This is a genomic window from Litchfieldella qijiaojingensis, assembly GCF_014651875.1.
Lineage (GTDB): Bacteria > Pseudomonadota > Gammaproteobacteria > Pseudomonadales > Halomonadaceae > Litchfieldella > Litchfieldella qijiaojingensis.
Map to the genome: position 1 here is coordinate 57,672 of NZ_BMXS01000013.1, position 57,671 is coordinate 115,342.

Consider the following 57,671-nt stretch of genomic DNA (forward strand, 5'->3'; position numbering starts at 1 on the left):
GCAGATCCTCGAGATAGGGAGCGACCATGGGCTGCAATAGCTCGGTGGCCACCGGCAGCCCCAAGGTGGCGACATCGCGCATCACCTCGCGGGACACGGCCAGGCCGTGGGCCATATCATCGCTGCCATCGAGATGAGGGTCGTACGCCAACCCTTTCCAGCCCACGGTCGTGCGCGGTTTTTCCACGTAGACGCGCATCACCAGCAGCAGGCGGTCTTCCACACGTCGCGCCAGCACGCTGAGATTCTCAGCGTATTCACGCGCGGACCTGGGATCATGAATCGAGCAGGGGCCTACCACCACCAGCAAGCGATCATCGCGACCGTCGAGGATGGCACGAATGGCTTCACGGTGAGCTTGGATGCGTTCCCTGAGTGCTACATCCACGGGGAACCGCTGACGTAATTCGTGAGGGGTAGGAAGGCTGTCGCCGCGTGTCGGCGCAGGAACTGCGGCGGGAGTTTCGGTGACGGAAAGCTGGGCAGTCATTGGCTATGTCCTTGGCAAGGTAACGAACATCGGGCTGATGTGCCACCGATGGACTGCCGGCCGGAGGTGGCGAACTGTGCCGACCGGGTGTCGCTAAATCGCCAGTTGCCATAGCCCGCATAATAGTGGGTGAGCATGGCACGGACGATATCAGCGATGCGGTCGAACATGTTCTTTCTCCTTATCAACGAAAAACCCCCGGTCGGGTTGCCAACCGGGGGTGAGAGACTGGAGGAGGCAACCCGTAGTGGGGCGCGCCTCGCGGTTCAGGTCAATCCGACCTCGCCGCCGGCACGCCGGCGCTAAACCAATAGCCCCAATACCAGAATGAACGTCCTGCCAACGGCGCACGCAACGTTACGCCGCAAGCAGGCGTCACGTTGAATGGCTGGTTGGCGAGATCGATGGTCATGGGCTGACTCCAGACGAACTGTCTTTTATCCTACACGGCTGAGCGCCGTTGACAAGCCCGGCTCAGCCCAGAAGCTGCACCCAGCCGATGGTTGCCGGCAAGGCACTCATGCCAACCAGGACAGCGAGTCCCAGGAACACGGACAACAAACCACTTTCGTCCTTGAAGTTAGGATCGTATTCTGTCATTTCCGTCTCTCCTGATAAACCAAAGTCGAGGGTGTGTCATTCTAACGTAGATGGCGGCCGCCATCGACAGGCAGCGTCACACCGGTCACGTAGCGATTGTCAAGCAAGTAGCGCAGGCTCTGGTAGACAACCCCAGGGCCGGGAATCATCCGCATGGCCGATTTGGCCATGGCCTTCTCGGCATAGGCGGCATCGTCGTCCTCTCCCAGCATGACCAACGCCGGGGCGATGGCGTTGACCTGTATGCTCGGCGCGTACATGGCGGCAAACGACAGCGTCAGGTTGTCGAGACCGGCCTTTGTCGCGGCATAGGCGACATGTTTCTTCGAGCCCCTGCGCGCCACATAGTCGCTCATGTGCACGATGTCGCGCAGAGGTTCAGGACAGGCCGCGAGCAGCTCGCGACAGTGCAGGTTGATCAGGTAGGGGGCCTGCATGTGCACCCGGAACAGCCGTTCGAAGTTGGCCCCGGCGTCATCGCCTGGGCTGTCGGGCGTCCAATCACTGGCATTATGCACAATGGCGCGCAGCGTGTCCGTCTCGGTCTTGAGACGCGCGATGAAATCGAGAATCCCCGCTTCACTGGCAAAATCGGCTTGCAGGGTCGCCACGCCGCGACGACGCAACGCTTCGAGTTCGTCCCGCTCACGGCGATAACTGATGATCACCGGGTGGCCGTCGTCGAGCAGGCGTTCGGCGCAGTGACGTCCCAAGCGTCGGGCACCGCCGGTGATCAGGATCGGTGAGGCACTCATGAGCCAGTTTCCCGCTTCAAGCTGCCCACTGTCGGCACCAGGGGCATGCGTGGTGCATAGGAGAAGACGTCCGAGAACACCCGTGAAGCCTCGAGTCCAAGCGATGCCAGCACATCGATGCAGGCATAAACCATTCCGGGTGAACCGGAAACATAGACATCATGTCCTTGGACATCGCCAAGATCGCGCGCCAACACTTTGTCGATGCGTCCCGTATGGCCGGTCACGCGGCTATCGTCGAACCCTTCTTCCACGGCTGCCTCGGTTACGCCGTGGAAATGGAAATTCGAGTAGTCGGCCGCCCACTCCCTGGCCAAGCTTTCCAGGTACAAGTCACGACGCTCGCGCACCGCCCACCAAAGATCGATCGAACGTGATGCGTCCTGCCTCAAGGCCGCCTCGATGATTGCCTTCATCTGCGCGAAACCGGTACCAGCGGCGATCAACACCAGCGGACGGCGACTGGTATCGTCGAGCACGCACTCACCCTGTGGCAAGCGCAGGGTGAGCTGGGCCGCATGCTGCATCATCTCACGCAGGCGTGCCGAATTGGTGCGTTCCGGCCAGTGCTGGATATGCAATTCGAGCGTGCCATCGCCAAGGTGCGCATTGGCGATGGAGAACGGCACCCAAACCCCATCATCGAGCTTCAACTCGAGATACTGACCAGGCGCATGGGCCATGGCCTCGGCGCGGCCTTCCAGATGTACGCGAAAGACGTCCGGGGTGAGATCTTCCACCGCCGTGACTTGGCAGGTCAGGGTCCTGGCCGTCATGGTGTCCTCTTGTGGTTGACAGGGGATGGCCCAGGCAACGTGATACCCAACTCGTCCCAACGAGCCTCCACCCGAGCCTTGATCGTTTCATCCATCACGATGGGCGTGCCCCATTCGCGCTCGGTCTCACCGGGCCACTTGCTGGTCGCGTCCAATCCCATCTTCGAGCCCAAGCCGGCCACCGGCGAAGCGAAATCCAGATAGTCGATGGGCGTATTTTCGACCATTACCGTATCACGGGCCGGATCCATGCGGGTGGTGATGGCCCAAATCACATCCTGCCAGTCACGAGCATCGACATCGTCGTCGAGCACCACCACGAACTTGGTATACATGAACTGGCGCAAGAAGCTCCACACTCCCATCATCACGCGCTTGGCATGCCCCGGATACTGCTTCTTCATGGTGACCACCGCCATTCGGTAGGAACAACCTTCGGGTGGCAAATAGAAGTCTACGATCTCGGGAAACTGCTTCTGCAGGATGGGTACGAACACTTCGTTGAGCGCCAACCCCAGTACCGCCGGCTCGTCCGGCGGCCGCCCGGTGTAGGTTGAATGGTAGATGGGATCGCGGCGATGGGTGATTCGCTCCACCGTGAACACGGGGAAGGTCTCGACCTCGTTGTAATAGCCGGTGTGATCGCCATAGGGGCCTTCGGGGGCAGTATCGTCGGGATGGATGAAGCCTTCGAGAATGATCTCGCTCGAGGCTGGCACCTCCAGGTCGGCATGGCCGCACTTCACCAGCTCAGTGCGCGAGCCACGCAGCAATCCGGCAAAGGCATATTCGGAGAGCGAATCCGGTACCGGCGTCACCGCGCCGAGAATGGTCGCCGGATCGGCGCCCAGCGCCACAGCCACCGGGAACGGCTCCCCTGGATGAGCCTGGCACCACTCCTTGAAATCCAGCGCGCCACCGCGATGCGATAGCCAGCGCATGATCAGGCGGTTCTTGCCAAGCTTCTGCTGGCGATAGATGCCCAGGTTCTGGCGAGATTTGTGAGGCCCCTTGGTGACCACCAACGCCCAAGTCACTAGCGGTGCCACGTCACCGGGCCAGCAGTGCTGGATCGGCAGCCGGTCGAGATCGACATCATCGCCTTCCAGCACCACGTCCTGCACCGGCGCGGAGCGCAGGGTCTTGGGCCCCATGCTCATCACCTGTTTGAATATCGGCAACTTGTCCCAGGCATCACGAAACCCCTTGGGCGGGTCGGGCTCCTTGAGGAAGGCCAAGAGTTTGCCTACCTCGCGAAGCGCCTCCACCGAGTCCTGCCCCATTCCCAGCGCGACCCGCCTGGGTGTCCCGAACAGGTTGCCGAGCAGCGGCATGGCATGACCCTTGACGTTCTCGAACAATAGCGCCGGACCGCCCGCACGCAGGGTGCGATCGCAGATCTCGGTGATTTCCAGATAGGGATCGACCTCGGCGGTGACCCGCTGGAGCTCGCCCATCTCCTCGAGGGCGGCGATGAACTCGCGCAAGTCCTTATACTTCATCCAGTTTCCCGTTACCCGAACGACGAAAGGGGCAGAATAGCATCTGCCCCTTCGATTTTCCGTTCATTCTCCGCCGCCCGCGTCGGTCAAGAGCGCAATCAGCGATGCGAAGACAAGGTGAATTCCCCCTTATCTCCTCTTCATGGCCTCGAAAAACTCGAGATTGGTCTTCGTATCCTTGAGACGATCGATGAGGAATTCCGTGGCCGCGGTATCGTCCATTGGGTTGAGCAGCTTGCGCAGGATCCACATGCGCTGCATCTCGTCCTCGGAGGCGATCAGGTCCTCGCGGCGCGTGCCGGAGCGGCGGATGTTGATCGCCGGATAGACGCGACGCTCGGCAAGCTTGCGGTCGAGGTGGGCTTCCATGTTGCCGGTGCCCTTGAACTCCTCGAAGATCACTTCATCCATCTTGGAGCCGGTATCGACCAGGGCAGTGGCGATGATGGTCAGGCTGCCACCCTCCTCGATGTTGCGCGCCGCACCGAAAAAGCGCTTGGGCTTTTCCAGAGCATGCGCGTCGACACCACCGGTGAGTACCTTGCCCGAGGACGGCACCACAGTGTTGTAGGCGCGTGCCAGGCGGGTGATGGAGTCGAGCAGGATCACCACGTCACGCTTGTGCTCGACCAGGCGCTTGGCCTTCTCGATGACCATCTCGGCGACCTGGACGTGGCGTGCCGGAGGCTCATCGAAGGTCGAGGCCACCACCTCGCCGCGCACCGTACGCGACATCTCGGTCACTTCCTCGGGGCGCTCGTCGATCAACAGCACGATCAGATGGCACTCGGGATTGTTGCGAGTGATCGACGTGGCGATGTTCTGCAACATCAGGGTCTTGCCCGCCTTGGGCGGCGAGACGATCAGACCGCGTTGGCCCTTGCCGATGGGTGCGGTGAGATCGATGATTCGCGCCGTGATATCCTCGGTGGAGCCACTGCCGAGCTCCATCACCAGGCGTTCCTGGGGGAACAGCGGTGTCAGGTTCTCGAACAGGATCTTGTGCTTGGCGTTCTCGGGCTTGTCGAAGTTGATCTGGCTGACCTTCAACAGCGCGAAATAACGCTCGCCTTCCTTGGGCGGACGAATCTTGCCGGAAATGGAGTCGCCCTTGCGCAGGTTGAAGCGTCGAATCTGCGATGGCGAGACATAGATGTCGTCGGGCCCGGCGAGGTAGGAACTATCGGCGCTTCGCAGGAAGCCGAAGCCATCCTGAAGGATCTCCAGCACGCCATCGCCATAGATGTCTTCGCCACTCTTGGCATGCTTCTTGAGAATGGCGAAGATGATGTCCTGCTTGCGTGACCGGGCGAGGTTATCGATGCCCATCTCCCGGGCGATATCCAGAAGCTCCGGCACGGACTTTTGCTTGAGTTCGGTAAGATTCATCGTTTGTTCAGAAATTGCTCGTGTCAGCGTGGCGGCAAGGCGCCGGGAAAAAAGACAGGAGGCGGTGACGATACGCCGCGTGGTGCGTTCAGAGCCCGGAAGGCATTCGCTCTCGAGGTGTGCTCGCCTGATGGCCGTTTCACACAGAAACACCATGAGGCGATACCGGAATCGAGGGAAGCAATATTCATGTCGCCTGACGAGCGGCTCATGATGCCATGCTCATGATCACGAAACGTAATCAGCGGGCTGTCTGACGGCTTGGAAACTAGACCGCGACGCGGTCGGGAAGCTATTCGGAACAGGCGAACGTCTCGATGGTAGTCAAGCGCGCGGACAAACGCAAGCCCTGTACGTATTTCTCCATAGCATTCGAACGGGCCGACCCTCTTTCCGGGTGACGATTGACAAGCTCCCGGGCGCCCCGCAACCTTGACCTATCCAGATCAAAGGAACGCTACATGACCCGTGATACGGCCATGCGCAGGATGCCCGCCCAGGGACCGCGCCGTCTCGCTGCCATCGACCTGGGCTCCAACAGTTTCCACCTCCTGGTCGCCAATTATCTCGATGACGAGTTGCAGGTCGTTGCCAAACTTGGCGAAAAGGTGCAGCTCGCCGCCGGGCTCGATGCCCAGAACCGCCTGAGCGAGGACGCCATAGGGCGTGCTCTCGACTGTCTGGCGCGCTTCGCCCCTTTTATCGACGGCATCCCCCCCGCCCACTTGCGAGTCGTCGGTACCAATGCACTGCGAGCCGCCACCAATAGCCACACCCTCATCGAACGAGCCGAAGCACTACTGGGTCACGACATCGAGGTCATCGCCGGCCGCGAAGAGGCCCGCCTGATCTACCTGGGCGCCGCCCATGCCCTGGCCGATGTGCTTGGCCGGCGGCTGATCGTCGACATCGGCGGAGGGTCCACGGAGTTCATTATTGGCGAGAAGTTCGAGCCGCTGGCACTGGAGAGCCTGGATATGGGCTGCGTCGCCTTCACCAAGCGCTTTTTCGCCGACGGCGAAATCACCGAAAAGCGGTTTCGCAGGGCCGAGCTCACGGCACTTTCCGAGTTGGCCAATATTCGCCGTCATTTCTGCGAACTGGGCTGGGTGGACCCGGTTGGCTCAAGCGGCACCATCAAGGCAGCGGCCGCGGTGCTCGCCACCAGCGGCGAAAGTCCCGAAGGCATGATCGAACGTGAAGGTTTGCTGACGTTGCGCAAGCGCCTGATCAAGTGCAAACAGCTCGATCGGGTCGCCATGGATGGCCTAAAGGAAGATCGTGCAGCGGTCTTCCCCGCCGGCATCGCTATCCTGTGCGCTATCTTCGAGGCTTTCGAACTCGACCATATGCGTTATTCCGACGGCGCCTTGCGCGAAGGAGTGCTCTATGACCTGGCCGGTCGCCATACCGCCGAAGACTCGCGCCTGCAGACGCTAGCCATCCTGCGCAGACGCTATGGTGTCGACGACCGCCAAGCCGACAACGTCGCCGCCACCGCCCGGGAGGCCCTGACCCAGGTCCAGGCGGACTGGCGAATCGACGAGAGTCAGGGCCAGTTTCTCGGTTGGGCCGGCCAGTTGCATGAAATCGGCCTGGCCATTTCGCATAGCCAGTTTCATCGGCATGGCGCCTACCTGCTGGAAAACTCCGACTTGCCAGGCTTCTCCCGACCGGAGCAACAGGCCCTGGCTTTCCTGGTACGTGCCCATCGTCGCAAGTTTCCCCTCAAGGACCTCGACAACCTCAACACCAATCGGACAACGTTGGGCCGACTAGCACGCTTGCTGCGCCTGGCAGTGATCCTCAATCATTCACGCCCCGAGCAGCCGGTGCGCGACTTCCGTTTACGCGCCAGTGGTGACGACCTGCACCTGGAACTCGATGCGCTGGGCGATCAGGCACTGGTGATCAATGATCTCGAGCAGGAGGCCGAGTATCAGCGTGCGGCGGGTTTCCGGCTGTCGATCGAGCCTTCACTGGAAGCAGTCGCCAGCCTACGGCCGTGACCCCACCCTCGGGTAACCCATCTCCGAGCACGGCGACCACGTGGTCGCCGTGCCAGGCCACCAATAGCCGCCCACGCTGCCAAGGGGGCACCGCGTATTCCTGCAGCAAGCGCTTGAGGTCTCGCCGCCCACGTCCCGGCAAACGCAGGCATTCGCCGCCTCGACGCGACCTCAGGATCAGGTTGGCGTCTCCCCCTGGCTCCTTCTCCAACGCGACGTTCAACAGCCCGACCGGGGTCTGCAACGTTGCTCGACCATCCCACTGCTGTTGCCAATCGGCTGGCAAGTCCATCACGGGGGCCTGAAGATAGAGACATCCCCGCCATACACGCGCTTCCCCCCCATTCCAATTCACATGCACCCCAGCATCGTGCCGGGCCTCCAGTTGTTCGATCAGGGTTGCCAGACGCGAGGCAGGAGGCACCGCCAATCCCAAATGTTCGCAGCAATGACGAATCAGCAGCCGTTGGCGCGGTACCGATAGCGAGGTGAGAAACGACAGCGGCAGGCGGGCTGCTTCATTCCCGGCCCGCGACAGATCCTGGGCTGCAAGTTCCGCCAGCAGTGCATCGGCCTCGCCAGCCCAAGTCGCCGTCTGTGCCAGCGAGGCTTCGGCGGTTGGCCAGCGGTGCTTCAGGAGTGGCAACACTCGGTGGCGCAGGAAATTGCGATCCAGGCCGACATCGACATTGCTCGGATCCTCTACCCAGTCCAGGCCACGTAGCACTGCCTCGGCTTCCAGCTTCTCACGCGAAACATCGAGCCAGGGGCGCACGAGATGACGCCCTTGCCAGATCCTCGCGCCGGGCATCGCTGCCAATCCACGCACACCACTGCCACGCAGGGCCGCGAGGAGAAAGGTTTCGGCCTGGTCCTTGCGATGCTGGGCCAGCCATAGCGTTTCGCCGGCGGCCACTCGTCGGGCGAAAGCCCCATAACGCGCCTCGCGTGCCGCACCTTCCCAGCCCAACCCGCTGTCCTTCGCCACCACAACGTGCTCGACGAACAACGGCACCCCAAGCCGCGAGCACAAACGTCGGCTATGGCGCTCGAAATCCTCGGCGGCGACCTGCAAGCCGTGGTGCACGTGCAGCGCATAAATGGGGCGGGGCTGGCGGTGGGCGGCACACGCTGCCAGAGTCAGCAACAGGCTGGAGTCCAGGCCACCAGACAGGGCAACCCAGACAGGACGCCCCGGCGGGGTCTCCGCCAGGGCGTTATCGATCAAGGCTTGAAGTGACATGTGTAAGCTCCCGCTCAGATCGCTCCCGAACGAGGCTCCATCCCAGCTCGCGGACCCGCTTCGAGCGCAGAAAGGCTGCTGATCGGGATAGAGGCGTCGCAAGACTAGCCTCTGACCGATCAGGCAGGCGCTCCATAGCTCATCAGCCGCTCATACCGGCGCTTCAGCAAGGCATCCACATCCATTGATCCCAACCGATCCAGGCTGTCTAGCAGGGCCTTCTTGACACGTTCGGCGGTAGTGATCGGATGTCGATGCGCGCCGCCAAGCGGTTCCTCGATCAGAGTATCGACGAAGCCCAGTTCCTTGAGACGTTCGGCGGTGATGCCCATGGCATGGGCGGCCTCGGAGGCCTTCTCGGCGCTCTTCCATAGAATGGAGGCACAACCTTCCGGCGAGATCACCGAATAGGTGGAATACTGCAGCATCTGCAGTTCATCGCATACGCCAATGGCCAGCGCTCCGCCGGAACCGCCCTCGCCGACCACAGTGGAGACGATGGGGGTCTTCAGCCGTGACATCACCGCCAGGTTGTAGGCGATGGCCTCGCTCTGGCCACGCTCCTCGGCATCGATACCCGGATAGGCGCCTGGGGTGTCGATGAAAGTCAGCACCGGCATCCTGAAACGTTCGGCCATCTCCATCAGGCGGCATGCCTTGCGGTAACCTTCCGGGCGCGGCATGCCGAAGTTGCGGCGCACCTTGTCCTTGACATCGCGCCCCTTCTGATGGCCGATGACCATTACCGGCTTGTCATCGAGGCGCGCCACGCCTCCCACGATGGCGGCATCGTCGGCGAAATGGCGATCGCCGTGCAGCTCGTCGAAATCGGTGAAGATATGCTCGAGATAGTCGAGGGTGTAGGGCCGCTTGGGATGCCGCGAGAGCTGCGAGACCTGCCAGGCCGTGAGGTCACGGAAGATCTGTTCGGTCAGTTTCTTGCTCTTTTCCTCGAGCTTGCCGATCTCGTCGTTGATATTGATCTTGCTATCGTTGCCGACCAGCCGCAGCTCCTCGATCTTCGCCTGCAGCTCGGCAATGGGCTGTTCAAAATCAAGATAGTTGGGATTCATAGAAGTTCAGCTTGTTGGGAGTCTGGCAGCCTGAGGCCACGGCTGTCGTGAAAAGGTCGCAAAAGTGTCAGGCATTATCGCAGCTTGGTCATTTGGCGCAAGGCACACCAGGTGATGAGCGTTTTCATACTCAACGGTACTTGAGGCGTACTCCATCCTGGCCTTCCACATCTCGCAGGGCGATCAACAGCTCGTCGGAGGGGGCGACACGCCACTCTTCGGACAACTCCAGCCAGCCCCTGGCTGCGGTATTGCGATATTCCAGTCGTACCGGCAAGCCGGCACTATCGCGATACGGCGCCAGACTGTCGCGCAGGGTGTCGATCAGGCGACCGTTGGTCAAGGCGCCGTCCACCGAGAGCTCCACCGCTTCGCCGTAGCGGGCCCGGGCCGCGACCATCGGGGTGATCTCCTTGCCACGCAAGCGCAGGCCTCCAGAGTAGTCGTCGCTTGCGACCTCCCCTTCGACTATCAACACCTGGTCGGTGTCCAGGCGGCCACGCAACTGCTCGAACAGTTCTCCGAACAGGGAGGCCTCAATACGACCGGTGCGATCATCCAGGGTAACGAAAGCCATGGTGTCGCCACGCTTGGACTTCATGGTACGCAGCCCCACGACCAGGCCCGCGACCCGCTGCGGTTCGCGCGAAGGCTTGAGATCGGAGATACGGGTGGAGACGAAACGCTTGAGTTCGTGCTCGTACTCGTCGATGGGGTGGCCAGTCAGATAAAGCCCGAGGGTTTCCTTCTCGCCGGCCAGACGCTCCTTGTCGCTCCAGTCACGCACAGCGCGATAATCGGCGTAGGCATCACCAGCCTCCTCATCCACGAAGGCATCGCCGAACATGTCGACCATACCTAGGTTCTGGTTGGTCAAGTTCTGGGCCGCTGCCTTGAGCGCCGCGTCGAGCGCCGCGGCAAGCACCGCGCGAGAAGGCCCCAGGTTGTCCAGCGCCCCGGAACGAATCAATGCCTCCAGGGTGCGTTTGTTGAGTCGCTTGGGGTCGACACGACGACAGAAATCGAACAAGTCCTTGAACGGGCCATCCGCATCGCGAGCTTCAACGATGGCGCCGATCGGCCCCTCACCGACACCACGAATGGCGCCGAGACCGTAGACGACACGATGCTGATCATCGACAGTGAACTTGTAACCACCGACATTGACGTCCGGTGGAGTGACGGTCAATCCCTGATTGCGGCACTCCTCGATCAGCGGTACCACTTTGTCGAGGTTGTCCATCTCGGTGGACAACACCGCAGCCATGAACGGCCCCGGATAATGGGTCTTGAGCCAGGCGGTCTGGTAGGAAACCAGGCCGTAAGCCGCCGAATGCGACTTGTTGAAGCCGTAACCGGCAAATTTCTCCACCAGGTCGAAGATATTGCCGGCCAACTCCTTGTCGATACCGTTGGCCGCACAGCCTTCCATGAAGCCGGCCCGCTGCTTGGCCATCTCCTCGGGTTTCTTCTTGCCCATCGCCCGGCGCAGCATGTCGGCCTGCCCCAGCGTATACCCAGCCAGCACCTGGGCGATCTGCATCACCTGCTCCTGATAGAGGATGATGCCGTAGGTGGGCTCGAGCACTGGCTTGAGCCATTCATGCTGATAGTCCGGATGGGGGTAGGAAATCTCGGCACGGCCATGCTTGCGGTTGATGAAGTCATCGACCATGCCCGATTGCAGCGGCCCCGGGCGGAACAGCGCCACCAAGGCGATCATATCCTCCAGCGAATCGGGCTGCAGGCGCTTGATCAGTTCCTTCATGCCACGCGATTCGAGCTGGAACACCGCCGTGGTTTCGGCCTTCTTGAGCATCTCGAAGGTCGGTCCGTCGTCGAGCGCGATACTGTTGATGTCGAGCGGCTCATGGCCCTCACGACGTCGTACCTCATCGACCATCTCCAGCGCCCAGTCGATGATGGTCAGGGTACGCAAGCCGAGGAAGTCGAACTTGACCAGCCCGGCTTCCTCGATGTCGTTCTTGTCGAACTGCACCACCAGGCCGCTGCCATCTTCCTCGCACAGCAGCGGCGAGAAATCGGTAAGCTTGGTGGGGGCGATCACCACCCCACCGGCATGCTTACCAGTGCCGCGGGTGATGCCCTCGAGCTTGACCGCCATATCCCAGATTTCCTGGGCTTCCTCGTCGTTCTCCAGAAACTCGACCAGTGCCGGCTCCTGTTCCACGGCCTTGGCGAGCGTCATGCCGACTTCGAAAGGGATCAGCTTGGAGAGCTTGTCACCCAGCGAATAGGGCTTGCCCTGAGCGCGGGCCACGTCACGCACCACCGCCTTGGCAGCCATGGTGCCGAAGGTGACGATCTGCGACACCGCATCACGGCCGTAACGTTCGGCTACATAGTCGATGACCCGGTCGCGCTTCTCCATGCAGAAGTCGACATCGAAGTCAGGCATCGAGACACGCTCGGGGTTGAGGAAGCGTTCGAACAGCAGATCGTATTCCAGTGGATCGAGATCGGTGATCTTCTGTGCGTAGGCCACCAGCGAACCAGCTCCGGACCCGCGCCCCGGCCCCACCGGCACGTCGTTGTCCTTGGCCCACTGGATGAAGTCCATCACGATCAGGAAGTAGCCCGGAAAGCCCATCTGAATGATGATGTCGAGCTCGAAATCCAGCCGCTTGCGGTAGGCGGGCTCGTGCTCGGCGCGGGAACGGCCGGCATATATTGCATCGGGCCCCTCGAAGAGCTGGTCGAGACGCTCGGTGAGACCGTCGTGGGAGACCTTGCGAAAGTATTCGTCCTGGGTCATTCCCTCGGGAATCGGGAACTCCGGCAGGGAAATCTCACCCAGGCGCACGTCGACGTTACAGCGCGCAGCGATCATCACACTGTTTTCGAGCGCCTCGGGGATGTCGACGAACAGCTCGGCCATCTCAGCGGGGCTCTTGAGGTACTGTTCCTCGCTGTAGCGGCGCTCACGCCGGGGGTCGTCGAGCGCCTTGCCCTCGCCAATGGCGACACGGGTCTCATGGGCCCAGAAATCCTCGCGGGTGAGAAAGCGTACATCGTTGGTGGCCACCACCGGAGTGCCGGTCTCCATGGCCAGCTCCACCGAGAGGTGAACGCACTCCTCGTCGTACTGGCGTCCGGTGCGTTGCAGTTCGAGGTAGAAGCGGTCAGGGAAATACCGCTGCCACTCGGCCAGCGACTCGCGCGCTTCCCGACCATGGTCGGCAAGCAGGAAGCGACCTATCTCGCCTTCTCGAGCCCCGGACAGGGCAATCAGCCCCTCGTTCTGGGCGAAGATCCATTGCTTGTCGAGAATCGCCACTCCGTGATGCTGCCCTTCGCTCCAGCCACGCGAGATCAGCTCGGTGAGGTTGCGATAGCCTTCGGCATTCATCGCCAACAACGTCAGGCGGTAAGGGTGGCTCTCGTCATGCGGATTGGCCAGCCACAAATCGGCGCTGATGACCGGTTTGAGCCCCTCCCCCTGGGCCGCCTTGTAGAGCTTGACCAAACCGAACAGGTTGGCCTCGTCGGACACAGTAACCGCCGGCATACCCATCTCGACCGTCGTCTTCACCAACGGCTTCAGGCGTACCAGGCCATCGACGAGGGAGAACTCGCTGTGCACGCGCAAATGGACGAAAGGAGGTGTCATGGTCATAGCAAGGCCATTGGGCTCGTGTTTACAAGGAAACGAAGGTCAGAACAATGCGAGTTGCCGCTTGACTGGGGCAAAGGAGCGGCGATGTTCGGCTAACGGCCCCAGACGCTCGAGTGCTGCCAGGTGCTCCGGCGTCGGGTAGCCCTTGTGGCGGGCGAAACCATAGGCCGGATAGCGTGCGTCGAGTTCACGCATTTGCGCATCGCGTACCACCTTGGCCAGAATCGAGGCGGCAGCGATGGCCGGATGACGGGCATCGCCCTTGACCACCGCCTGACCGGGGACATGATGCCCGGGCAAGCGGTTGCCGTCCACCAGCAGATACTCGGCACTCGGTGTCAAGCCATCGATGGCCCGCCGCATGGCCAAGTGCGTGGCATGATAGATATTGAGTTCGTCGATTTCCTGGGCCGAGGCCTCCGCAACGGCAAAGGCCAGGGCCTTGCCACGGATTTCGTCGGCCAGGCGTTCACGCCGGGCGGCGCTGAGCGCCTTCGAGTCCGTCAGACCATCGATGGGACGCGACGAGTCGAGGATCACCGCCGCCGCCACCACCGCGCCGACCAGCGGACCCCGTCCCACCTCATCGACCCCGGCCAATAGCGTGCCGCCATAGTCGATGGCCAATGGTGGATACTCAGTCGGCATCGGCGACCTCCGGGGCCACGCTTTGCGGCAGTCCACGTCCTTTGACCAGCGCTTCGATGGCCTCGGCGGCACGAGCACTGGCGCCACGTTGCAGGGTCTCGTGCATGAGTGCGAAGCGCTCTTCCAGCGCCTGACGTCCGTCCCGGTCGGCAAGTATGACTTCGAGTCGCTCGGCAATGGCCGTGGCACTGGCTGCCTCTTGAATCAGCTCCGGCACCAGCGATTCCCGGGCGATAAGATTGGGCAGCGAAATCCACTCGGTCTTGACCAGGCGCTTGGCCAACCAATGCGTGGCTGGTGCCATCTTGTAGGCAACCAGCATGGCACGATGACACAGCATTGCCTCGAGTGCCGCCGTGCCCGAAGCCAGCAATACGCTATCACTGGCCACCATGGCCTCGCGCGAGCGCCCGTCAAGCAAGATGACATTCCCGACAAGAGACGGGTAATCGGCCAGCAGTGTCTCCAGCTCCTGTCGGCGCTTCGGCGTGGCCGCGGGAATCACCACCTGCAATTCGGGCCGCCGTCGGCACAGACGCTCGGCGGCATCGAGAAAGGTGGCGCCGAGAAAGCGGATTTCGTTGGCACGCGAGCCGGGCAGTACGGCCAATACCGGCGAGTCAGGGGGCAGGCCCAGCGCCTTGCGCGCCGCTTCGCGGTCGTTGACCAGTGGCAACTCGTCGGCCAGCGGGTGACCGACAAAGGCAACCGGCACCTGATGACGGCGGTAGAATTCGGCCTCAAAGGGCAGGAAGGTCAACATGGCGTCCACTGAGCGAGCGATCCCGTTGACACGCCTCTGTCGCCAGGCCCAGACCGAGGGGCTGACGTAGTGAGCGGTGGTGATCCCACTCTCGCGAAGTTGGCGTTCGAGCCCAAGATTGAAATCGGGGGCATCGATACCGAGCATGATATCGGGCCGCCACGCCAGGGCATCACGTTTCAAGTCACGGCGCACGCGAATCAGTCCCGGGAGGTGCTTGATCACCTCGACCAGCCCCATCACCGACAACGTCTCCAGCGGATAGCGGCTGACCATGCCCTCGGCAATCATGCGTGGCCCACCGATGCCACGAAACTCGACGTTGGAGAAACGTGCCTTGAGCGCGCGCATCAAGCCGGCACCGAGGATATCGCCGGAAAGCTCTCCCGCCACCAGGTAGATCTTCAGTCCTCGCGTGTCGCCCACTGCGCCTGACACCTCCATGGCCTAGCGAACGATGCCGCGGGTGGACGCCCGAATCGACGCGACGAAGGCATCGGTCTCGTGCCGCTGGAAACGCGACTCGATCTCGCTCAGCGCCTGGTCGACGGTCAGCCCCTGGCGATAGACCAGCTTGTAGGCCTCGCCCAAGGCCTTGATTGCTTCGGCAGAGAAACCGCGGCGTTTCAGTCCCACCAGGTTCAATCCATGCACCTGGGCCGGGTTGCCGTTGATCATCACATAGGCTGGTGTGTCCTTGGTGATGATCGAGCCCCCGCCAGCCATGGCATGGGCGCCAAAATGACAGAATTGGTGAATGGCCGAGAGCCCACCGAGGATGACGAAGTCGCCCAGGGTGACGTGGCCAGCCAAGGTGACCTGATTGGCCAGGATGCAGTCGTCACCGATCATGCAGTCGTGGCCGACATGGGCGTAGGCCATGAACAGGTTTCGACTGCCGATAGTCGTCTCGTTGCGCCCCTGTATGGTGCCGCGGTGCAGGGTCACGCCCTCGCGGATCACGTTGTCGTCACCCACCACCAGCCAGGTCGGCTCGCCGCCGTACTTCTTGTCCTGGCAGTCTTCGCCCACCGAGGCGAACTGAAAAATTCGGGTACGCTCGCCCAGCCGGGTGGGGCCCTTGATCACCACATGCGGACCGATCCGACTTCCGGCTCCGATCTCCACGTCCGGCCCGATGATGCTGAATGGACCGACCTCGACATCCTCGGCCAGGCGGGCCCCAGGGTCTACGATGGCAGTGGGATGTATCAAGCGACCTTCCTCTCGGCACAAATGATGTCGGCTTCACAGGCCAGTTCGCCTTCCACCGTGGCACGGCAGGCGAACTTCCAGATACCCCGCTTGCCGCGGATCACACTGGCTTCCAACAGCAACTGGTCGCCGGGCATGACCGGGCGCTTGAAACGGGCATTGTCACTACCCACCAAGTAGTAGACATAACCGTCGGCGGGCAACTTGTTGACGGTCTTGAACCCAAGGATGCCGCAAGCCTGGGCCATGGCCTCGATGATCAGGACACCCGGCATGATCGGATGATGCGGAAAATGGCCGTTGAAGAACGGCTCGTTGATACTGACATTCTTGTAGGCGACGATGGATTCGCCAACCTTGAGTTCCTGAACCCGATCGATCAGCAGAAAGGGATAGCGGTGGGGCAGATACTCACGAATCTCGTTGATGTCCATTACCATCGATGCGACCTCTGAAATAACGAAATGCTCACCCGATGGGCGAGCACGCAATGGCGGGTGTCCGCCTCCCTGGCTGGGCGGGGCCATGGATTATAGCGCCCATCCCGCGCCACTCAACGGCTGCGTTGTTCCTTCTCGAGACGTGTCAGTCGCTTGGCGATGTCGTCTAGCTGCTTGAAGCGCACCGCGTTCTTGCGCCATTGAGCATTGCTCATGGCACCGGTACCGGAGGAATATACCCCCGGTTGATGAATCGAGTTGGTGACCAGGCTCATGCCGGTCACCTGCACGCCGTCGCAAAGGGTCAGGTGTCCAGACAGCCCGACCCCGCCGCCCAGCATGCAATTCCTGCCGACCTTGGTCGAACCGGCGATTCCCACGCATCCGGCCAGCGCACAGTGATCGCCGATCTGCACATTGTGAGCGATCTGCACCTGACTATCGATCTTGACATCGTTACCGATGATAGTGTCGCCCAACGCCCCACGGTCGATGCTCGAACAACTGCCGACCTCAACGTCATCGCCGAGGATCACGCCCCCAAGCTGAGCGATCTTGTGCCAGCGGCCACCGTCATGAGCGAAGCCAAAGCCGTCGCCGCCAATCACGCAGCCGCTGTGCAGGATGGCGCGCCTGCCGATCACCACGCCATGGCAGACGGTGACATTGGCATGCAGCCGTGAACCCTCGCCGATCTCCGTGTCGCAACCCACTACGCTTCCAGGTCCAACGATGACTCGATCGCCCAGTCTGACACCGTCTTCGATCACGGCTTGGGGCCCGATCTGCACGTCACGCCCCAGACTCGCGCTCTCTGCCACCACCGCCGTGGGATGAACCCCCGGGACATCGCGGGCTGCCAGCGGATCGAACAGGGCCGACAACTTGGCGTACCCCACGTAGGGATTGTCCATCGTCAGGCAGGCCGTCGGGCAGTCGTCGGCATGGTTGGGGTGCAGCAGGACGGCTGCCGCACTGGTATCGGGCAAAAACTTGAGATAGGCCCGATTGGCCAGGAAAGTGATGTCCTCGGGCCCGGCATCGTTCAGCGTCGCCAAGCCGCTGACGCGCCGAGAGCCATCACCGACCAGCCGCGCCCCCACTCGTCGGGCGATCTCTTCCAGCGTGAAGGCGTGGGCATTGGCATTGTTCATGGGCGTTTCACTGATCAGTGGTCGTGAGCACTGCCTGATGGGCGGCCTTGGTCAGTCGAGCGAATTGAGGATCTGGGTGACTTCGTCGGTCAGGTCGAGGCCGTCTTCGACATGTATCACTGCATTGCGATCCACCAAAATCTTTACGTCATGGCGGCTGATGACCTGATCCACAGCCTGCTGCAACTTGGGCTCGGCTTGTTGCAGGAACTGTTGCTCGGCCTGCTGCTGAGCCTGGGCGATCTGGCCGCGCAGTTGCTGGAACTGGGCACCTTTCTGCTGCAGTTCCTGCTGGGCGGACTGACGCTCGCTTTCCGACATCACCGCGCTGTCCTGCTGCAGGCGCTGTTGCAGTTGCTGCAGTTCCTGTCCCAAGGCCTGGGCCTGCTGTTGCTGACCGCTGATCTGGTTCTGCAACTGGTTCATGGAGCTTTGCGCCGAATCGGTGGCCATCAAGGCCTCGCGCCAGTCCAGCACCGCCACATCCGCTGCCTGGACAGGCAGGGCGAGGATACCGAGCAGGCCGCCACACAGGGCTCCGGTCAATTTACGCATAGGTTCGATCTCCTCGTGATCCGTGATCGCCGGGGGCACCTCAGAAGGTCTGTCCCAGCGAGAATTGGAAGAATTGGGTGTCGTCACCCTCCTTGTCGTTGAGGGGTTCAGCCACGCTGAACGTCAACGGCCCGACCGGTGTCAGCCAGGAAAAGCCGATACCCGCACTGTACCGCAGTTCTCCCGCATCGACACCCGACTCGCAGCTCGAGGTATCACCTGCCAGTACCTCATAACACTCGGTCAGGAAGGTATTGCCCGCATCCACGAAGAACCCGGCCTGCATGGAACGCTGATCCTCGATGAACGGTATCGGGAACAGCAACTCGGCCGAGCCTTCCACCAGCACATTGCCCCCCAGGGTGCGGTCGGTGCCATCGCCGCGCGGGGTCGTACGCGGCCCCAGGGTGTTGCCGGTGAAGCCGCGCACCGACCCCAGGCCGCCGGAAAAGAAGTTCTCGTAGAAGGGATAGGGGTCGCCACCACCCAGGGTGTCGGCATAACCCAAGGTAGTGCCGAACTTCAGTGACCAGGTGTCGTTGAGCGGAAAGAACTGCTGGGCTCGGAAGCGCAGCTTGTAGTACTCGGCATCGCTGCCCGGTGCAGCGGTCTCCAGCGATACGCGCTGATAGTTACCCGCCGTGGGCATGACGCCACGATTGAGGTTGTTGCGCGTCCAACTCGCGGTCAGCTTGAGACTCTGGGCATTGGCACCCTGGTCGTCGACATAGCGCACGATCTCCGAAGCTGTATCGTTGAAGGTCCTGATCGTCAGATCCTCGACGCCGACGCCGAAGTTCAGCCGTGTGAGTTCGTTGATCGGATAGCCGAAGTTGATCCCGCCACCATATGAGTCGGTGGAGTAGGTGGAAATGTCCGAGTCTTCGAAGTCAGTCTTGCGGTAGAACAGGTTATAACCGCGCGAGATGCCATCCAATGTCCAGTAGGGGTCGGTGAAGCCGAAGTTCAGGCTGGTGAAGGTATCGCCACGCTGGGCGCTAAAATTGACCCGATTACCCGTGCCCAGGAAGTTGTTTTGCGACAACGACCCCCCGAAAATGACCCCGGCACTCTGCGAAAAGCCGATACTCGCCGAAATCGAGCCAGAGGGTTGCTCCTCGACATTGTAAGTCACATCGAGCTGGTCCGGCTCTCCGGGCACCGGCTGAGTCTCCACATCGACCTGGCGGAAAAAGCCCAGCCGTTCGAGGCGCTGGCGCGACTGGCTGATCTGTTCGGTGGAGGCTGGCGCGCCCTCCATCTGGATCATCTCGCGGCGCAGGACCTCATCTTCGGTGGTGGTATTGCCGACGAAGTTGATACGACGGACGTAGGCGCGCCGACCAGGGTCGACCACGAAGGTGACATCGACACTGTCACCGTCCTCGCTGACTTCGGGCACCCCATCGACGCTGGCGAAGGCAAACCCTTCGGCACCTAGACGGGAGCGCAGGGCTTCCGACGAAGCGGTGATGTCGCTACGCGAATAGATCTCCCCGGGCTGGGCCTGGACCAGCGAACGGGCCTCCGCTTCCGGGATTTTCAAGTCGCCGGAAAAACGAATATCGCCGAGGCGATACTGACGCCCTTCCTCGACATTGATGGTAACGAATATCTGCGACTTGTCGGGGCTGATCGAAACCTGGGTCGAGGCGATGTTGAAGTTCACGTAGCCACGGTCCATGTAATAGGAGCGCAGGCGTTCCAGGTCACCGGAGAGACGTTCGCGGGAGTACTCGTCATCGGAGAACCAGCCGAAGAGCCAACCCGGCCGATCCTCGAGTTCGAAGACATCTCGCAGGGTTTCGTCGTCGAACGCCTGGTTGCCGACGATATTGATCTGGCGAATCTTGGCCACCGCGCCTTCATTGATGTCGATGTTGACCCGGACGCGGTTCGCGTCGATCTCTTCGACCTCGGCGGAAATGCGAGCGCTGTAACGCCCTTGGGACTGGTAGAGTCCCTCGAGCTCGCGCTGGATCTCTTCCAGGGTCGAGAGTTGCAGCACCTGTCCTTCGGCCAGCCCCACCTCGCGCAGCCCCTTTCTCAGGTCTTCGTCGGAAATCTGCGAATTGCCAGTGATTTGGAGATCGGTGATGAAGGGCCGTTCCACCACTTGAATGATCAGGACGTCACCATCGCGAGCCAACTGGACATCGTCGAACAAACCAGTTCTGAAAAGCTCTCGCGCCGCTTGGGCCAACTCTCGCTCATCGACGCGATCAGTGGTACTGACGGGGAAGGCATTGAAGACGGAAGCCGCGGAAACACGTTGCAGGCCTTCCACTCGAATGTCGGAAACGTTGAAAGGTTCTGCCAGCGCTAGCTGGACCTGTGCGCTGGTAAACAACAGCGCCGCCAATCCGATGGTCTTGAATTTCATGCAGTCGGTTCGCTCGAGTTGGGTCTGCCCGCGTGTCAAACAGGCACCTTATACATTAGGGCGGGTGAATGACAAGGCTGCTGAAGCAGACCTTGGGCTTCCTGCCCCCTAGCGATCGGCCGGACACGACCTCGTACCAAGCCGTTCACAGCCTCATCAAATCGAAGTACAACGCCATCATCATCAAGCCGCCCACCAGGGCCAACCCGATACGCAGCCCCAAAGCCTGGGCTCGTTCGGATACCGGCTTGCCGCGCACCGCTTCGATCAGGTAGTAGGCCAGGTGGCCACCATCAAGCACCGGGATCGGTAGCAGGTTGAGAATCCCCAGGCTAATCGACAGATAGGCCAGAAAACCAATGAAACTCTCGAGGCCGGTGCGTGCCGAATCGCCGGCCACCCGGGCGATGGTGATCGGCCCTGAGAGATTCGACGGAGAAATCAGGCCAACGAACATCTTGCGAATGGCGTCCAGCGTCAACAACGACATCTCGCCGGTACGCGCCAGTGACTGTCCGACGGCTGCCAGCGGCCCATAGCGGATCTCGCGACGGTATCGCTCGGGCCATTCCACCGGCTCAGCCCCCGCACCGATATAACCGATGGCGACACCATCACCGATTTCGTTGCGCCCCGGTGTAAGCTCGATCGTCAAGGGTCGATCATCGCGCATAACCTTCAACGAGAGCGTCTCGCCTGGGCTAGCACGCACCATGTCGACGAAATGCATCCAGTCGTCGACGGGCTCGCCATTCACCTCCAGGATCTCGTCGCCGACCTGCAACCCGGCCTGGGCTGCGGCCTCCCCTTCGAGCACCTGCCCCAATACCGCTGGGTAGGGTGGTCGCCAAGGGTTCACACCCAGGCTAGTCAATGGCTGCGGGGGATCCTGACGCACCAGCCAGTCATCCACCGGGAGCCGATATTCACGGGCCTCGCTCGCCTCTTCGTCGAGGGCGCTCACGCGCAATTCTCCACTGGCGCCGATAGCCGCCACCAACTTGAGATTGATATCGTCCCACGAATGTACCGACTCGCCTTGGACCGCGACGATCTCCTGCCCCGACTGCAACCCACCCTGGTCGGCCGGAGACCCCGGCATCACACTGCCGATAACCGGAACGACCGTACTGGTGCCGACCACGAACAGCAACCAATAGGCGACGATCGCCAACAGGAAATTGGCCAGTGGCCCGGCAACGACGATAGCGATACGCTGCCACACGCTCTTCCGGTTGAAAGCCTGATCCAACTCCTCGGGAGCGACCGACGCCTCACGCTCATCGAGCATCTTGACGTAGCCGCCCAAGGGAATGGCGGCCACGGCGAATTCGGTGCCGTGACGGTCGTAACGCGACCATATCGGCTTGCCGAAGCCCACCGAGAAACGCAGCACCTTGACGCCACAACGCCTGGCGACCCAAAAGTGGCCGTATTCGTGAAAGGTGATCAACAGGCCCAGGACCACGATCACCGCCAACACGTTCTGGATCACGCCCATGGTTCAATCTCCTAGCGATAGCGTTCCAGGTAGCGCTCGGCACGTTCGCGCGCGCGGCGATCCTCCTCGAGGATCGCCTCAAGCTCGGTGGCGGCTTGCAAGGGGGAAGCGTCGAGTACACCTTCCACCACCTCGGCAATGCCGGTGAACGACAAGCGTCCCGCGAGGAAAGCCTCGACGGCCACCTCGTTGGCAGCATTGAGCACGGCAGGGGCAGCCCCCCCCGCATCCATGGCCTCACGGGCCAAGCGCAGGCAGGGAAACGCCTCCTCGTCGGGCGCCTGGAAATCGAGGCGTGCCACCTGAAACAGGTCCAGAACCTCGACTCCCGCCTCGATCCGCTCAGGCCAGGCCAGGCCATAGGCAATCGGCGTTCGCATGTCGGGATTGCCCAACTGCGCGATCACCGAGCCATCGCTGTAGGCGACCATGGAGTGGATCACACTCTGCGGGTGCACGACCACTTTCACCTGGTCGGGCCGAGCGTCGAAAAGCCAGCAGGCTTCAATCAATTCCAGTCCCTTGTTCATCAGGGTGGCACTGTCCACCGAGATCTTGCGTCCCATCGACCAGTTGGGGTGGGCACAAGCCTGCTCAGGGGTCACCATCGCCAAATCGCCGGCCTGCCACCCCAGGAAAGGACCGCCCGAGGCGGTCAACAGCAACTGGGTCACCCCCACCCGGGCCAGCCCGCCGCGATGCTCAGGGGGTAGACACTGGTAAATGGCATTATGTTCGGAATCGATGGGTAGCAGCACGGCCCCATGGCGATCAACGGCATCCATGAACAGGGCTCCGGACATCACCAGAGCCTCCTTGTTGGCCAGTAGCACGCGTTTGCCAGCACGCACTGCAGCGAGCGTGGGTAGTAACCCGGCAGCCCCTACGATGGCTGCCATCACCACCTCTGCATCACTGGCTTCGGCCACCTCGACCAAAGCCGTCTCGCCCGACTTGACCTCGGTGTCGAGGCCGGCACCACGCAATTCGCCACGTAGCCAGACAGCATCCCGTTCATGGCTCAGGACCGCCACCCGCGGACGATGACGCAGGCATTGATCGAGCAAGGCTTCGCGACGCGTCGCAGCGGTCAAGGCATGGACCCGGTAGCGCTCGGGATGCCGTGCCAGCACATCCAGGGTACTGGTGCCAATAGAGCCGGTTGCGCCAAGCACGGTCACCGCCTGGGGACGGTTGGAAGCACCGGTCATGTCGATCCTCGCGTCACCCATGAACCCTCACTTCCAGAGCCATAGCAGAGCGAAAACCGGTACCGCCGCCGTCAGGCTGTCGATACGATCGAGCACACCGCCATGGCCAGGCAATAACGCGCTGGAATCCTTGATCCCCCGCGTTCGCTTGAGCATGCTCTCGAGCAAATCGCCGAGCACCGAGACCAGCGTCACGACCAAGGCGCTCGCCACCAGCAGCAAGGCTTGCCCCAAGCCCAGCGACAACCAGACGGCAAACACCACGGCCAGCAGCGCGGTGGCCGCCATACCGCCCAGCACCCCTTCCCAAGACTTCCCTGGGCTGACGCGAGGAGCCAGTTTGTGGCGCCCATAGGCTCGTCCGGCAAAGTAAGCGCCGGTATCGGCCAACCACACCAGCAACAGCACGAACAGCAGCCATTCGACCCCGCTTTCGCGCAGAGTGACGAACCCCACCCAGCAAGGCAGCAACACCCACAGCCCCATCAACAGGCGACGCGATGGCGCGCCCCACTGCTCCTGTCGCTCGGGGTAGTGCACCACCCAGTAAAGATTGGCCAGCCAGCCTAGGGCCCCCAGCCATAGTGGCCAGGCGTCCTGCACGGCGCCGCTCACCCATAGCAACAGCATGATCAGTGCCGCTCCCGCGACCCCGCTCCAGCGCGCCTTTCGGGACTCGAAGCCGGCGAGGTTGACCCACTCCCATACCCCGGCGAGCAGGATCGCGCCGGTAAACAGGGCGAAAGGCGCACCTCTCAGACCGAATAGCCCGGCCAGCGCCAGCGGCGCCAGGAACAACGCCGTCAGGACCCGTTGCCTAAGCACCCTGCGCCTCGACCTGCTCGTCAGTCATCCCGAAACGACGCTGCCGCTGGCAGAAGTCATCAATGGCCTGGTCCAGGGCGTCGCCATCGAAATCCGGCCACAGCAGTGGCGAGAAATGGAGCTCGGCGTAGGCGAGTTGCCACAACAGGAAATTGGAGAGGCGTTGCTCACCGCTGGTACGGATGCACAAATCGACCGGCGGCTCGTCGGCAAGGGTCATTTCCCGACCGATGGCATGCTCATCGATGTCGCTGGCCTGCAGTTCGCCGGTCTCGATCCGTTCGGCCAGACGACGTGCCGCCTGGGCGATATCCCAGCGCCCGCCATAGTTGGCCGCGATCACCAAATGCAGACCACGATTATCGCGAGTGAGATGTTCGGCGCGCGCGATGTAGCGTTGAATCGACGCCGAGAAGCCCTCGCGCGCGCCGATGACCGACAGCCGGATATCGTGCTCATGAAGCTTCTTGACCTCGCGCTTGAGCGCCATCAGGAACAGCTCCATCAGCGCGTTGACCTCGCCGGCTGGACGCTTCCAGTTTTCACTCGAAAAGGCAAAAAGCGTCAAGGTCTCGATACCGCGCTCGGCGGCGCGACGAATCACGGCGCGGACGGCGTCGACACCGGCACGATGACCACGAACTCCAGCCATCCCCCGAGCCCGAGCCCAGCGGTTGTTACCGTCCATGATGATCGCCACATGGCGTGGCGGCCCACAATGCGAACGCTCGCACTGCCGGGACTTGGAAGACTGCGGTGACGTCATGGGATCTCGCATGCAGATTGGGCGGCGGGCGGCGATATCCGCACTGCCTCAGACCTGCATCAGGTCATGTTCCTTGGCTTCCAGCAGCTTGTCGATCTCGGCAATGTATTTGTCCGTCAGCTTCTGGATATCTTCCACGCCGCGATGCTCCTCGTCCTCGGAGATTTCCTTTTCCTTGAGCAGAGCCTTGATATCGCCATTGGCATCGCGCCGCACATTGCGTACCGCGACCCTGGCGTTTTCGGCCTCGCTGCGCGCCTGCTTGATGTAGCCCTTGCGGGTTTCCTCGGTCAGCATCGGCATCGGCACGCGGATCACGCTGCCGGCCGTCGCCGGGTTCAGCCCAAGATCGGACGTCATGATGGCCTTTTCCACCTTGGGCACCATGCTCTTTTCCCAGGGTACCACCGACAGGGTACGCGCATCCTCGACATTGACGCTGGCGACCTGGTTGATCGGCATCTGGGCGCCGTAGTAGTCCACCATCACCGAGTCGAGGATGCTGGTGTGCGCGCGGCCGGTCCGGATCTTGTTGAAGTTGGCATGCAAGGCATCGAGGCTCTTCTTCATGCGCGATTCGGCGTCTTTCTTGATCTCGTTGATCACGGTTCTACCCTCTATCTATCAGCGTGCCTTCCTTGCCACCCACGACCAGATTCAGCAGCGCTCCAGGCTTGTTCATGTCGAAAACACGAACCGGCATGTCATGGTCCCGCACCAGGCAGATGGCGGTCAAATCCATGACGCCGAGCTTCTGGTCCAGCACTTCGTCGTAGGTCAGGCGCTCGTATTTTACTGCATCGGGATACCTAACTGGATCCTTGTCGTAGACCCCATCCACCTTGGTGGCCTTGACCACCACGTCGGCATCGATCTCGATGCCGCGCAGGCAGGCCGCCGAATCGGTGGTGAAGAACGGATTGCCGGTACCGGCGGAAAACAATACCACGTCTCCGGAGGTCAGGTATCGAATGCCGGTACGTCGGTCATAGTGTTCGACCACACCGCTCATGGGAATCGCCGACATCACCCGTGAACGGATATTGGAGCGCTCCAGGGCATCGCGCATGGCCAGGGCATTCATCACCGTGGCCAGCATACCCATATGATCGCCGGTGACACGATCCATACCCGCCTCGTTCAGGGCGGCGCCGCGAAACAGGTTGCCACCGCCCACCACGATACCGACCTGGACCCCAATCCCGACCAGTTGGCCGATTTCCAGCGCCATGCGGTCAAGCACCTGGGGGTCGATACCGAAGTCATGCTCCCCCATCAGGGCTTCGCCGGACAGCTTGAGCAGAATGCGCTTGTACTTCGACTTGGCACCGCGTTCGGATTTACTGCTGCGCGGTTCCTGGGAGGCTAGGTGATCGGAAGGGGATGGCATGGGCAGGTCTCCTTGACACGTCGAAGGGAATTCTGGCGCTACAATCGGAGGCTGGCAAAACCGCCAGCCGGATACGCGAAGGCGTGCGCTCGCGCGCACGCCATCACGAACCTGAAAGGTCGGACCTCAGCTACGGCGAGCCTGTTCCATCACTTCCTTGGCAAAGTCGACTTCTTCCTTCTCGATGCCTTCACCCACTTCGAAGCGCGTGAAGCCGACCACCTCACCGCCGGCCGCCTTGACGAAGGCTGCGACGCTCTGGTTGGGATCCTTGACGAAAGGCTGCTCGGTCAAGCTGTTCTCGGCCAGGTACTTCTTCAGACGGCCCTGAACCATCTTCTCGGCGATTTCCGCCGGCTTGCCCGCCATATCCGGCTGAGCCAGGATGATGCCCTTCTCCTTGTCGAGCTGCTCCTGGGGCATGTCCTCAGGACGCGCCACGGCCGGGTTGATGGCGGCGACGTGCATGGCGACATCCTTGGCCACCTCGGCATTGGCGCCCTTGAGCACGGTCAACACGCCGATACGACCGCCGTGCACGTACTCGCCGACCAGGCCACCTTGCGGTGCATCGACCACGACCGCGCGACGCACGCTGATGTTCTCGCCGATCTTCTGCACCAATTGCTCACGGGTCTCTTCCAGCTCACCGGCCATGATGGCGGCGACATCCTCGGACTTGTCGGCGAAGACCTTTGCCAACACCTTCTCGGCAAAAGCGGTGAAGTTCTCGTCGCGGGCAACGAAGTCGGTCTCGGAATTGACTTCCAGCATCACCCCATAGCTGCCGTCTTCGGCAACGCGGGTGACGACGGCGCCTTCGGCGGCGGTACGGCCGGCCTTCTTGGCGGCCTTGAGGCCGGAATTCTTGCGCAGGTCCTCGATGGCCTTCTCGATATCGCCACCAGCCTCGGTGAGCGCCTTCTTGCACTCCATCATGCCGAGTCCGGTACGCTCGCGCAGTTCCTTGACCTGAGACGCGCTAATAGCTGCCATGATAGTAACCTCTAAGATTTGACGTCGGTATTCGGGGGGAGACATGTCCCGCTGGCCGGGCTGGGGCAGCGGGAAAAAGGGGGCCGTCGCCCCCTTTCCTCTACCCTGGCTGCCGCGGCGACGTGGCACGGCGGTGCGACAGTCAGGATAGACGCGTCGACATCACTCGGCGACTTCGTTGGTCTCGGAGACTTCGACGAACTCGTCGGGACGGCCTTCCTTCGCCTTGGCGCAGGCATCGGCGATGGCCTGGACGTAGATCTGGATGGCACGAATGGAATCGTCGTTGCCCGGGATCACGTAGTCGACGCCGTCCGGATTGGAGTTGGTATCGACCACACCGATGACCGGGATGCCCAGCTTGTTGGCTTCATTGATGGCGATGCGCTCATGGTCGACGTCGATCACGAACAGCGCATCCGGCAGGCCGCCCATCTCCTTGATGCCACCCACGGAACGCTCGAGCTTGTCCTGCTCGCGAGTCGCCATCAGCACTTCTTTCTTGGTCAGCTTGTCGAAGGTGCCATCATCGTGCATGGCTTCGAGCTCGCGCAGACGCTTGATGGAAACGCGAATGGTCTTGTAGTTGGTCAGCATGCCGCCCAACCAGCGATGGTTGACGAAAGGCATGCCCACCCGGCTAGCCTCTTCCTTGATGATCTTGCTGGCGCTGCGCTTGGTGCCGACAAACAGGATCTTGTTGTTGGAGGCTGCCATCTTCTCGACCACATCGACGGCTTCGTTCAGAGCCGGCAGGGTATGCTCGAGGTTGATGATGTGGATCTTGTTACGGGCACCGAAGATGTACTTGCTCATCTTCGGGTTCCAGTACTTGGTCTGGTGGCCGAAGTGGGCGCCTGCCTTGAGCAGGTCACGCATATTGACTTGTGCCATGGATGACTCCTGAAAATCGGGTTAGGCCTCCATGCACCCCATGGATCCGACTGCCGGTCGCGCCGACAGCACCCGGGACCATGTGACGGTGCATGTGTGTTTTCAAGGCGTTTCTGGATACGCGCTTTACAGTATCGCCGTCGCCGACGCGCCTCTCAAATCAGGAAGCGGCAGCCGGCACAACGATTGCAGGAAAGCGCGCAGCTTTATACCATAGTTCGACGCCGAGTTGAAGTCGCCCGCCCCCAAGGGAAGCGCTGAGCGAATCGTCGAGCGGAGTGAAGCGCAAGGCGCCCGGAGCGCAGGAACCAGAGCATATGGGGTGATATGTGAGGATTCCGAGCACCGCGTAACGCAGCGATTTGCCCGCGCAGACATTTGTGCAGTGTTTCCCAGAATCGTCCGCGGCCGGCACACCATCCCACAGATGTCGAGAATCCATGAACGTTCCCATCAAGACGCCCGACGAAATCGACAAGATGCGCGAAGCCGGCCGCCAGGCCGCCAGCGTGCTGGAAATGATCACCCCTCATGTCAAGGCCGGCATCAGCACCGGCGAACTCGATCGACTGTGCCACGACTTTATCGTTCACGAACTGGGCTCCACCCCGGCCCCGCTCAATTATCACGGCTTCCCCAAGTCGATCTGCACCTCGATCAATCATGTGGTATGCCACGGTATCCCCGATGACGCCAAGAAGCTCAAGAACGGCGACATCATGAACATCGATATCACCGTCAAGACGGCCGACGGCTACCATGGCGACTCGAGCAAGATGTTCATCATCGGCGACAACATCCAGGGCGAGCGACTGTCGCGCGTCACCCAGGAGTGCCTGTACCGCAGTATCGCCCAGGTCAAGCCCGGAGCCCGGCTGTCCGATCTGGCACGACCGATCCAGAGCCATGCCGAGGCCAATGGCTATTCGGTGGTACGCGACTTCTGTGGCCACGGGATCGGCGCGGTCTTCCACGAGGACCCCCAGGTACTGCATTACGACGGCTACGCCCCGGAGGCAGACATCGAACTGGCCGAAGGCATGTGCTTCACCATCGAGCCGATGATCAATGTCGGAGGTTATCGCACCAAGGTTCTGCGAGACGGCTGGACGGCGGTGACCAAGGACAAGAGCCTCTCCGCGCAGTGGGAACACACCCTGCTGGTCACCGCCACGGGGGTTGAAGTGCTCACCGCCCGCGGCGAAGAAGACCTGTCCTTCCTCGGCACCTGACATGTTGCTGCATCACTATCGTTTCGTCCCCGACGACAGCCTGTTCGATGCCGTGGCCCTGCGTGATGCCCTCGCGAGTCATCGCTCGCCCATCGCGCCCTTCAAGGAGGTGCTGCGCTCGATTCAAGCGCGCCTCGACGAGCGTTTCCGCGCCGGCGCCGACATCCGCGACCTGATCCACGGTCGCGCCTGGAGCCTCGACCGTCTGCTGGAAATCGCCTGGTCGCGACAGGCGTGGCCCGATGACAGCATTGCCCTGCTTGCGGTGGGTGGTTATGGGCGTGGCGAGCTGCATCCGCACTCGGACATCGATCTGCTGTTCCTGCTCGAAAACGATGATGACACGCCCTACCGTGAGCCCCTGACCGACTTCATCACCTTCCTGTGGGACATTGGCCTGGAGATCGGCCACAGCGTCCGCTCGCTGGCCGATTGCGAGCGCGTGGCCGCTGCCGACATCACGGTAATCACCAACCTGCTGGAATCGCGCACCCTGGCGGGCTCCGAGCGGCTGCGCGAGGCCATGCAGGCACGCCTGTCCACCGACCGGCTGTGGCCGGCGGATCGTTTCTTCGAGGCAAAATGGCAGGAGCAGATCGCTCGCCACTACCGCTACAACAACTCCGAGTATCACCTCGAGCCCAACATCAAGAGTTCTCCCGGCGGGCTGCGCGACATCCAGATGATCGGCTGGGTGGCCAAACGCCACTTCGGCAGCCAGCGCTACGAGGACCTCGTCGCCAACGGCTTCATGAACGATGCCGAGTTACGCATCCTGAGCCAGGGCCAGGCGTTCCTGTGGCAGGTACGCTATGCCCTGCACATGCTCACCGGCCGCGCCGAGGACCGACTGCTGTTCGATCACCAGCGCACCATCGCCGAGCTGTTCGGTTACCGTGACACCCCCGAGCGGTTGGCCGTCGAGCAATTCATGAAGCGCTACTATCGCCATGTCACGGCGCTCGCCGGACTCAATGACATGCTGCTGCAACACTTCGACGAGGTCATCCTGCGCGGCGAAGAGAAACTCGATACCAAGCCGCTCAACGACCGCTTCGAAATCAAGGGCGGCTATATCCAGGCTCGCTACCCGCGAGTTTTCCACCACCGTCCCTCGGCTCTGCTGGAGCTGTTCCTGTTGATGGCCCAACACCCCGAGATCGAAGGGGTACGCGCCTCGACCATCCGTCTGATCCGCGACAACCGTCATCGCATCGACGATCTGTTTCGCGACGACGTGCGTCATCAGAGCCTGTTCATGGAACTACTGCGCTGCGGCGGTAACGTGGCCCGCCAGCTCAGGCGCATGAACCGTTACGGCGTGCTCGGCAAATACCTGCCGGAGTTTGGCCAGGCGGTAGGGTTGATGCAGCATGACCTGTTCCATATCTACACCGTCGATGCTCATACCCTGCGCCTGCTGAAATTCGTTCAGCGCTTCCGCGAGCCCGAGGGGCGCGAGGATTTCCCGGTGGCGGCAGTGCTGGTCCATCAGCTACCCAAGCTCGAACTGCTGTGGATCGCCGGCCTCTATCACGACATCGGCAAGGGACGCGGTGGCAACCACTCGATCCTAGGCGCCCGCGACGCCGAGGCGTTCTGTGAACGCCATGGCCTGTCGCCCCACGACACCCGGCTGGTGAGCTGGCTGGTAGAAAATCACCTATTGATGTCGAAGACCGCCCAGAAGCGCGACATCTCCGATCCGGACGTGATTCGCGAGTTCGCCACCCAGGTACGCGACGAGGTGCATCTCGATTACCTCTACGTGCTGACCGTAGCGGATATCAACGCCACCAACCCCTCGTTGTGGAACGGTTGGCGCGCCTCGTTGCTGCGCCAATTGCATGCCGAGACCAAGCGCGCCTTGCGGCGCGGCCTGGAGAACCCGCTGGACCGCGACGACTGGGTACGCGAAACCCGCGAGGAAGCCCGTGGCCTGTTGTCCACGATGGGCGTCGACCTGCAGCAGGTCGACCGGCTATGGGATTCACTCGGCGAGGATTACTTCCTGCAGTACGCCCCCAGCGAGATCGTCTGGCAGACCCAAGGCATCCTGACGCACGACGGCACCCACCTGCCACTGATCCTGATCAGCGCCCCTACCGAGGACATGGCCGAAGGTGGCACCAAGGTGTTCATCCATACACGCTCGGTGAATGATTTGTTCGCCGCCACCGCGGCGGCCATGGAGCAGCTTGGCCTGTCGATCCACGACGCCCGCATCGCCACCTCCAGCAACGATCTGACGCTCAACACCTTCATCGTGCTCGACGACGAAGGGCAGCCGATACGCGACCGGGATCGGCTCGAAGAGATCCGGCGCTATCTGGTGGAAGAACTCGACGACCCGGATGACTATCCGCGGATCGTCACTCGCCACACTCCACGCCAGCTCAAGCACTTCAAGGTCCCCACCCAAGTGGTGATCGAGCAGGACCCGGCCAATGAGCGTACCATGCTCGAATTGGTGGCTCCCGACCGCCCCGGCCTGCTGGCCCGAGTCGGACGCATCTTCATGGAGCAGGACATCGCCCTGTCGACGGCCAAGATCGCTACCCTTGGCGAGCGTGTCGAGGACGTGTTCTTCATCACTGACAAGACTGGCCGGCCGCTGACCGACCCCGAGCGCCAGCAGCGTTTACGGGAACGCCTGACCGAGGTGCTCAGCGTCTAGGCTTCCTCTGAAACGTCGACGAACGATGGCCAGACAGTTTTCAGACGAAGCCGAAGTTTGAGGCCCCGGGGGGGCTTCCCTATAATCTCCTGCCTATACATGATGACGCGGCGCACCGCCGGCACCGCGTCCCGATCCACAAGAAGCGCCTCTGCCGGGCGCGGCCAGGACATTCATGAACCCCGATCTCGACGCCTTGATGCCCTATCCCTTCGAGAAGCTCGCCGCCCTAAAGGCCGGTGTCATGCCGCCCGAGGCGCTTGCGCACATCCCGTTGACCATCGGCGAGCCCCAGCACGAGCCATATGCGGCGGCACTGGAGTCGCTACACGCGCATCAACACGAAATGGCCCGCTATCCGGCGACTGCTGGACTGCCGGCGCTGCGCCAGGCGATCGCCACTTGGGCCAGCCGGCGCTTTTCGCTCACCGACCTCGACCCGGATACCCAGGTGCTCCCGGTCAACGGCACCCGTGAGGCGATCTTTGCCTTCGTTCAAGCGGCACTCGATCACACCCACCCAGCCCGGGTCGCCATGCCCAACCCCTTCTACCAGATCTACGAAGGTGCCACGCTGCTGGCCGGCGGCGAGCCGCTATACCTCGACTGTCGGGCCGATCATGGCTTCCGCCCCGACATCGACGCCGTGAGCCCCGACACCTGGCGCAACGTGCAGATCGTGTTCGTCTGCTCTCCGGGCAACCCCACCGGTGCGGTGACACCGATCGAGGATTTCACGCGGCTGATCGAGCTGGCTGATGAATTCGACTTCATCGTCGCTTCCGACGAGTGCTATTCCGAACTCTATCTCGACGAGACAATGTCACCACCGGGCCTGCTTGAAGCCTGCGCCAGCCTGGGACGTCACGACTACCGCCGCTGCCTGGTCTTCCACTCGCTGTCCAAGCGTTCCAACCTGCCGGGTTTGCGCTCGGGCTTCGTCGCCGGCGACGCATCGCTGATCGCCCCTTTCAAGCGTTATCGCACCTATCACGGCTGCGCGATGTCGTTGCCTCTGCAGCATGCTTCCATCACCGCCTGGCAGGACGAAGCGCATGTCCGTGCCAACCGCGACGCCTACCGCAAGAAGTTTGCCGCGGTTACCGAGATCCTGGCCCCGGTGATGACATTCCCCACTCCCGAGGCCAGCTTCTACCTATGGCCAGCGGTCCCTGGCGGCGACGACGAGACCTTTACCCGCGACCTGTACGCGCAGGAACATGTCAGTGTGCTACCCGGCCGCTACATGTCGCGGGACGGGACCGACGGTTCGAACCCCGGTGCCGGGCGGGTGCGTCTGGCGCTGGTCGCCGAGGTCGAGGCCACCGTTGAAGGAGCCCATCGCATTCGCCGTTTCCTCGAACGCCGCTGAAGGAGCCTGTCATGTTGACCCTGTATGGCCTCAAGAACTGCGATACTTGCCGCAAGGCACTCAAGGCTCTGGATGGCAAGGGGATTCCCTACCAGTTACACGACCTGCGCGAGGATGGCCTATCAGCCGCGTTGCTCGAGCATATCCTCACCCGGGTGCCGGTGATGACCCTACTCAACAAGCGCAGCACCAGTTGGCGTAATCTCGACGAGGACGACAAGCAAAACATCGATGCCAACAGCGCCAGGGAGTTGATGCTCAAGCATCCGACGCTACTCAAGCGCCCGTTGCTGGATACCGGCAACGACATTCTCGTCGGCTACCGGGACGGCGATTACGACAAGATAAGGGGTTAACCCCCCCACCTCTCCCATCATGACTCCAGAGGACATTCCCATGCTGAGCTTCGCACTCGGAATCGGTACACAGAACACCCAGGGCGACTGGCTGGAAATCTATTATCCGGCGCCGCTGCTCAACCCTGAGAACGGCTTGGTCGAAGCAGCCAAGAAAGCCTTGGACGCTCCCGAGGGCAATGCCGCGGTAAGCTTTCTGCCCGAGCACTGCAACGAACTGGCCCAAGCGTTTCGCAACGCTGGCAACACAGAGCAGGCCGAACTGGCCGAAACCTTGGCCGGCAGCCAACGTCCGCTGGTGGCCATGTTCCTCGAAAACGATCAGCCTCCGGAATCGGCTCCCGAGGTGTACCTCAAGCTGCACCTGCTGTCGCATCGTCTGGTCAAGCCCCACGGCGTCGACCTGACCGGAATGTTCGGTCTGCTGCGCAATGTGGCCTGGACCAACGAAGGCGCCATCGATGTCGAGGAGCTGCCGGCACGGCGACTCAAAGCCCGCCTGGAAGGCCGCACCCTCTCGGTGGATTGCGTCGACAAGTTCCCCAAGATGACCGACTACGTGGTACCCGGCGGCGTGCGCATCGGCGACACGGCACGGGTGCGCCTGGGCGCCCATCTCGGCGAGGGCACCACCGTGATGCACGAGGGCTTCGTCAACTTCAATGCCGGAACCGTCGGCCCTGGCATGATCGAGGGACGCATCTCCGCTGGCGTGGTGGTCGGCAAGGGTTCCGACCTGGGCGGTGGCTGTTCGACCATGGGCACGCTTTCCGGTGGCGGCAACATCGTGATCAAGGTCGGCGAAGGCTGCCTGATCGGAGCCAACGCCGGCATCGGTATCCCGCTGGGCGATCGTTGCACGGTGGAAGCTGGCCTTTATATCACCGCCGGCGCCAAGGTCGCCGTGCTCGACGATCAGGGGCAGGAAGTCAAGATCGTCGCCGCCCGTGAACTGGCCGGCCAGAGCGACCTTCTGCTACGTCGCAACTCACAATCCGGACGCATCGAGTGCCTGACCAACAAGAGCGCGATCGCGCTGAACGAGGCGCTGCACGCCAATCAATGAGTGTCCCGGCGCCCCGTAGCGGGCGCCGCTTTCCACGTCATCCAGGATCCTTCATGCCCATGCCTGAAAACGCCGCTCTCTCCCCCACGCTGACACTTGCCATGGAGTTGATGCGTCGCCCTTCGGTGACCCCCGACGACGTCGGTTGCCAGGCCCTGATGGTCGAACGACTCGAACGGCTGGGTTTTCACGTCGAGCGGCTACCCTTCGGCGATGTCGAGAACTTCTGGGCGGTGCGCGGCCATCATGGACCGGTATTGGCCTTCGCCGGCCATACCGATGTGGTGCCTAGCGGCCCGGACGTGCTTTGGGAACATCCCCCCTTCGAACCGTGCATCGACGATGACGGCATGCTGTGCGGCCGTGGCGCCGCCGACATGAAGGGCAGCCTGGCGGCAATGATTACCGCCGTGGAACGTTTCGTGACCGCCAACCCCAACCATGATGGCAAGATCGCCTTCCTGATCACCTCCGACGAGGAAGGGCCGGCGATCGACGGCACCCGAGCGGTGGTCGAACATCTGCGCGAAGCACATGAACGCTTGGATTACTGTATCGTCGGCGAGCCATCTTCCACCAGCGAACTGGCCGACACGATCAAGAACGGGAGGCGCGGCTCGCTCGGGGGCGTACTGCACGTCAAAGGGGTACAAGGTCATGTAGCCTATCCACACCTCGCGCGAAACCCCATTCACGAGACCACGTCCGCCCTGGATGCCCTGGTACGCGAACACTGGGACGGCGGCAATTCCTTCTTCCCCGCCACCAGTTTTCAGATCTCCAACATCCGCTCGGGGACCGGCGCTACCAATGTGATCCCCGGCGAGTTGGAGGTAATTTTCAACTTCCGCTACTCCACCGAGGTCACCCACACGCAACTGCGCGAACGCACCGAGGCGATCCTCGACGCCCACGGTCTCGACTATCGCCTTGACTGGACGCTCAACGGGGAACCCTTCCTCACTGCCAAGGGCGAACTGGTGGAGGCCGCATTGGCTGGGGTCGAGGAAGTATTGGGGCGGCGCCCCGAACTGTCGACGGCCGGCGGTACCTCCGATGGCCGCTTCATTGCCACGTTGGGCGCCCAGGTAGTCGAATTGGGACCACTCAATGCTACTATCCACAAGGTCAACGAGCGGGTCTACGCTGCCGACCTGGATACCCTGAGTGATATCTACGAAGCCATCCTCGGGCGGCTATTCGTCTAGGCAAGGGTGAGGGACACCATGCAGCGCTATCCCGATATTGAAATCTACCTGGCTCATGTGTCTCTCGAGCCGCTGAACGCCTGGTTGGCCGAGCGCCTGGATGCGCCGCCCCTGCAGGGGGCCGGCAAGCGCAAGGCACGCACCACCGGCTACGGCAACGGTCGTCGCATCCCCGTACTGCTGGTGGAGCAGGCGGCGGACGGCTACGCAAGCTTGTGGTTCGACAGCGATGCGACGCCCTGGCCACGCGACGTGGACTGTGCCCGTGAAGCCGCTCAGCGGCTCGGATGCGAAGTGCGCTGTTCGTTGGGCGGCTGGCAACCCGGCGACGACCCCGATCGCTTCTGGCAAGTACTGTCCGACGGTACCGAAGGCGCCATCGATTGGCCCGACTCGGGACAGTAGGCCATAAACGACAACGCCCCGCTCACAGGCGGGGCGTTGTCAGAACGAGCAAGGCATTCAAGTAATTACTGTAACATCGTCTGCCTGCAAGCCACGTTCATTCTCGATGACGTGATAACGCACCTTCTGCCCTTCGGCCAAGGTGCGATGCCCCTTGCCGCGAATGGCGCGAAAATGTACGAAGACGTCTTCACCGCTATCACGGGTGATGAAGCCGTATCCCTTGTTGACATTGAACCACTTGACCTCGCCGATCTCACGGTCGTCGTCCTCGACTTCAGCCAGAGTGGCCAGTTTCGGGGTCAACACGTTGACCGCCAGGGTGGCAACCAACAACAACAGGAACACTGCAACGGCCGAGGCCATGTAGACGGCAGCTACCCCACCCAGTTCGAGCGCGGCAAACAGCTCTTGGGACAGGGCACCTCCGGTGAAGGAAACGAACAGGGCAATCAACAATGGAGCGGGCGCGGCAAGCAACAGACTGATCAGACTACAACGAAGCAAGACCTTACGATTCATGGACCTCGAGTTCTCTTATGATGGCAATGGATGAACGATCATGATGAATGCCCAGCAGTACATGCGCCTCTGGGCGTTGATCCATCAGTGAAGGTGTCGCGATGAACGGCAACACGCAACCCGAAGATTCTAGCATGACAAAAGACGACTCGCTCGCGCACTGCTGCGCGCGACTCGACGACCTGGAAAGCCGCATTGCCTATCAGGAACACTGGTTGGAAAGCCTGGACCGAGCCGTGGCAGCCCAAGAGAAACGACTGGCACAACTGGAAAGGCTAAATGAGCTGATGCAGCAGCGCCTGCGCGAACAGCAGCGCACCCTGCAGGAAAGTGACCGCGACGATACCGGCTTTCGCCCCGAGGACGAGATACCGCCGCACTATTGACGAAAAAGGAAGAAGGAAGAAGGAAGAAGGAAGAAGGAAGAAGGAAGAAGGAAGAAGGAAGACAGTATCTGGCTTTTCCCTCCTTCTTCAAAGCGCGCAGCGCCGATCTTCAACCTCCCCTCTTCAAGCTGCGTAGCAGCGTTCTTCCCTCTTTCAGCCGCGAAGCGGCGCTCTTCCGGCTTCTAGCTTAATTCGTCGAGATACCGCTCGGCGTCAAGCGCCGCCATGCAGCCACTGCCAGCGGAGGTGACCGCCTGACGGTAGACGTGGTCCATGACATCACCGGCGGCGAACACACCCGGGATGCTAGTAGCGGTGGCATTACCCTCCAGCCCCGAACGCACCTTGATGTAGCCACCCTGCATGTCGAGCTGTCCCTCGAAAATGGCGGTATTGGGCGTGTGACCAATTGCAATGAACACACCAGGGGCGGCAAGTTCCTTGGTGCTGCCGTCCTGGGTCGACTTGAGGCGCACGCCGGTAACCCCGGTATTGTCCCCCAACACCTCGTCCAGGACATGGTTCCACTCGATAGCGATATTGCCATTCTCGACTTTGTCGAACAGCTTGCCTTGCAGGATCTTCTCGGCCCGCAAACTGTCGCGACGATGCACGAGAGTCACTTTGGAGGCAATGTTCGACAGGTACAGCGCTTCTTCCACAGCGGTGTTGCCGCCGCCCACCACGACAACCTCTTGGTTGCGGTAGAAGAAGCCATCGCAGGTGGCACAGGCCGAGACCCCCTGCCCCATGAACGCCTGCTCGGAGGGCAGCCCCAAATAGCGGGCACTAGCCCCAGTGGCGATGATCAGGGCATCACAGGTATAGGTGCCGTTATCGCCCTTGAGGGTAAAAGGACGTTCGCGAAGCTCGACCTCGTTGACATGATCGAACAAAACCTCGGTATCGAAACGCTCGGCATGCTTGCGCATGCGCTCCATCAGCTCGGGGCCCTGCACGCCGGTATCATCACCAGGCCAGTTGTCGACATCGGTGGTGGTGGTCAACTGACCACCAGCCTGTATGCCGGTGATCAGTAGCGGCTTGAGGTTGGCGCGGGCAGCATAGACGGCGGCGGCATAGCCGGCCGGGCCGGAACCGAGAATGATCAGGCGTTCGTGGCGCACTTCGCTCATGGGGTAGACCTCGTACTTGAGCTGACGGGGAAACCGCTGCATTACGGAACGCTTCCTTAGGCAACGCTTCCTAAGAAAGATGGCATTCAGCGGCCCTGCGGCATGACTTCGGCCCAAAGCCATGCCGCAAAACCCTGTTTGCGGTCATTGTAACCCGGCTTGCCGCACGGATCGCAACGCAAGAGGCGGCCTCTCGGACCGCCTCTGGGATTGCCGAAGGCTTACAGTGCCTGAGAGTGGGCACCCAGGTACTTGGCAACGCCTTCCGCGTCGGCCTGCATGCCTTCCTTGCCTTCTTCCCAGCCTGCCGGGCAGACTTCGCCATGCTTCTGGTGATGCTTGAGAGCCTTGACCATGCGCAACATCTCGTCGACGTTACGGCCCAGCGGCAGGTTGTTCACCACCTGATGCTGGACGATGCCATTCTCGTCGATCAGGAAGGAACCACGCATGGCGACGCCGGCTTCCGGATGCTCGATGCCATAGGCTTGAGTGATTTCATGCTTGACGTCGGCGACGATGGGGAAACCGACTTCACCGATACCACCCTTCTCCGGGGAAGTCTTGCGCCAGGCATAGTGGGTGAACTGGGAGTCGATGGACACCCCGATCACTTCGACGCCGAGTTCCTTGAACTGTGCCAGACGATTGTCGTGGGCGATGATCTCGGACGGGCAGACGAAGGTGAAATCCAGCGGCCAGAAGAACAGCACGCGCAGCTTGCCGTTACTGTCCGACAGCTTGAAGTTCTCGACGATTTCACCGTTCCCCAAAACGGCAGCGGCTTCGAAATCCGGGGCTTGACGACCAACCAGTACGCTCATGCAGATCTCCTTTGAGAGTGAGTGGCTCTTGAGTAAACGTGTCAAAACGGAATCCAGCCTAAGGCCAAGACCAGGATACCGCAATTTAATAAGCCCAATCGGCAATATAGTCAGTGCCTATCCTGCCGTGGACACGTGACCGCGCGATGACCACGAACGATGGTGGACATTCAAAGAACCTCGTCATCGCGGTTCACGATCACACCTTCCAGTTCACCGCTGTGCGGCGATACCGTCACCATGACCTGGATGGGCGCACAACAGCGCGGACAATCTTCCCAGGTCTGATGACTTCCCTGGCTGGCATCCACCAGCAGGTCGAATTCGGTGCTGCAGTACGGGCAGTGGACCAAGTGCGAGGTCAACATTTCCTCATGCATGCTGCGCTCCCGGCGGCAGTGCACCACACCCACACCGAGCCATTCCTAATGGGGGCAGTGCACGATGCTTTCAAGTCGTCATGATTAAGCCGAAGCGAATTTCCGGCCTTCCCTTGTTTCCACAGCATAGCCGTTGATGCCGGCCGGCTGCCCTCTGGGGCAACGCTTGAAAACAGCATCTATCATGACCATGTGATACAAGAGTCCCGCCCGAATGACCCTTCATTCGTCATGAGGAGAAGACCATGAGTGCCGATTCCGCACCGCACACGCTTGCCAGCCTGACCGTGAGCGAGCGCATCTACCATTACTACAGCCTGCCCAAGGCAGCCGAGGCCTTGGGCGATATTTCGCGCTTGCCCGTCACCCTCAAGGTGCTGCTGGAGAATCAGCTTCGCTTCGCTGATGACGAGAGCGTCTCCCGCGACGACATGCAGGCGCTGGTCGATTGGCAACAGACCGCCAGCTCGACCCGCGAGATAGGCTATCGCCCCGCGCGGGTGCTGATGCAGGACTTTACCGGAGTCCCCGGCGTGGTCGATCTGGCCTCGATGCGCGCCGCGGTCGAGAAGCTCGGCGAGGATCCCTCGAGGATCAATCCACTGTCGCCTGTGGACTTGGTCATTGACCACTCGGTGATGGTCGACAAGTACGGCAATCCCACCGCCTTTCGCGACAACGTAGCCATCGAGATGGAGCGCAATCGCGAACGCTACGAGTTCCTGCGCTGGGGCCAGCAAGCCTTCGATAACTTTCACGTAGTGCCGCCAGGCACCGGTATCTGCCATCAGGTCAACCTGGAATACCTGGGCAAGACGGTGTGGACCAAGGAGGAAAGCGGCAAGACCTTCGCTTACCCCGACACCCTGGTGGGGACCGACTCCCATACCACCATGATCAACGGGCTGGGCATTCTCGGCTGGGGTGTAGGCGGTATCGAGGCCGAGGCAGCCATGCTCGGTCAACCGGTGTCGATGCTGATCCCCGAAGTGGTGGGCTTCAAGCTGACCGGCAAGTTGCGCGAGGGCATCACCGCCACCGATCTGGTGCTGACGGTGACCCAGATGCTGCGCAAGAAGGGCGTGGTCGGCAAGTTCGTCGAATTCTACGGCGACGGCCTGGACGATTTGCCGCTAGCCGATCGTGCCACCATCGCCAACATGGCCCCGGAATACGGCGCCACCTGCGGTTTCTTCCCAGTCGACGACGAAACACTGAACTACTTGCGCCTGACCGGCCGCAGCGAGCCCGAAGTGGCGCTGGTGGAAGCCTACTGCAAGGCGCAGGGTCTGTGGCGCGAGCCTGGTGCGGAGCCGATCTTCAGTGACACCCTGCACTTGGACATGACTGATGTCGAAGCCAGCCTGGCCGGCCCCAAACGCCCTCAGGACCGCGTGGCACTCAGTGACATGAGGGCCACTTTCGAAAAACTGATGAATAACGATGGTGAGGAACTATCATCCACCGAGAAAGGACGGCTGTTCTCCGAAGGGGGCCAGACCGCGGTGGGTGTCGAAGCGAGCTATGAGCACCACGACAGCCAGGACGTCGATCTCGACGGTGATGTTTTCAAGCTCAATCCCGGGGCAGTGGTGATCGCCGCCATCACCTCGTGCACCAACACTTCCAACCCTAGCGTGATGTTGGCTGCGGGGCTTCTGGCGCGCAAGGCACTGCGGAAGGGGCTCAAGACCAAACCTTGGGTCAAGACCTCACTGGCTCCTGGCTCCAAGGTGGTCACCGACTATCTGGCCGCTGGCGGCTTCCAGGAAGACCTCGACGCGCTGGGCTTCAACCTGGTGGGGTATGGCTGCACCACTTGCATCGGCAATTCCGGGCCGCTGTTGACTCCTATCGAGAAGGCCATCGAGGATGGCGACCTGACCGTGGCTTCAGTGCTCTCCGGCAACCGCAACTTCGAGGGTCGGGTGCACCCACTGGTCAAGACCAATTGGCTGGCCTCGCCGCCGCTGGTGGTGGCCTATGCCCTGGCCGGCAATGTGCGCCTCGACCTGACCAAGGAGCCACTGGGGGAGGATCAGGACGGCAAACCGGTCTACCTGCGGGACATCTGGCCCTCCCAGGCGGAGATCGCCAAGGCGGTGGAGGAGGTCAAGACCGACATGTTCCGCAAGGAGTATGCCGAGGTCTTCGACGGCGACGAGGTCTGGCAAGCCATCGACGTGCCGCAGAGCAAAGTCTACGAGTGGTCGAAGGACTCCACCTATATCCAGCATCCGCCGTTCTTCGAAGGCATGGGTAAGGAGCCCGCACCGGTGGAGGACGTCAAGGACGCTCGCGTCCTGGCCATGCTCGGTGATTCGGTGACCACCGACCACATCTCCCCAGCTGGTGCCATCAAGCCCGATAGCCCCGCCGGACGCTACCTGCAGGAACGCGGCGTCAAGCCGGTGGACTTCAACTCCTACGGCTCACGGCGTGGTAACCACGAGGTGATGATGCGCGGGACCTTCGCCAACGTGCGCATCAGAAACGAGATGCTCGACGGCGTCGAAGGTGGCTATACCCATGTACCGAGTGGCGAGCAGATGGCGATCTATGACGCAGCGATGAAATACCAGGAGGAAGGCACGCCGCTGGTGGTGGTCGCCGGCAAGGAATACGGCACTGGTTCGTCACGCGACTGGGCTGCCAAGGGCACTCGCCTGCTCGGCGTTCGCGCGGTGCTGGCCGAATCCTACGAGCGCATCCATCGCTCCAACCTGATCGGCATGGGCGTGGTACCGCTGCAGTTCGCCGAAGGCGAGAGTCGCAAGACACTGGGCCTGACCGGCGACGAGACGGTCTCCATCGAAGGGCTCGATGAGCTGACGCCGGGTGGCAAGGTCAAGGTGGCCATCGTCAGCGATAAGGGCGAGAAGAAGTTCGAGGCGCTGTGCCGCATCGACACCGCCAACGAGCTGGAGTACTACCGCCACGGAGGCATCCTGCACTATGTGCTGAGGAAGATGATCGGTTCGGCGTAATCTCGATCACCATTCAAAGCCAAGGCCCTGCCGGGAGACCAACAGGGCCTTTTAGTCGCTAAATGAGCTTCGGGCTTCGGGCTTCGGGCTTCGGGCTTCGGGCTTCGGGCTTCGGGCTTCGGGCTTCGGGCTTCGGGCTTCGGGCTTCGGGCTTCGGGCTTCGGGCTTCGGGCAGAAAACTGCTCGCTGCTCGTAGCTCGCAACTCGTAGCCCTCGGCTCGTGGCTTAGAACGCCCGGCGACGATAACCGCGATAGCGCGGATACCAGAAGTTGCGCTCGATCGCTTCCCACAGCGTATCGTCGTCGCTTCTCAGTGCCACATGATCTTCCTGGGCCTGCCTGGCCACGTCGAAGGCAATGGTCTTGCTGACCTCGCGGATATCGGACAGTGCCGGCAACAGCGCTCCCTCGCCATACTTGACGATGGGCGCGGCATTGGCCAAGGCGTTGGAGGCCGCCATCAGCATGCCATCGGTGACTCGCGAGGCGCCAGCGGCGACCACGCCGAGTCCCACGCCCGGGAAGATGTAAGCATTGTTGCATTGGGCGATACGGTAGGTCTTGCCCTTCAGTTCCACCGGCTTGAATGGGCTACCGGTGGCAACCAGCGCCTGGCCATCAGTCCAGGCAAGGATTTCCTCGGGCGTGGCCTCGACCCTGGAAGTGGGGTTGGAAAGCGGCATCACCAGTGGGTGCGGACAACCCTCCCGCAACGTTTCGATCACCTCGCGGGTAAACAGGCCGCGCTGGCCGGAAACACCAATCAACACCGTGGGCCTGGCGTGACGCACCACTTCCAGCAACCCCCGCTCGCCCCACTCGGCGACGCTGGCCGGCTCATGCGCCAGACGCGACTGGAAGTCGTATAGCCCATCCATGTCGCTGGTCAGCAGCCCGCAGCGATCGATCATGAAGACTCGTTTCCGTGCCTCGGCCTCGCTGACTCCCTCCTCTTGCATCGCCACCACGATCTGTTCGGCTATACCGCAGCCCGCCGAGCCAGCGCCGACGAAGGCAATACGCTGCTCGCTGACCTTCTCGCCCTTGGCCTTGCAGGCGGCCAGCAACGTACCCACGCACACCGCCGCGGTGCCTTGGATATCGTCGTTGAAGCAGCACAGTTCGTCGCGGTAGCGCTCGAGCAGCGGCATGGCGTTGGTCTGGGCGAAGTCCTCGAACTGCAGCAGCACATTCGGCCAGCGACGCTTCACCGCGGCGATGAAGTCTTCAAGGAAGGCATCGTATTCTGCCTGCGAGATGCGCTCATGGCGCCAGCCCATGTACATGGGGTCATCGAGCAGTGCCTGGTTGTTGGTTCCCACATCGAGCATGATCGGCAGGGTATACGCCGGGCTGATGCCGCCACAAGCGGTGTACAGCGACAACTTGCCGATCGGGATACCCATGCCACCGATGCCCTGGTCGCCGAGCCCCAGAATACGTTCGCCATCGGTGACCACGATCACCTTGACGTTGTCCTTGGTGGCACTGCGCAGGATGTCGTCCAGGTACTCGCGATGGGGGTAGGAGACGAACAGCCCCCGGTGGTTGCGGTAAATGTTGGAGAATTCCTCACAGGCCTCGCCCACCGTAGGCGTATAGATAATCGGAAGTATCTCCTCGAGGTGCTCCTCCAGCAAGCGGAAGAACAACGTTTCGTTGTCGTCCTGGATGGCCCGCAGGTAGATGTGCCGGTCAAGGTCGTTCTGGCACTGCCGGTACTGGCGATAGGCACGTTCGGCCTGCTCTTCGATGGTCTCGACGTTATGGGGAAGCAAACCGACCAGGTTGAAGGCGATGCGTTCCGGCAACGTAAACGCGCTACCCTTGTTGAGCAGCGGCATCTCCAGCAGGGTGGGTCCGGCGTAGGGCACGTACAGTGGGCGTTTGGCTGGCTCGTTCATCTCTCGTCTCGTGCTGTTGTCAGGGAATCGAGGTTAGTGGCGCGTCAGTGGAAACGCCCCAGCCCCACGGCTTGGCGAAGGCTGTCCATCAGCGGAGCGGCTTCGGCACGGGCTCGTTCGGCGCCCTTCTGGAGCACATCTTCAATATGGCCCGGATCCTCCATCAGCGCCTGGTAGCGCTCGCGCGGCTCTCGCAGGTGCTCGTTGAGGTATTCGAAGACCTGATTCTTGGCTTCTCCCCAACCGATACCGTCGCGATACTGCTGGCGCATGAACTCGGTCTCTTCCACCGTGGCGAAGGCCGAATAAATCTGAAACAAGGTACAGGTATCCGGGTCCTTGGGCTCGCCCGGCTCCAGGGAGTTGGTCTTGATCTTGCGCACGAGTTTGAGCAGCTTCTTTTCGGACGCGAACAATGGGATGGTGTTGTTGTAGCTCTTGGACATCTTGCGCCCATCGAGACCACCGAGCACCTCCACCTTCTCGTCCACCACTGCCTCCGGCAGGGTGAAATACTGCCCCTTGTAGAGATGGTTGAATCGCCCCGCCATGTCGCGGGCCATTTCGATATGCTGGATCTGGTCACGACCCACCGGCACCTTGTGGGCATTGAACATCAGGATGTCGGCGGCCATCAGCACCGGATAGCCGAACAACCCCATTGTGATGCCCTTGTCGGGGTCCAGGTTGCCAGCGGCTTCGTTTTCCGCCACGGCCGCCTTGTAGGCATGCGCGCGGTTCATAAGCCCCTTGGCACAGACGCAGGACAACAGCCAAGTCAGTTCGGGGATCTCGGGAATGTCCGACTGACGATAGAAAATGGCGTTGTCGGTATCCAGCCCCAGTGCCAGCCAGGTGGCGGCGATCTCCAGCCGCGACTCCTGCACCCGTCGAGGATCCTGACACTTGATCAAGGAGTGCAGGTCGGCGAGGAAGTAGAAGGACTGGACGTTCGGGTCCTGGCTCGCGGCGATGGCGGGCTTGATGGCACCGACATAGTTGCCAAGATGCGGCGTGCCGGTAGTGGTGATGCCGGTAAGAACACGTGTCTTGCTCATGGAATCGGACTGGCCTGATCTCTCGTTTCGATCGCGCCAGTTTACCGTGCTGCCCCGCTCAAGGCGAACAGGGCAGCATTACTTCACCACGCTGGCGGGATCCACGCTCTCCAGTCCGAAGGCCTCGGCCACCGCTGGATAGGTCACCTGACCATCATGCACGTTGAGCCCCGGCAGGAAGTACGGGTCGTCGGCCAGTGCCTGTCGCCAGCCCTTGTCGGCAAGCGCCATGACGAACGGCAGAGTGGCATTGGTCAGTGCCTGGGTCGAGGTTCGCGCCACGGCACCGGGCATGTTGGCCACGCAGTAATGCACGATACCATCGACGACGTAGGTTGGCTCAGCGTGGGTGGTCGCCTTGCTGGTCTCGAAGCAGCCACCCTGGTCAATGGCAACATCGACCAGCACGCTGCCAGGCCGCATGTCCGCCAACTGCTCTCGGCGAATCAGCTTGGGAGCCGCGGCACCGGGCACCAGCACGGCACCGATGATCAGGTCCGAATCGCGAATCGCCTCATCCAGAGCATCGGCAGTGGAATATGCGGTTTTCAAACGTCCCTGATAGCGGTGGTCGAGCACTTCCAGGCGCGGAAGCGACTTATCGAGAATCGTCACCTCAGCGCCCAAGCCCAACGCCATGCGAGCGGCGTTCTCGCCGACCACGCCGCCGCCGATGACGGTTACCCGGGCCGGCGGAACCCCCGGCACCCCCGGCAACAGCACGCCAGCCCCGCCCTGGGCCTTCTCCAGGCTGTGCGCGCCAGCCTGCACCGCCATGCGCCCAGCCACCGCGCTCATCGGCGCCAGCAGCGGCAACCCACCCTGAGCACTGGTGATGGTTTCGTATGCGATGCAGGTCGCCCCACTCTTCATCAGCCCTCGTGTGAGCGCCTCCTCAGCGGCCAAGTGCAGATAGGTGAACAGCGTCTGCCCCTTACGCAGACGCTCGACTTCCTCGGGCTGCGGCTCCTTGACCTTGAGAATCAGCTCGGCGCTGTCCCAGAGTGCGGCTACGTCGGCCTCGAGCGACGCTCCTGCCGCCTCGTAATCCGCATCGGGAAAACCCGCGCCTTCTCCGGCACCGGCCTGGACCCGGACTCGATGGCCACGATTCACCAGCTCGCGGGCGCCGGTCGGTGTCAGCGCCACGCGATACTCGTGGTTCTTGATTTCTTTGGGCACGGCGATCTTCATGGCACCTCCGAACGAACATGTGATATCGCGATAAGACGGCTCTCTCACCCATTACAGCACAATGAGTCAATCACGATAAAATCACATGAAAATTCGCAACAATTTCATGAAAAGCACCCGCAAAACCGGATGAGATCCCGTTAATTCAGCCAAAAACAAGAGGATTTCCGGTCCTCATTCTTTGGGCGGTCGGCGCCCTTCCAAGGAAGCGCTCCTTATCGGTGAAACGTGGGCATGCAATATAGGCAGTCAGGGTTGCCGATGACCACACTTCCAGCAGGCATCGAATACCCCCTCGAGTACCTCGCCACAACCCGGGCAGCGCCACTCGGGGGCAGAGGTGTTCGTCCCCTGCAGGCTTTCCTGGATCAATCGATGAGAACGCTCTGCGTTGTGGGCTGCGACCCAAACCTCGGGCTCGCACTCGGAGAGCGGTAGTTCGCCGGCTCCCCCGCCCAGGGTGAGGTTACGCAATTCAGCGGGAATGCCGGCCGCGGTCAACACATTGTGGATATGGTTGACCAGCAAGGCATTGGGATGGGCAAAGACGCGAACGAATCCGGATTCAGCCATAGTCCATAGTGACAGGAAATTAGCGAGCGCCGCAATTTCCTCGTCAGTCGCGGAAGACACGAACTCCCAGCGCCTTCAAATACGCCGTTTCGGGAATTGCCGGGTGCACCGGATGATCGGGGCCCTGATGGCCTTCATAGATGATTTGGCCATGGCGGTCCTGGTGGCGTACTGCACCACGTACGCACTCGACCAGCCGTTCCGCCGTCAGATGCATCGAGCACGAGGCGGACAGCAGCAGGCCGTCGCGTCCCAACAGGCGCATGGCATCGCGGTTGAGGCGCGAATAGGCCCGTTCGCCGTTGGGAATGTCCTTGCGCTTCTTGATGAAGGCTGGTGGGTCGAGGATCACCACATCGAACTGCTCGCCTTCGGCCTTGAGCGTGGCAAGTGCCTCGAAGGCATCGCCCTCGCCAACGGCCACACGCTCGGCCAGGCCGTTCAACTCGGCATTCTCGGCCACCCGTCCCAAAGCCTCGGCCGAACCATCGATGCACAGCACCTCACGCGCGCCGTGGGCCGCTGCCTGCACTCCCCAGCCACCCACGTAGCTGAACACGTCCAGCACCCGCTGGCCGGCGACCAGGCGGTTCAGCCAGGCTCGGTTGGCGCGATGATCATAGAACCAGCCGGTCTTCTGACCTTCGAGCACCGGTACCACGAAGCGCACCCCGTTCTCTTCCACCATGACTCGCTCAGGCAATTCACCCTGAACAACCGCCACCTGTCGTTCGAGCTGCTCCTGCCGGCGGCCGGAAGAATCGTTCTTGAACACGATCGCGCGGGGCGATAGCACCTTGTCCAGAGCCGCGACGACCTCTTCACCCAAGCGCTCCATGCCCAGAGTGTTGAGCTGCACCACCAGCACATCGTCGAAGCGATCGACGATCAAACCCGGCAACAGGTCGCCTTCGCCATGAATCAGGCGATAATAGGGCTTGTCGAACAGTCGTTGACGCAGCCCCAGCGCTTGGTTGAGGCGATGCACGAGCAGCGAACGGTCGAGTCGGACGTTGGGATCGCGGGATACGACACGCGCACAAATCAAGGAATGCGGGTTGACATAGGCTACGCCCATTGCCTTGCCATTAGCCGCTTCGATCACTGCCTGACTTCCCGGCTCGAAGGTCTTCAGCGGCGTGGCCTGGGTATCGATCTCGTTGGAATACAGCCATAGGTGGCCGGCCTTCAAGCGACGATCGGCATTCTTCTTCAAGCGCAAGCGTTCTGTCACGCGGGACTCCATCGGATCGAAAGCGATAATAGGGATATTCTAACGTACTCGAGGTGGTACGCGCGCGGCGAAACCGCTCAGGTCTGGCAACTGCCGCAAAACACACTGGCACGCTGCCCCAAGGTCACCAGCCTCAGTTCGGACCCGCAGCGTCGGCAAGGCTGGCCATCACGACCGTAGACATTGAGGCGCTGTGCGAAATAGCCTGGCTCACCGGTGCCGCTGATGAAATCGCGCAATGTCGTGCCCCCTTGGGTGATCGCCGCCGCCAGCACTTCGCGCACCGCTGCGGCCAGGAGCTCGTAGCGCTCGCGTGAGATTCGCCCCGCTGCCCGCCGGGGGTCGATGCCGGCCAGGAACAGCGCCTCGCTGGCATAAATGTTACCGACACCCACGACGACGGCGTTGTCCATCAGAAAAGGTTTCACAGCAATGCGACGGCCGCGTGACAGCGTATGAAGTCGCCGTGCGTCAAATTCCGGCGAAAGGGGCTCCGGTCCCAGTCGAGCAAGTCGAGGATCGGCCTCGACGCTGCCCTGCAACCAGTCGAGAAAACCGAAACGACGGGGATCGTGATAGCGCAGGATGACACCGTCATCGAGGACCAGGTCGATATGGTCGTGCTTCCTCGGTAAATCGCCCAGACGGGCGATGCGCAGACTGCCCGACATCCCCAAGTGCCACAGCAGCGCTCGCGACTCGCCAGCTTCACCGGCGACAGGCACCAGCAGATACTTGGCGCGCCGGCCAAGCGTACCGACATGCTGACCGATCAAGGCATCCTCGATCCCTTCCGGCACCGGGACACGCAGACGCCGCTCACGAACGATCACCTCGCGGATCTCGCGCCCCTCGACATGCGGCGCGATACCGCGGCGCGTGGTCTCGACTTCAGGGAGTTCAGGCATGGCGATTCCTGGACGGGGCTCAGATACACAAGAACCCGGCGCGAGCCGGGTTCCGGGGCAGACTCTCGCCTGCGGTAGAAGCCTACATCTACTTACTTGATCTTGGCTTCCTTGTACATCACATGCTTGCGGACCACCGGGTCGAACTTCTTGAATTCGAGCTTGTCCGGAGTGTTCCGCTTGTTCTTGTCGGTGGTGTAGAAGTGGCCGGTACCGGCACTGGACACCATCTTGATCTTGTCACGCATGACGATTGCTCCCTGAAAAATCGCTTAGACGGCTTCGCCGCGCTTGCGGATATCGCTGAGCACCGCTTCGATGCCCTTCTTGTCGATGATGCGCATACCCTTGGAGGAGATACGCAGCTTGACGAAGCGCTTCTCGGACTCCACCCAGAAACGGTGGGTGTGCAGGTTCGGCAAGAAACGACGGCGCGTCTTGCGCTGGGAGTGGGATACGTTATTACCAGTCACCGGGCGCTTGCCGGTAACCTGACATACTTTGGACATGGGAGCCTCCAACCGCTTGGCGAGTTGTTCAAAACCTGTCGGGCAAACCGGGTAGGGCGAACGGCTGGCCACCGCCTAAATGCCCCCTTCATTTAACCCAAGGGAATCAAAGGCTGCACTTTATACCAGAACCGCCCCGGCACGGCAAGCCTCCAAGCGCTGCCCGGTGAACTGAGCGAGCGCAACCAACTCATAACCAGCCGCGTTCAGCGAAGGATACCACCTCCCCATCGCCAACCACGAAATGGTCCAGCACGCGGATCTCGAACAGACCGAGCGACTCCTTGAGCCGTTCGGTGATCCGCCGATCGGCGTCACTGGGCTCAGCAACACCGGAAGGATGATTATGCGCGAAAATGATCGCGCCGGCACCCAATTCCAAGGCCCTGCGGGCCACTTCTCGTGGGTAGACCGATGCGCTGTCCAGAGTACCGCGAAACAGTGACTCGAAGCGGATCACCCGGTGCTGACTATCGAGAAACAGTGCCGCGAACTCTTCATGGCCCAGATGACGGAGCTGCGAGGCCAGGTAATTCCGCACCAACGACGGCGAGGTCAAGGCACCGCCTCGTTCGAGCTGGCTGGCCAAGTGGCGCCGGGAGAGCTCCAGTACTGCCTGGAGCTGCACGAATTTGGCTTCGCCCAGGCCATGTTCGGCGCAGAAACGTGCACGATCGGCTTCCAGCAACTGACGCAAGCCACCGAAGGCGCTCAGCAGGTCGCGGGCCAGATCGACCGCCGAGCGCCCCTTCACCCCGATTCGCAGGAAAATCGCCAGCAATTCGGCGTCCGACAACCCTGCTGCACCCAAGGCGAGCAGTTTCTCCCGGGGCCGTTCGCCCTCGGGCCAGTTTCTGATAGACATGCGTCCCTGCATCCTTTTCTTTTTTCCCCCGCAAACGGGGACGGTCGGCCCTTGGCTACGCAAAGTCCGGCACCGATGGTAAGGTAAGCGTCTAGCTTTCCGTTCGGATGGTGTCATGTCAACACTGCTCGGCAAACGCATCCTGCTCGGCATCAGCGCCGGCATTGCCGCCTACAAGAGCGCCCACCTGGCAAGGCTGCTGAAAAAGGCCGGTGCCGAGGTACGGGTGGTCATGACCGAGGGCGCCCAGGCCTTCATCACTCCGTTGACGCTGCAGGCGCTGACCGGCGAGGCCGTACGCACCTCTCTGCTCGACCCCGAGGCCGAGGCCGGCATGGGTCATATCGAGTTGGCCCGCTGGGCCGAATTGATCCTGGTCGCACCAGGCACCGCCGACTTGATGGCGCGCCTGGCCCATGGCCATGCCGATGACCTGCTGACCACCCTATGCCTGGCCAGCCAGGCCGAGCGAGTCATGGCACCTGCCATGAACCAGGCCATGTGGCGCCATCCGGCGACACAGCGCAATGCCCGCCAGCTCGAGACCGATGGTTGGCGGCTGCTGGGACCGGACGCCGGCGACCAAGCCTGCGGTGATGTGGGGCCGGGGCGCATGCTCGAGCCCGAGAGCCTGCTGGCCGAACTCGCTGCATTCCCCGATACCGCAACGCTTCGCCCCCCCGATGCAAGCGGCTTGAAGATCGCCATCACCGCGGGCCCCACCCTCGAGCCCATCGACCCGGTGCGATACCTGTCCAATCACAGCTCGGGCAAGATGGGCTACGCGCTGGCCTCCGCCGCAGCCGAGCGGGGCGCCGACGTCACCCTGATCAGCGGCCCGGTGAACTTGGATACGCCGCCAGGGGTGACACGCATCGACGTGAATTCGGCCCTCGAAATGTCCGAGGCTGCCAACCGCCTGGCCGAGCACATCGATGTCTTCATCGGTTGCGCGGCGGTGGCCGATTACCGAGTCGCACAAGCCGCCGAGCACAAGCTCAAGAAGACGCCCGGCCGCGACGAACTGACGCTCACGCTGGTCAAGAATCCCGATATCATTGCCGAGATCGCCGCCCGACCTCCTGCCTCGGGGCGCCCCTATGTGGTCGGCTTTGCCGCCGAGACCCGCGACCTTGAGACCTATGCCCGCGATAAACTCACGCGCAAGAAGCTGGACATGATCGTTGCCAACGATGTGTCACAGGATGGAGTAGGCTTCGGGTCCGACCACAATGCCGCCCTACTGTTGTGGCGCGACGCCGACGGCTCCCCTTCGCAGCGTCGCGAATTGCCGACACAAACCAAGCCTGCGATGGCCGCGGCGATCCTCGATATCATTCTCGGGTGTCTGGCAAAGCGCCACGACACCGCATCCTCCTGACAGGAACCGCCAATGGCCGATACCGATACCCTTACTCGCCCGACATCACAGCAGGCTGTGCCCAAGCTGGCCGTCAAGATCCTCGACGACCGAATCCGTGACTACTCTCTGCCACACTATGCCACCACCGGCAGTGCCGGCATGGACCTGCGCGCTCTGCTCGATGCACCGCTCACTCTTGCTCCGGGGCAATGCGAGCTGGTGCGCACCGGCCTGGCCATCCACATCGCCGACCCCGGTCTCGCCGGGATGATCCTCCCGCGCTCCGGATTGGGGCACAAGCATGGCATCGTACTCGGCAACCTGGTCGGCCTGATCGACTCCGACTATCAGGGAGAGCTGATGATTTCGGTATGGAACCGCGGCAACCGAGACTTCGTGCTCGAGCCGGGCGAACGCCTGGCACAATATGTGCTTGTGCCTGTGGTGCAAGCCGAGCTAGAAGTCGTCGACGACTTCGATACCAGCCTACGAGGCGCTGGCGGTTTCGGCAGCTCCGGCCGCCACTGAGGAGCCATTAGTGGCGACCGCACGGTGCCCTCATGCTCAAGGCCCTACCGACATTTCACACCAGCGAAGGATTTGCGCCATGAACCAGGTTCCCGCTTCCATCTTCCGCGCCTACGATATCCGCGGCATCGTCGATGACACCCTCACCGAGGAAAGCGTCGAATTGATCGGCCGCGCCATCGGCGCCGAGGCCGCCGCGCGTGGCGAATCCACTGTCATCGTGGCCCGCGACGGGCGCCTTTCCGGTCCGCGCCTGCAGGCTGCCATGACACGCGGACTCATCGCCTCCGGGCGTGATGTCATCGATATCGGCATGGTACCCACCCCGGTGCTCTACTATGCCACCCATGTGCTCGAGGACAGTGCCTCGGGGGTGATGATCACTGGTAGCCACAACCCGCCCGACTACAACGGTTTCAAGATCGTGCTGAACGGCGAGACGCTGTCTGGCGACGCCATCACGGCGCTTTACAGGCGCATTCAGCAAAACGACTTCACCCAGGGCGCGGGCCACGTTCGTGAGAAGGACGTTCGCGAAGCCTATCTCGAGCGCGTTCTCAGCGACGTCAAGCTGGATCGCCCGATCAAGGCAGTAGTCGACTGCGGCAATGGCGTGGCCGGCGAACTGGGACCCAAACTGGTCGAGCGCTTGGGCGCCGAGACGACCCCGCTGTTCGCCGAGATCGACGGCACTTTCCCCAACCATCATCCGGATCCCGGCAAGCCCGAAAACCTCGCGGACCTGATCCGTACCGTCCAGGAAAGTGGCGCCGACATCGGTCTAGCCTTCGATGGCGACGGCGACCGCCTGGGTGTGATCACTCCCAAGGGCGAACTGATCTACCCCGACAGGCTGCTGATGGCCTTCGCCGAGGACATGCTATCCCGTAACCCTGGCGCCCGAGTGATCTTCGATGTCAAATGCACCGGCAACCTGGCTCAGGTGATCGAGTCGGCCGGCGGCACCCCGGAGATGTGGCGCACCGGCCACTCGTTGATCAAGGGGCGCATGAAGGAGACCGGCGCCCTGCTTGCCGGCGAGATGAGCGGCCACATCTTTTTCAAGGAGCGCTGGTACGGTTTCGACGATGGCATCTACGGCGCCGCACGGCTGCTGGAGATCCTCTCTCGCCAGAAGCTCGACGCCGACGCTTTCTTCGAGCACTTTCCCCAAGACCTGGGTACGCCGGAACTGAACGTTCACGTTACCGACGAGACCAAGTTCGCCCTGGTCGAGCGCCTGGCCCGGGAAGGCGATTTCGGCGCCAATGGCGTCAAGACCACCTTGGACGGCATCCGGGTCGACTATCCCGACGGCTGGGGACTGTGTCGCGCCTCCAATACCACACCGGTATTGGTGTTGCGCTTCGAAGGCAAGGACGAAGCGGCGCTGAAGCGTATCCAGTCAAGCTTTGGCGCCGCGCTAACGCGCGTCGCACCGGATATCGAGCTACCGTTCTGAGTTGATTTCCACGAACTATCCGAGGTGCCGCCCGTATTCCATCCGGCGCCTCGGTCCATGACGAGACACTCCTATGACCGAACAGACGCGCGATCCCCGCCTGGTGGTCGAAGTCCTTTCCGAGGCCCTGCCCTATATCCAACGTTTCTCCGGCAAGACGGTAGTGGTCAAGTATGGTGGCAACGCCATGACCGAGGACACTCTGATCGACTCCTTCGCCCGCGACATGGTGTTGCTCAAGGAGGTCGGCATCAACCCGGTGGTGGTGCATGGCGGCGGTCCGCAGATCGGCGAACTGCTGACCAAGCTCAAGATAGAATCGCGCTTCGTCAACGGTATGCGCGTGACCGATGCCGAAACCATGGACGTGGTGGAGATGGTGCTCGGCGGCCTTGTCAACAAGAGCATCGTCAACTTGATCAACCAGTGCGGTGGCAAGGCGATCGGCCTGACCGGCAAGGATGGCGGCCAGATTCGCGCACGCCAGCTCAAGGTCGAGCACCAGACGCCGGAAATGACCGCCCCGGAAATCATCGATATCGGTCATGTCGGCGAAGTCGAGCATATCGCCACTGACCTCATCGAGATGCTCGCCGAGCGCGATTTCATCCCGGTGCTCGCGCCGATCGGCGTGGATGGCCAGGGCCGCAGCTACAACATCAACGCCGACCTGGTGGCCGGCAAGGTCGCCGAAGCCCTTAACGCCGAGAAGCTGATGTTGCTGACCAATGTCGCCGGCCTGATGAACGCGGCCGGCGAGGTCCTCACCGGCCTGTCGACCACCGCCGTGGACGCCTTGATCGCAGACGGCACCATCCATGGCGGTATGCTGCCGAAGATCCGCTGTGCTCTGGAGGCCGTCAAGGGCGGGGTCAAGAGCGCCCACATCATCGATGGTCGCGTGCCCCACGCCTCGCTGCTGGAAATCTTCACCAATACTGGAGTCGGCACCCAGATTACCGAATCAGGCCGCGGTGACGGCACGCCATAGCCTCCGCCAGGGTTTATCCGAAAAGCGCCGACCATAACGCAGGCAGCTCTCGGACCCCCCCCAATGTTTGCCCCGGAGCGGGGGCGACAGTAGGATGAGCGGACAACGGAAGCATTAGAAGAACACCATGACGCAGGAACCAGTCAAACAAAGTCGCCGCGAGCAGATCCTTCAGGCATTGGCATTAATGCTCGAGGAGGACAGCGGCAAGCGTATCACCATCGCCTCCCTGGCGCGCCAAGTCGGCGTCTCCGAGGCGGCACTGTATCGCCACTTCCCCAGCAAGGCGCGCATGTTCGAGGGACTGATCGAGTTCATCGAGGAAAGCCTGTTCGAACGGATTCGGCGGATCCTCGAAGACACACCCGAGGCCTTATCACGTTGCCAGCAGATCCTCACCCTGTTGCTGGGCTTCGCCGAGAAGAATCCTGGTCTCTCGCGGCTGCTTGGTGGCGATGTGCTGACCGGCGAGACAGCGCGTCTGCGACAGCGCATGAATCAGCTCTTCGAGCGTCTGGAAACCCAGCTCAAGCAGATCCTGCGAGAGGCCGAGATTCGCGAGCACCGTCGCTCGGCGCTACCCGCCTCCAGCGCTGCCAACCTGCTGCTGGCCCATGCCGAAGGCCGCATCACTCAGTATGTGCGCAGCGACTTCAGGCGACGCCCGACCGAGCACTGGGAGGACCAATGGCAACTGCTGTCCAGGCAACTACTGATTGACGTACCGCATGTAGCCAGAGCCTGACCATCGATCGCACAGCCCATAATGACGAAACCCCGGCATTTGAACTGACCGGGGTTTCGCGTCTCTATCTGCTGTCAAAAGCCGTATCGTCGTTCACGCCACCAGCGTGTCACCGATTTGCTGCTTGATCTTCTTCATGGCGTTCTTCTCGAGCTGGCGGATGCGCTCGGCGGACACGCCATAGACATCGGCCAGCTCATGCAGTGTCGCCTTGGGCTCATTCAGCCAACGGCGCTGCAGGATATCGCGCGAACGCTCGTCCAAGGCTTCCAAGGCGACCCGCAAACGCCGAGTGGAGTCTTCCTCCCAGTCGCTGTTCTCGAGCTGCGTGGCGGGATCGTAGCGACCGTCGTCGAGAAAGTGCACCGGCGCCTGATAGCCCTGTTCGTCCTCCTCGCTGGGAGAGGCATCGAAACCGGCATCGTAGGCGGCCAGTCGGCCTTCCATCTCACGCACCACCTCAGGCTTGACGTCGAGGTCCTTGGCGATGGCATCGACCTCGTCGTTGTTGAGCCAGGCCAAGCGCTTCTTGGCACTACGCAGATTGAAGAACAATTTGCGTTGGGCCTTGGTGGTGGCGATCTTGACGATACGCCAGTTGCGCAGCACGTACTCGTGGATCTCGGCCTTGATCCAGTGCACGGCGAAGGATACCAGCCGTACGCCTTGGGTCGGATCGAACCGCTTGACCGCCTTCATCAAACCGACGTTACCTTCCTGGATCAGGTCAGCCTGGGGCAGCCCATAGCCGGAATAGCTGCGGGCGATGTGCACCACGAAACGCAGGTGCGACATGACCAGGCGACGCGCAGCCTCCAGATCGTTCTGCTCGTGCAGACGAAAGGCCAGTTCACGCTCTTCCTCGGCCGACAATACGGGAATACCGTTGACGGCCTGGATATAGCCATTCAGGTCATGGCCTGGTGATAGATGGCCGACAGGCTGAAGACTGGTGCTCATGTGCTTGATGTCTCCCCGTTTGCCCGGTTAGTTGGCTAATGATATCTGCGCTGTATGTGAAAGCAAGATGGCCAAAAGGTTCCCTGTTGCACCGCAAAATCCGCATTTTGATCTCAACGAGGCCGAATCTCTGCCAGATGTCGCCCTACGGCGATCCAAGCCCCCAGCAACCCCAATAGTGTACTGGAAAAAAGCAGAACTGCCGAGCCCATGGCATCCAGTCTTGGCAAGCTGTAGCGAGCGCCATAGCTCTCGGCCAGCGTTGCCACCGGTGTGGCCAACCACTCGCCACCCACGGTCAGCAAGCCCCAAGCCAGCAGTCCGCCACCCAGGCCATACCATGCGCCACTATACAGGAACGGGCGACGCACAAAGGCATGGGTAGCACCGATCAGGGTTACCACCTCGATTTCCTGGCGGCGACTTTCCACTGCCAGACGCACGGTGTTGCCGACGATCAACAGCACCCCGAGCCCGAAAAGCACGCCCAATGCCAAGGTCAGTCTCTGCCCCAGCTCTGCCAGGCGCCGTAGCCGTTCCAGCCAAGCGAGATCGAGACGTACATCCGCCACCCCGGTGACAGCTTCCAACTCACCGGCCAGAACACTCA

General features: G+C 61.7%; 56 protein-coding genes (2 of these 56 cut by a window edge). 15 read left to right on the plus strand and 41 right to left on the minus strand.

The window, feature by feature from the left end; translation table 11 throughout:
• The 8 genes from IE093_RS13130 to rho all read right to left on the minus strand — a co-directional run.
• Positions 1 to 490, minus strand: the beginning of a protein-coding gene (locus tag IE093_RS13130; protein WP_189469928.1) for a 3-deoxy-7-phosphoheptulonate synthase. The gene continues 572 nt to the left of window position 1, outside the view; 490 of the gene's 1,062 nt are visible here — the first part of the coding sequence; the start codon lies at positions 488 to 490; the stop codon falls past the left edge of the window.
• Entirely contained in the window at positions 487 to 660 is a 174-nt protein-coding gene (locus tag IE093_RS13135) for a hypothetical protein (RefSeq protein ID WP_189469929.1), read from the minus strand. The genes IE093_RS13130 and IE093_RS13135 overlap by 4 nt, the downstream gene beginning before the upstream one ends.
• A 101-nt stretch (positions 661 to 761) precedes the next feature.
• Entirely contained in the window at positions 762 to 902 is a 141-nt protein-coding gene (locus IE093_RS13140) for a hypothetical protein (RefSeq protein ID WP_189469931.1), read from the minus strand.
• Between the two features lie 62 nt (positions 903 to 964).
• Positions 965 to 1,090 carry a hypothetical protein gene (locus tag IE093_RS22665; protein ID WP_268247401.1) on the minus strand — a complete coding sequence of 42 codons (126 nt, stop codon included), beginning with the start codon at positions 1,088 to 1,090 and terminating at the stop codon, positions 965 to 967.
• Between the two features lie 41 nt (positions 1,091 to 1,131).
• Positions 1,132 to 1,845, minus strand: coding sequence for a dihydromonapterin reductase (gene folM / locus IE093_RS13145; RefSeq protein ID WP_189469933.1), 714 nt, complete (start codon positions 1,843 to 1,845; stop codon positions 1,132 to 1,134).
• The gene (locus tag IE093_RS13150) at positions 1,842 to 2,621 is read right to left on the minus strand and encodes an NAD(P)H-flavin reductase (RefSeq protein WP_189469935.1); all 780 of its coding nucleotides are present in this window, start codon (positions 2,619 to 2,621) and stop codon (positions 1,842 to 1,844) included. Before IE093_RS13150 ends, folM begins: the two co-directional genes overlap by 4 nt.
• Complete coding sequence (gene ubiD, locus IE093_RS13155) at positions 2,618 to 4,123, minus strand: 4-hydroxy-3-polyprenylbenzoate decarboxylase (RefSeq protein WP_189469937.1); 1,506 nt, start codon at positions 4,121 to 4,123, stop codon at positions 2,618 to 2,620. Before ubiD ends, IE093_RS13150 begins: the two co-directional genes overlap by 4 nt.
• A 129-nt stretch (positions 4,124 to 4,252) precedes the next feature.
• A complete protein-coding gene (rho, locus tag IE093_RS13160) occupies positions 4,253 to 5,512 on the minus strand; it encodes a transcription termination factor Rho (RefSeq protein ID WP_189469939.1) in 1,260 nt (419 codons plus the stop codon).
• Positions 5,513 to 5,973: 461 nt separating this feature from the next.
• Between rho and ppx the strand changes: the two genes are divergently transcribed.
• The gene (ppx, locus tag IE093_RS13165) at positions 5,974 to 7,521 is read left to right on the plus strand and encodes an exopolyphosphatase (protein ID WP_229803555.1); all 1,548 of its coding nucleotides are present in this window, start codon (positions 5,974 to 5,976) and stop codon (positions 7,519 to 7,521) included.
• On the opposite strand, the gene tilS is transcribed toward ppx, so the two are convergent.
• From tilS to rpsB, 18 genes are all read right to left on the minus strand, one after another.
• Entirely contained in the window at positions 7,424 to 8,764 is a 1,341-nt protein-coding gene (gene tilS / locus IE093_RS13170; protein ID WP_189469941.1) for a tRNA lysidine(34) synthetase TilS, read from the minus strand. The two genes, ppx and tilS, sit on opposite strands and share 98 nt — an antisense overlap.
• Positions 8,765 to 8,883: 119 nt before the next feature.
• Entirely contained in the window at positions 8,884 to 9,837 is a 954-nt protein-coding gene (accA, locus tag IE093_RS13175; RefSeq protein WP_189469943.1) for an acetyl-CoA carboxylase carboxyl transferase subunit alpha, read from the minus strand.
• A gap of 130 nt (positions 9,838 to 9,967) precedes the next feature.
• The gene (dnaE, locus tag IE093_RS13180) at positions 9,968 to 13,468 is read right to left on the minus strand and encodes a DNA polymerase III subunit alpha (RefSeq protein ID WP_189470058.1); all 3,501 of its coding nucleotides are present in this window, start codon (positions 13,466 to 13,468) and stop codon (positions 9,968 to 9,970) included.
• A gap of 45 nt (positions 13,469 to 13,513) precedes the next feature.
• Positions 13,514 to 14,122, minus strand: coding sequence for a ribonuclease HII (gene rnhB, locus IE093_RS13185; RefSeq protein WP_189469945.1), 609 nt, complete (start codon positions 14,120 to 14,122; stop codon positions 13,514 to 13,516).
• Entirely contained in the window at positions 14,112 to 15,293 is a 1,182-nt protein-coding gene (gene lpxB, locus IE093_RS13190) for a lipid-A-disaccharide synthase (protein ID WP_229803565.1), read from the minus strand. Before lpxB ends, rnhB begins: the two co-directional genes overlap by 11 nt.
• Positions 15,294 to 15,332: 39 nt before the next feature.
• Positions 15,333 to 16,100 carry an acyl-ACP--UDP-N-acetylglucosamine O-acyltransferase gene (gene lpxA, locus IE093_RS13195; RefSeq protein WP_189469948.1) on the minus strand — a complete coding sequence of 256 codons (768 nt, stop codon included), beginning with the start codon at positions 16,098 to 16,100 and terminating at the stop codon, positions 15,333 to 15,335.
• Positions 16,097 to 16,540: a 3-hydroxyacyl-ACP dehydratase FabZ gene (fabZ, locus tag IE093_RS13200; RefSeq protein ID WP_189469950.1), complete on the minus strand. Its 444-nt coding sequence runs from the start codon at positions 16,538 to 16,540 to the stop codon at positions 16,097 to 16,099. Before fabZ ends, lpxA begins: the two co-directional genes overlap by 4 nt.
• A gap of 113 nt (positions 16,541 to 16,653) precedes the next feature.
• Positions 16,654 to 17,694 (minus strand): UDP-3-O-(3-hydroxymyristoyl)glucosamine N-acyltransferase, encoded by a 1,041-nt coding sequence (gene lpxD / locus IE093_RS13205; protein WP_189469952.1) that lies wholly within the window; start codon positions 17,692 to 17,694, stop codon positions 16,654 to 16,656.
• Between the two features lie 51 nt (positions 17,695 to 17,745).
• A complete protein-coding gene (locus IE093_RS13210) occupies positions 17,746 to 18,249 on the minus strand; it encodes an OmpH/Skp family outer membrane protein (RefSeq protein ID WP_189469955.1) in 504 nt (167 codons plus the stop codon).
• A 40-nt stretch (positions 18,250 to 18,289) separates the two neighbouring features.
• The gene (bamA, locus tag IE093_RS13215) at positions 18,290 to 20,632 is read right to left on the minus strand and encodes an outer membrane protein assembly factor BamA (RefSeq protein WP_189469957.1); all 2,343 of its coding nucleotides are present in this window, start codon (positions 20,630 to 20,632) and stop codon (positions 18,290 to 18,292) included.
• 145 nt (positions 20,633 to 20,777) lie between these two features.
• Positions 20,778 to 22,133, minus strand: a complete 1,356-nt coding sequence (rseP, locus tag IE093_RS13220) for an RIP metalloprotease RseP (protein WP_189469959.1) — start codon at positions 22,131 to 22,133, stop codon at positions 20,778 to 20,780.
• A gap of 11 nt (positions 22,134 to 22,144) precedes the next feature.
• Positions 22,145 to 23,365, minus strand: a complete 1,221-nt coding sequence (gene ispC / locus IE093_RS13225; protein WP_229803557.1) for a 1-deoxy-D-xylulose-5-phosphate reductoisomerase — start codon at positions 23,363 to 23,365, stop codon at positions 22,145 to 22,147.
• A gap of 6 nt (positions 23,366 to 23,371) precedes the next feature.
• Entirely contained in the window at positions 23,372 to 24,169 is a 798-nt protein-coding gene (locus IE093_RS13230) for a phosphatidate cytidylyltransferase (RefSeq protein WP_189469961.1), read from the minus strand.
• Positions 24,162 to 24,935, minus strand: coding sequence for a polyprenyl diphosphate synthase (uppS, locus tag IE093_RS13235; protein ID WP_268247402.1), 774 nt, complete (start codon positions 24,933 to 24,935; stop codon positions 24,162 to 24,164). Before uppS ends, IE093_RS13230 begins: the two co-directional genes overlap by 8 nt.
• A 48-nt stretch (positions 24,936 to 24,983) precedes the next feature.
• The gene (frr, locus tag IE093_RS13240) at positions 24,984 to 25,541 is read right to left on the minus strand and encodes a ribosome recycling factor (RefSeq protein ID WP_189469965.1); all 558 of its coding nucleotides are present in this window, start codon (positions 25,539 to 25,541) and stop codon (positions 24,984 to 24,986) included.
• 4 nt (positions 25,542 to 25,545) lie between these two features.
• Entirely contained in the window at positions 25,546 to 26,325 is a 780-nt protein-coding gene (gene pyrH, locus IE093_RS13245) for a UMP kinase (RefSeq protein ID WP_189469966.1), read from the minus strand.
• 126 nt (positions 26,326 to 26,451) lie between these two features.
• The gene (gene tsf, locus IE093_RS13250; protein WP_189469967.1) at positions 26,452 to 27,321 is read right to left on the minus strand and encodes a translation elongation factor Ts; all 870 of its coding nucleotides are present in this window, start codon (positions 27,319 to 27,321) and stop codon (positions 26,452 to 26,454) included.
• Positions 27,322 to 27,483: 162 nt separating this feature from the next.
• Entirely contained in the window at positions 27,484 to 28,215 is a 732-nt protein-coding gene (gene rpsB, locus IE093_RS13255; protein ID WP_189469968.1) for a 30S ribosomal protein S2, read from the minus strand.
• A 440-nt stretch (positions 28,216 to 28,655) separates the two neighbouring features.
• Here rpsB and map point away from each other — a divergent pair, with 440 nt between their 5' ends.
• From map to IE093_RS13290, 7 genes are all read left to right on the plus strand, one after another.
• Positions 28,656 to 29,447, plus strand: coding sequence for a type I methionyl aminopeptidase (gene map / locus IE093_RS13260; protein ID WP_189469969.1), 792 nt, complete (start codon positions 28,656 to 28,658; stop codon positions 29,445 to 29,447).
• A gap of 1 nt (position 29,448) precedes the next feature.
• Positions 29,449 to 32,124 carry a [protein-PII] uridylyltransferase gene (locus IE093_RS13265; protein ID WP_189469970.1) on the plus strand — a complete coding sequence of 892 codons (2,676 nt, stop codon included), beginning with the start codon at positions 29,449 to 29,451 and terminating at the stop codon, positions 32,122 to 32,124.
• Positions 32,125 to 32,299: 175 nt separating this feature from the next.
• Complete coding sequence (gene dapC, locus IE093_RS13270) at positions 32,300 to 33,496, plus strand: succinyldiaminopimelate transaminase (RefSeq protein WP_189469971.1); 1,197 nt, start codon at positions 32,300 to 32,302, stop codon at positions 33,494 to 33,496.
• 11 nt (positions 33,497 to 33,507) lie between these two features.
• On the plus strand, positions 33,508 to 33,852 hold the full coding sequence (locus tag IE093_RS13275) for an arsenate reductase (RefSeq protein ID WP_189469973.1): 345 nt from the start codon (positions 33,508 to 33,510) through the stop codon (positions 33,850 to 33,852).
• Between the two features lie 40 nt (positions 33,853 to 33,892).
• The gene (dapD, locus tag IE093_RS13280) at positions 33,893 to 34,918 is read left to right on the plus strand and encodes a 2,3,4,5-tetrahydropyridine-2,6-dicarboxylate N-succinyltransferase (RefSeq protein ID WP_189469974.1); all 1,026 of its coding nucleotides are present in this window, start codon (positions 33,893 to 33,895) and stop codon (positions 34,916 to 34,918) included.
• Between the two features lie 53 nt (positions 34,919 to 34,971).
• Positions 34,972 to 36,126 carry a succinyl-diaminopimelate desuccinylase gene (dapE, locus tag IE093_RS13285; RefSeq protein ID WP_189469976.1) on the plus strand — a complete coding sequence of 385 codons (1,155 nt, stop codon included), beginning with the start codon at positions 34,972 to 34,974 and terminating at the stop codon, positions 36,124 to 36,126.
• 18 nt (positions 36,127 to 36,144) lie between these two features.
• Positions 36,145 to 36,531: a hypothetical protein gene (locus IE093_RS13290; protein WP_189469978.1), complete on the plus strand. Its 387-nt coding sequence runs from the start codon at positions 36,145 to 36,147 to the stop codon at positions 36,529 to 36,531.
• A gap of 57 nt (positions 36,532 to 36,588) precedes the next feature.
• Here the strand turns inward: IE093_RS13290 and IE093_RS22770 are convergent, their stop codons facing one another.
• Positions 36,589 to 37,053, minus strand: coding sequence for a cold-shock protein (locus IE093_RS22770; RefSeq protein ID WP_308427203.1), 465 nt, complete (start codon positions 37,051 to 37,053; stop codon positions 36,589 to 36,591).
• 134 nt (positions 37,054 to 37,187) lie between these two features.
• Here IE093_RS22770 and IE093_RS13300 point away from each other — a divergent pair, with 134 nt between their 5' ends.
• Positions 37,188 to 37,439 carry a SlyX family protein gene (locus IE093_RS13300; RefSeq protein ID WP_229803559.1) on the plus strand — a complete coding sequence of 84 codons (252 nt, stop codon included), beginning with the start codon at positions 37,188 to 37,190 and terminating at the stop codon, positions 37,437 to 37,439.
• Positions 37,440 to 37,621: 182 nt separating this feature from the next.
• Here the strand turns inward: IE093_RS13300 and trxB are convergent, their stop codons facing one another.
• The 3 genes from trxB to IE093_RS13315 form a co-directional block, all read right to left on the minus strand.
• Complete coding sequence (gene trxB, locus IE093_RS13305) at positions 37,622 to 38,575, minus strand: thioredoxin-disulfide reductase (protein WP_189470063.1); 954 nt, start codon at positions 38,573 to 38,575, stop codon at positions 37,622 to 37,624.
• Positions 38,576 to 38,796: 221 nt separating this feature from the next.
• Positions 38,797 to 39,399, minus strand: coding sequence for a peroxiredoxin (locus IE093_RS13310; protein ID WP_189469982.1), 603 nt, complete (start codon positions 39,397 to 39,399; stop codon positions 38,797 to 38,799).
• 170 nt (positions 39,400 to 39,569) lie between these two features.
• Positions 39,570 to 39,779, minus strand: a complete 210-nt coding sequence (locus IE093_RS13315) for a CPXCG motif-containing cysteine-rich protein (protein WP_189469984.1) — start codon at positions 39,777 to 39,779, stop codon at positions 39,570 to 39,572.
• A gap of 245 nt (positions 39,780 to 40,024) precedes the next feature.
• Here IE093_RS13315 and acnA point away from each other — a divergent pair, with 245 nt between their 5' ends.
• The gene (gene acnA, locus IE093_RS13320) at positions 40,025 to 42,766 is read left to right on the plus strand and encodes an aconitate hydratase AcnA (protein ID WP_189469986.1); all 2,742 of its coding nucleotides are present in this window, start codon (positions 40,025 to 40,027) and stop codon (positions 42,764 to 42,766) included.
• A gap of 225 nt (positions 42,767 to 42,991) precedes the next feature.
• Here the strand turns inward: acnA and IE093_RS13325 are convergent, their stop codons facing one another.
• From IE093_RS13325 to radC, 9 genes are all read right to left on the minus strand, one after another.
• Positions 42,992 to 44,671, minus strand: a complete 1,680-nt coding sequence (locus IE093_RS13325) for an NAD-dependent malic enzyme (RefSeq protein WP_189469988.1) — start codon at positions 44,669 to 44,671, stop codon at positions 42,992 to 42,994.
• Positions 44,672 to 44,715: 44 nt separating this feature from the next.
• A complete protein-coding gene (locus IE093_RS13330) occupies positions 44,716 to 45,729 on the minus strand; it encodes a tryptophan--tRNA ligase (protein ID WP_189469990.1) in 1,014 nt (337 codons plus the stop codon).
• A gap of 78 nt (positions 45,730 to 45,807) precedes the next feature.
• Positions 45,808 to 46,923 carry an alanine dehydrogenase gene (gene ald / locus IE093_RS13335; protein ID WP_189469992.1) on the minus strand — a complete coding sequence of 372 codons (1,116 nt, stop codon included), beginning with the start codon at positions 46,921 to 46,923 and terminating at the stop codon, positions 45,808 to 45,810.
• Positions 46,924 to 47,172: 249 nt separating this feature from the next.
• Positions 47,173 to 47,556, minus strand: coding sequence for a putative signal transducing protein (locus tag IE093_RS13340; protein WP_229803561.1), 384 nt, complete (start codon positions 47,554 to 47,556; stop codon positions 47,173 to 47,175).
• Positions 47,540 to 48,730, minus strand: a complete 1,191-nt coding sequence (locus tag IE093_RS13345; protein ID WP_189469994.1) for a class I SAM-dependent rRNA methyltransferase — start codon at positions 48,728 to 48,730, stop codon at positions 47,540 to 47,542. Before IE093_RS13345 ends, IE093_RS13340 begins: the two co-directional genes overlap by 17 nt.
• A 77-nt stretch (positions 48,731 to 48,807) precedes the next feature.
• Entirely contained in the window at positions 48,808 to 49,638 is an 831-nt protein-coding gene (mutM, locus tag IE093_RS13350) for a bifunctional DNA-formamidopyrimidine glycosylase/DNA-(apurinic or apyrimidinic site) lyase (protein ID WP_189469996.1), read from the minus strand.
• 92 nt (positions 49,639 to 49,730) lie between these two features.
• A complete protein-coding gene (gene rpmG / locus IE093_RS13355) occupies positions 49,731 to 49,886 on the minus strand; it encodes a 50S ribosomal protein L33 (protein WP_189469998.1) in 156 nt (51 codons plus the stop codon).
• A gap of 24 nt (positions 49,887 to 49,910) precedes the next feature.
• Positions 49,911 to 50,147, minus strand: coding sequence for a 50S ribosomal protein L28 (rpmB, locus tag IE093_RS13360; RefSeq protein WP_016417371.1), 237 nt, complete (start codon positions 50,145 to 50,147; stop codon positions 49,911 to 49,913).
• Between the two features lie 190 nt (positions 50,148 to 50,337).
• Entirely contained in the window at positions 50,338 to 51,012 is a 675-nt protein-coding gene (gene radC / locus IE093_RS13365) for a RadC family protein (protein ID WP_189470000.1), read from the minus strand.
• A 115-nt stretch (positions 51,013 to 51,127) separates the two neighbouring features.
• On the opposite strand from radC, the gene coaBC reads away from it, so the two are divergent.
• The 5 genes from coaBC to slmA all read left to right on the plus strand — a co-directional run bounded on the left by coaBC (position 51,128) and on the right by slmA (position 56,101).
• Positions 51,128 to 52,393 carry a bifunctional phosphopantothenoylcysteine decarboxylase/phosphopantothenate--cysteine ligase CoaBC gene (gene coaBC, locus IE093_RS13370; RefSeq protein WP_189470002.1) on the plus strand — a complete coding sequence of 422 codons (1,266 nt, stop codon included), beginning with the start codon at positions 51,128 to 51,130 and terminating at the stop codon, positions 52,391 to 52,393.
• Between the two features lie 12 nt (positions 52,394 to 52,405).
• On the plus strand, positions 52,406 to 52,903 hold the full coding sequence (dut, locus tag IE093_RS13375; RefSeq protein ID WP_189470004.1) for a dUTP diphosphatase: 498 nt from the start codon (positions 52,406 to 52,408) through the stop codon (positions 52,901 to 52,903).
• A 79-nt stretch (positions 52,904 to 52,982) separates the two neighbouring features.
• Complete coding sequence (locus IE093_RS13380; protein WP_189470006.1) at positions 52,983 to 54,365, plus strand: phosphomannomutase/phosphoglucomutase; 1,383 nt, start codon at positions 52,983 to 52,985, stop codon at positions 54,363 to 54,365.
• A 73-nt stretch (positions 54,366 to 54,438) separates the two neighbouring features.
• Positions 54,439 to 55,356, plus strand: a complete 918-nt coding sequence (argB, locus tag IE093_RS13385; protein WP_189470008.1) for an acetylglutamate kinase — start codon at positions 54,439 to 54,441, stop codon at positions 55,354 to 55,356.
• 127 nt (positions 55,357 to 55,483) lie between these two features.
• The gene (gene slmA / locus IE093_RS13390; protein WP_189470010.1) at positions 55,484 to 56,101 is read left to right on the plus strand and encodes a nucleoid occlusion factor SlmA; all 618 of its coding nucleotides are present in this window, start codon (positions 55,484 to 55,486) and stop codon (positions 56,099 to 56,101) included.
• Between the two features lie 93 nt (positions 56,102 to 56,194).
• Here slmA and rpoH read toward each other — a convergent pair whose 3' ends face one another.
• On the minus strand, positions 56,195 to 57,061 hold the full coding sequence (gene rpoH / locus IE093_RS13395; protein ID WP_189470012.1) for an RNA polymerase sigma factor RpoH: 867 nt from the start codon (positions 57,059 to 57,061) through the stop codon (positions 56,195 to 56,197).
• A 113-nt stretch (positions 57,062 to 57,174) separates the two neighbouring features.
• On the minus strand, positions 57,175 to 57,671 hold the 3' portion of the coding sequence (gene ftsX / locus IE093_RS13400) for a permease-like cell division protein FtsX (protein WP_189470014.1). It continues 481 nt past the right edge of the window; the window shows 497 of its 978 coding nt (coding positions 482-978); its start codon lies beyond the right edge, outside the window — the gene reads right to left on this strand; the stop codon is at positions 57,175 to 57,177.

Coding starts and splice junctions, on each gene's coding strand:
- fabZ (WP_189469950.1), bottom strand. CDS start 16,540: ATGGTAATGGACATCAACGAGATTCGTGAGTATCTGCCCCACCGCTAT.
- IE093_RS13140 (WP_189469931.1), bottom strand. CDS start 902: ATGACCATCGATCTCGCCAACCAGCCATTCAACGTGACGCCTGCTTGC.
- IE093_RS22665 (WP_268247401.1), bottom strand. CDS start 1,090: ATGACAGAATACGATCCTAACTTCAAGGACGAAAGTGGTTTGTTGTCC.
- IE093_RS13315 (WP_189469984.1), bottom strand. CDS start 39,779: ATGCATGAGGAAATGTTGACCTCGCACTTGGTCCACTGCCCGTACTGC.
- tilS (WP_189469941.1), bottom strand. CDS start 8,764: ATGTCACTTCAAGCCTTGATCGATAACGCCCTGGCGGAGACCCCGCCG.
- rseP (WP_189469959.1), bottom strand. CDS start 22,133: ATGGGCGTGATCCAGAACGTGTTGGCGGTGATCGTGGTCCTGGGCCTG.
- dapC (WP_189469971.1), top strand. CDS start 32,300: ATGAACCCCGATCTCGACGCCTTGATGCCCTATCCCTTCGAGAAGCTC.
- IE093_RS13135 (WP_189469929.1), bottom strand. CDS start 660: ATGTTCGACCGCATCGCTGATATCGTCCGTGCCATGCTCACCCACTAT.
- dut (WP_189470004.1), top strand. CDS start 52,406: ATGGCCGATACCGATACCCTTACTCGCCCGACATCACAGCAGGCTGTG.
- argB (WP_189470008.1), top strand. CDS start 54,439: ATGACCGAACAGACGCGCGATCCCCGCCTGGTGGTCGAAGTCCTTTCC.
- IE093_RS13330 (WP_189469990.1), bottom strand. CDS start 45,729: ATGAGCAAGACACGTGTTCTTACCGGCATCACCACTACCGGCACGCCG.
- rpmG (WP_189469998.1), bottom strand. CDS start 49,886: ATGCGTGACAAGATCAAGATGGTGTCCAGTGCCGGTACCGGCCACTTC.
- IE093_RS13210 (WP_189469955.1), bottom strand. CDS start 18,249: ATGCGTAAATTGACCGGAGCCCTGTGTGGCGGCCTGCTCGGTATCCTC.
- folM (WP_189469933.1), bottom strand. CDS start 1,845: ATGAGTGCCTCACCGATCCTGATCACCGGCGGTGCCCGACGCTTGGGA.
- IE093_RS13265 (WP_189469970.1), top strand. CDS start 29,449: ATGTTGCTGCATCACTATCGTTTCGTCCCCGACGACAGCCTGTTCGAT.
- radC (WP_189470000.1), bottom strand. CDS start 51,012: ATGTCTATCAGAAACTGGCCCGAGGGCGAACGGCCCCGGGAGAAACTG.
- IE093_RS22770 (WP_308427203.1), bottom strand. CDS start 37,053: ATGAATCGTAAGGTCTTGCTTCGTTGTAGTCTGATCAGTCTGTTGCTT.
- ald (WP_189469992.1), bottom strand. CDS start 46,923: ATGAAGATCGCCGTGCCCAAAGAAATCAAGAACCACGAGTATCGCGTG.
- dapE (WP_189469976.1), top strand. CDS start 34,972: ATGCCCATGCCTGAAAACGCCGCTCTCTCCCCCACGCTGACACTTGCC.
- coaBC (WP_189470002.1), top strand. CDS start 51,128: ATGTCAACACTGCTCGGCAAACGCATCCTGCTCGGCATCAGCGCCGGC.
- ispC (WP_229803557.1), bottom strand. CDS start 23,365: ATGGGTGACGCGAGGATCGACATGACCGGTGCTTCCAACCGTCCCCAG.
- map (WP_189469969.1), top strand. CDS start 28,656: ATGAACGTTCCCATCAAGACGCCCGACGAAATCGACAAGATGCGCGAA.
- IE093_RS13325 (WP_189469988.1), bottom strand. CDS start 44,671: ATGAACGAGCCAGCCAAACGCCCACTGTACGTGCCCTACGCCGGACCC.
- rho (WP_189469939.1), bottom strand. CDS start 5,512: ATGAATCTTACCGAACTCAAGCAAAAGTCCGTGCCGGAGCTTCTGGAT.
- pyrH (WP_189469966.1), bottom strand. CDS start 26,325: ATGCCATCCCCTTCCGATCACCTAGCCTCCCAGGAACCGCGCAGCAGT.
- rpmB (WP_016417371.1), bottom strand. CDS start 50,147: ATGTCCAAAGTATGTCAGGTTACCGGCAAGCGCCCGGTGACTGGTAAT.
- IE093_RS13380 (WP_189470006.1), top strand. CDS start 52,983: ATGAACCAGGTTCCCGCTTCCATCTTCCGCGCCTACGATATCCGCGGC.
- IE093_RS13310 (WP_189469982.1), bottom strand. CDS start 39,399: ATGAGCGTACTGGTTGGTCGTCAAGCCCCGGATTTCGAAGCCGCTGCC.
- trxB (WP_189470063.1), bottom strand. CDS start 38,575: ATGAGCGAAGTGCGCCACGAACGCCTGATCATTCTCGGTTCCGGCCCG.
- acnA (WP_189469986.1), top strand. CDS start 40,025: ATGAGTGCCGATTCCGCACCGCACACGCTTGCCAGCCTGACCGTGAGC.
- slmA (WP_189470010.1), top strand. CDS start 55,484: ATGACGCAGGAACCAGTCAAACAAAGTCGCCGCGAGCAGATCCTTCAG.
- IE093_RS13300 (WP_229803559.1), top strand. CDS start 37,188: ATGACAAAAGACGACTCGCTCGCGCACTGCTGCGCGCGACTCGACGAC.
- accA (WP_189469943.1), bottom strand. CDS start 9,837: ATGAATCCCAACTATCTTGATTTTGAACAGCCCATTGCCGAGCTGCAG.
- IE093_RS13150 (WP_189469935.1), bottom strand. CDS start 2,621: ATGACGGCCAGGACCCTGACCTGCCAAGTCACGGCGGTGGAAGATCTC.
- tsf (WP_189469967.1), bottom strand. CDS start 27,321: ATGGCAGCTATTAGCGCGTCTCAGGTCAAGGAACTGCGCGAGCGTACC.
- dnaE (WP_189470058.1), bottom strand. CDS start 13,468: ATGACACCTCCTTTCGTCCATTTGCGCGTGCACAGCGAGTTCTCCCTC.
- ubiD (WP_189469937.1), bottom strand. CDS start 4,123: ATGAAGTATAAGGACTTGCGCGAGTTCATCGCCGCCCTCGAGGAGATG.
- mutM (WP_189469996.1), bottom strand. CDS start 49,638: ATGCCTGAACTCCCTGAAGTCGAGACCACGCGCCGCGGTATCGCGCCG.
- ppx (WP_229803555.1), top strand. CDS start 5,974: ATGACCCGTGATACGGCCATGCGCAGGATGCCCGCCCAGGGACCGCGC.
- lpxD (WP_189469952.1), bottom strand. CDS start 17,694: ATGAACAATGCCAATGCCCACGCCTTCACGCTGGAAGAGATCGCCCGA.
- bamA (WP_189469957.1), bottom strand. CDS start 20,632: ATGAAATTCAAGACCATCGGATTGGCGGCGCTGTTGTTTACCAGCGCA.
- rnhB (WP_189469945.1), bottom strand. CDS start 14,122: ATGCCGACTGAGTATCCACCATTGGCCATCGACTATGGCGGCACGCTA.
- dapD (WP_189469974.1), top strand. CDS start 33,893: ATGCTGAGCTTCGCACTCGGAATCGGTACACAGAACACCCAGGGCGAC.
- IE093_RS13290 (WP_189469978.1), top strand. CDS start 36,145: ATGCAGCGCTATCCCGATATTGAAATCTACCTGGCTCATGTGTCTCTC.
- rpoH (WP_189470012.1), bottom strand. CDS start 57,061: ATGAGCACCAGTCTTCAGCCTGTCGGCCATCTATCACCAGGCCATGAC.
- rpsB (WP_189469968.1), bottom strand. CDS start 28,215: ATGGCACAAGTCAATATGCGTGACCTGCTCAAGGCAGGCGCCCACTTC.
- IE093_RS13275 (WP_189469973.1), top strand. CDS start 33,508: ATGTTGACCCTGTATGGCCTCAAGAACTGCGATACTTGCCGCAAGGCA.
- uppS (WP_268247402.1), bottom strand. CDS start 24,935: ATGACGTCACCGCAGTCTTCCAAGTCCCGGCAGTGCGAGCGTTCGCAT.